The sequence below is a fragment of the Aeromonas sp. TECH754 genome, assembly GCF_056279295.1.
Genome location: NZ_JBWBRA010000001.1, coordinates 2,295,589 through 2,351,714, shown reverse-complemented (window position 1 = coordinate 2,351,714; position 56,126 = coordinate 2,295,589). Strand labels below are relative to the sequence as shown.

General features: G+C 62.4%; 52 protein-coding genes and 1 pseudogene (1 of these 53 running past the window's edge). 19 read left to right on the top strand and 34 right to left on the bottom strand.

The window, feature by feature from the left end:
* Positions 1-2,236: the 5' portion of a DEAD/DEAH box helicase gene (locus ACZ9IL_RS10330; protein ID WP_476005339.1), read on the bottom strand. It extends 908 nt beyond the left edge of the window; only the first 2,236 of its 3,144 coding nucleotides appear in the window; it begins with the start codon at positions 2,234-2,236; the stop codon falls past the left edge of the window.
* A gap of 154 nt (positions 2,237-2,390) precedes the next feature.
* Here ACZ9IL_RS10330 and ACZ9IL_RS10325 point away from each other — a divergent pair, with 154 nt between their 5' ends.
* Together ACZ9IL_RS10325 and ACZ9IL_RS10320 are read left to right on the top strand one after the other, a co-directional pair.
* Complete coding sequence (locus ACZ9IL_RS10325) at positions 2,391-2,858, top strand: hypothetical protein (protein ID WP_476003435.1); 468 nt, start codon at positions 2,391-2,393, stop codon at positions 2,856-2,858.
* A gap of 126 nt (positions 2,859-2,984) precedes the next feature.
* Complete coding sequence (locus tag ACZ9IL_RS10320) at positions 2,985-3,353, top strand: VOC family protein (RefSeq protein ID WP_476003434.1); 369 nt, start codon at positions 2,985-2,987, stop codon at positions 3,351-3,353.
* A gap of 115 nt (positions 3,354-3,468) precedes the next feature.
* Here the strand turns inward: ACZ9IL_RS10320 and ACZ9IL_RS10315 are convergent, their stop codons facing one another.
* Both ACZ9IL_RS10315 and gdhA read right to left on the bottom strand, forming a co-directional pair.
* Positions 3,469-3,678, bottom strand: coding sequence for a DUF3955 domain-containing protein (locus ACZ9IL_RS10315; protein WP_476003433.1), 210 nt, complete (start codon positions 3,676-3,678; stop codon positions 3,469-3,471).
* Between the two features lie 176 nt (positions 3,679-3,854).
* Entirely contained in the window at positions 3,855-5,201 is a 1,347-nt protein-coding gene (gene gdhA / locus ACZ9IL_RS10310) for an NADP-specific glutamate dehydrogenase (RefSeq protein WP_476003432.1), read from the bottom strand.
* Positions 5,202-5,866: 665 nt separating this feature from the next.
* Here gdhA and rluF point away from each other — a divergent pair.
* A complete protein-coding gene (rluF, locus tag ACZ9IL_RS10305) occupies positions 5,867-6,859 on the top strand; it encodes a 23S rRNA pseudouridine(2604) synthase RluF (protein WP_476003431.1) in 993 nt (330 codons plus the stop codon).
* Positions 6,860-7,046: 187 nt separating this feature from the next.
* On the opposite strand, the gene ACZ9IL_RS10300 is transcribed toward rluF, so the two are convergent.
* Both ACZ9IL_RS10300 and ACZ9IL_RS10295 read right to left on the bottom strand, forming a co-directional pair.
* Positions 7,047-8,288: a cyanate transporter gene (locus tag ACZ9IL_RS10300; protein ID WP_476003430.1), complete on the bottom strand. Its 1,242-nt coding sequence runs from the start codon at positions 8,286-8,288 to the stop codon at positions 7,047-7,049.
* Positions 8,281-8,790 (bottom strand): nucleoside deaminase, encoded by a 510-nt coding sequence (locus tag ACZ9IL_RS10295; RefSeq protein WP_476003429.1) that lies wholly within the window; start codon positions 8,788-8,790, stop codon positions 8,281-8,283. The genes ACZ9IL_RS10300 and ACZ9IL_RS10295 overlap by 8 nt, the downstream gene beginning before the upstream one ends.
* Before the next feature lie 125 nt (positions 8,791-8,915).
* On the opposite strand from ACZ9IL_RS10295, the gene ACZ9IL_RS10290 reads away from it, so the two are divergent.
* Positions 8,916-9,758, top strand: coding sequence for a LysR family transcriptional regulator (locus ACZ9IL_RS10290; RefSeq protein ID WP_476005338.1), 843 nt, complete (start codon positions 8,916-8,918; stop codon positions 9,756-9,758).
* 24 nt (positions 9,759-9,782) lie between these two features.
* Here the strand turns inward: ACZ9IL_RS10290 and ACZ9IL_RS10285 are convergent, their stop codons facing one another.
* The 6 genes from ACZ9IL_RS10285 to ACZ9IL_RS10260 form a co-directional block, all read right to left on the bottom strand.
* On the bottom strand, positions 9,783-10,982 hold the full coding sequence (locus ACZ9IL_RS10285) for an MFS transporter (RefSeq protein WP_476003428.1): 1,200 nt from the start codon (positions 10,980-10,982) through the stop codon (positions 9,783-9,785).
* Between the two features lie 121 nt (positions 10,983-11,103).
* Positions 11,104-11,571: a GyrI-like domain-containing protein gene (locus ACZ9IL_RS10280; protein WP_476003427.1), complete on the bottom strand. Its 468-nt coding sequence runs from the start codon at positions 11,569-11,571 to the stop codon at positions 11,104-11,106.
* Positions 11,572-11,608: 37 nt separating this feature from the next.
* Positions 11,609-11,764, bottom strand: a complete 156-nt coding sequence (rsmS, locus tag ACZ9IL_RS10275) for a pleiotropic regulatory protein RsmS (RefSeq protein ID WP_476003426.1) — start codon at positions 11,762-11,764, stop codon at positions 11,609-11,611.
* A 90-nt stretch (positions 11,765-11,854) separates the two neighbouring features.
* Entirely contained in the window at positions 11,855-12,325 is a 471-nt protein-coding gene (locus ACZ9IL_RS10270) for an acyl-CoA thioesterase (protein WP_033131882.1), read from the bottom strand.
* A 19-nt stretch (positions 12,326-12,344) separates the two neighbouring features.
* Positions 12,345-12,644, bottom strand: a complete 300-nt coding sequence (locus ACZ9IL_RS10265; RefSeq protein WP_476003425.1) for a hypothetical protein — start codon at positions 12,642-12,644, stop codon at positions 12,345-12,347.
* Positions 12,641-13,492: a DMT family transporter gene (locus ACZ9IL_RS10260; RefSeq protein WP_476003424.1), complete on the bottom strand. Its 852-nt coding sequence runs from the start codon at positions 13,490-13,492 to the stop codon at positions 12,641-12,643. Before ACZ9IL_RS10260 ends, ACZ9IL_RS10265 begins: the two co-directional genes overlap by 4 nt.
* Positions 13,493-13,552: 60 nt before the next feature.
* Between ACZ9IL_RS10260 and ACZ9IL_RS10255 the strand changes: the two genes are divergently transcribed.
* Together ACZ9IL_RS10255 and ACZ9IL_RS10250 are read left to right on the top strand one after the other, a co-directional pair.
* Positions 13,553-14,203, top strand: coding sequence for a tellurite resistance TerB family protein (locus ACZ9IL_RS10255; protein WP_033131885.1), 651 nt, complete (start codon positions 13,553-13,555; stop codon positions 14,201-14,203).
* A 171-nt stretch (positions 14,204-14,374) separates the two neighbouring features.
* On the top strand, positions 14,375-14,833 hold the full coding sequence (locus tag ACZ9IL_RS10250; RefSeq protein ID WP_476003423.1) for an N-acetyltransferase family protein: 459 nt from the start codon (positions 14,375-14,377) through the stop codon (positions 14,831-14,833).
* Positions 14,834-14,910: 77 nt separating this feature from the next.
* Here the strand turns inward: ACZ9IL_RS10250 and ACZ9IL_RS10245 are convergent, their stop codons facing one another.
* From ACZ9IL_RS10245 to ACZ9IL_RS10225, 5 genes are all read right to left on the bottom strand, one after another.
* Positions 14,911-15,615, bottom strand: a complete 705-nt coding sequence (locus ACZ9IL_RS10245; protein ID WP_476003422.1) for a hypothetical protein — start codon at positions 15,613-15,615, stop codon at positions 14,911-14,913.
* Positions 15,600-16,130: an RNA polymerase sigma factor gene (locus tag ACZ9IL_RS10240; RefSeq protein WP_476003421.1), complete on the bottom strand. Its 531-nt coding sequence runs from the start codon at positions 16,128-16,130 to the stop codon at positions 15,600-15,602. The genes ACZ9IL_RS10245 and ACZ9IL_RS10240 overlap by 16 nt, the downstream gene beginning before the upstream one ends.
* A gap of 7 nt (positions 16,131-16,137) precedes the next feature.
* On the bottom strand, positions 16,138-16,557 hold the full coding sequence (locus tag ACZ9IL_RS10235; RefSeq protein WP_476003420.1) for a COG4315 family predicted lipoprotein: 420 nt from the start codon (positions 16,555-16,557) through the stop codon (positions 16,138-16,140).
* Between the two features lie 37 nt (positions 16,558-16,594).
* A complete protein-coding gene (locus ACZ9IL_RS10230; protein ID WP_476003419.1) occupies positions 16,595-17,413 on the bottom strand; it encodes a substrate-binding domain-containing protein in 819 nt (272 codons plus the stop codon).
* Between the two features lie 143 nt (positions 17,414-17,556).
* Entirely contained in the window at positions 17,557-18,972 is a 1,416-nt protein-coding gene (locus tag ACZ9IL_RS10225) for an aminotransferase-like domain-containing protein (protein ID WP_476003418.1), read from the bottom strand.
* Between the two features lie 120 nt (positions 18,973-19,092).
* On the opposite strand from ACZ9IL_RS10225, the gene ACZ9IL_RS10220 reads away from it, so the two are divergent.
* The 3 genes from ACZ9IL_RS10220 to cydX are packed head-to-tail and all read left to right on the top strand — an operon-like array spanning position 19,093 to position 21,932.
* Entirely contained in the window at positions 19,093-20,664 is a 1,572-nt protein-coding gene (locus tag ACZ9IL_RS10220; protein WP_476003417.1) for a cytochrome ubiquinol oxidase subunit I, read from the top strand.
* Positions 20,664-21,791 carry a cytochrome d ubiquinol oxidase subunit II gene (gene cydB, locus ACZ9IL_RS10215; RefSeq protein WP_476003416.1) on the top strand — a complete coding sequence of 376 codons (1,128 nt, stop codon included), beginning with the start codon at positions 20,664-20,666 and terminating at the stop codon, positions 21,789-21,791. Before ACZ9IL_RS10220 ends, cydB begins: the two co-directional genes overlap by 1 nt.
* A gap of 27 nt (positions 21,792-21,818) precedes the next feature.
* Positions 21,819-21,932, top strand: coding sequence for a cytochrome bd-I oxidase subunit CydX (cydX, locus tag ACZ9IL_RS10210; protein WP_005310033.1), 114 nt, complete (start codon positions 21,819-21,821; stop codon positions 21,930-21,932).
* 77 nt (positions 21,933-22,009) lie between these two features.
* On the opposite strand, the gene ACZ9IL_RS10205 is transcribed toward cydX, so the two are convergent.
* The 6 genes from ACZ9IL_RS10205 to ACZ9IL_RS10180 all read right to left on the bottom strand — a co-directional run bounded on the left by ACZ9IL_RS10205 (position 22,010) and on the right by ACZ9IL_RS10180 (position 26,163).
* Complete coding sequence (locus ACZ9IL_RS10205; RefSeq protein ID WP_476003415.1) at positions 22,010-23,182, bottom strand: MFS transporter; 1,173 nt, start codon at positions 23,180-23,182, stop codon at positions 22,010-22,012.
* Between the two features lie 235 nt (positions 23,183-23,417).
* Positions 23,418-24,221, bottom strand: a complete 804-nt coding sequence (gene dkgB / locus ACZ9IL_RS10200; protein WP_476003414.1) for a 2,5-didehydrogluconate reductase DkgB — start codon at positions 24,219-24,221, stop codon at positions 23,418-23,420.
* A 109-nt stretch (positions 24,222-24,330) separates the two neighbouring features.
* The gene (locus ACZ9IL_RS10195) at positions 24,331-24,621 is read right to left on the bottom strand and encodes a putative quinol monooxygenase (protein ID WP_476003413.1); all 291 of its coding nucleotides are present in this window, start codon (positions 24,619-24,621) and stop codon (positions 24,331-24,333) included.
* A 156-nt stretch (positions 24,622-24,777) separates the two neighbouring features.
* Positions 24,778-25,143: a VOC family protein gene (locus tag ACZ9IL_RS10190; protein ID WP_476003412.1), complete on the bottom strand. Its 366-nt coding sequence runs from the start codon at positions 25,141-25,143 to the stop codon at positions 24,778-24,780.
* A gap of 42 nt (positions 25,144-25,185) precedes the next feature.
* Positions 25,186-25,575 carry a DUF6404 family protein gene (locus tag ACZ9IL_RS10185; protein WP_476003411.1) on the bottom strand — a complete coding sequence of 130 codons (390 nt, stop codon included), beginning with the start codon at positions 25,573-25,575 and terminating at the stop codon, positions 25,186-25,188.
* Between the two features lie 240 nt (positions 25,576-25,815).
* Positions 25,816-26,163 carry a GFA family protein gene (locus ACZ9IL_RS10180; protein ID WP_476003410.1) on the bottom strand — a complete coding sequence of 116 codons (348 nt, stop codon included), beginning with the start codon at positions 26,161-26,163 and terminating at the stop codon, positions 25,816-25,818.
* A gap of 193 nt (positions 26,164-26,356) precedes the next feature.
* On the opposite strand from ACZ9IL_RS10180, the gene ACZ9IL_RS10175 reads away from it, so the two are divergent.
* From ACZ9IL_RS10175 to ACZ9IL_RS10165, 3 genes are all read left to right on the top strand, one after another.
* Positions 26,357-27,838 carry a DUF1254 domain-containing protein gene (locus tag ACZ9IL_RS10175; protein ID WP_476003409.1) on the top strand — a complete coding sequence of 494 codons (1,482 nt, stop codon included), beginning with the start codon at positions 26,357-26,359 and terminating at the stop codon, positions 27,836-27,838.
* A 63-nt stretch (positions 27,839-27,901) separates the two neighbouring features.
* Positions 27,902-29,365 (top strand): DUF1254 domain-containing protein, encoded by a 1,464-nt coding sequence (locus tag ACZ9IL_RS10170; RefSeq protein ID WP_476003408.1) that lies wholly within the window; start codon positions 27,902-27,904, stop codon positions 29,363-29,365.
* A gap of 165 nt (positions 29,366-29,530) precedes the next feature.
* Entirely contained in the window at positions 29,531-30,433 is a 903-nt protein-coding gene (locus tag ACZ9IL_RS10165) for a LysR substrate-binding domain-containing protein (protein ID WP_476003407.1), read from the top strand.
* Between the two features lie 110 nt (positions 30,434-30,543).
* On the opposite strand, the gene glpK is transcribed toward ACZ9IL_RS10165, so the two are convergent.
* Complete coding sequence (gene glpK, locus ACZ9IL_RS10160) at positions 30,544-32,049, bottom strand: glycerol kinase GlpK (protein ID WP_476003406.1); 1,506 nt, start codon at positions 32,047-32,049, stop codon at positions 30,544-30,546.
* Between the two features lie 28 nt (positions 32,050-32,077).
* Positions 32,078-32,926 (bottom strand): MIP/aquaporin family protein, encoded by an 849-nt coding sequence (locus ACZ9IL_RS10155; protein ID WP_476003405.1) that lies wholly within the window; start codon positions 32,924-32,926, stop codon positions 32,078-32,080.
* A gap of 489 nt (positions 32,927-33,415) precedes the next feature.
* Here ACZ9IL_RS10155 and glpT point away from each other — a divergent pair, with 489 nt between their 5' ends.
* The 6 genes from glpT (at position 33,416) to tyrA (ending at position 41,329) form a co-directional block, all read left to right on the top strand.
* Positions 33,416-34,771, top strand: coding sequence for a glycerol-3-phosphate transporter (gene glpT / locus ACZ9IL_RS10150; RefSeq protein WP_476003404.1), 1,356 nt, complete (start codon positions 33,416-33,418; stop codon positions 34,769-34,771).
* Positions 34,772-34,871: 100 nt separating this feature from the next.
* A complete protein-coding gene (locus ACZ9IL_RS10145; protein WP_476003403.1) occupies positions 34,872-35,630 on the top strand; it encodes a DeoR/GlpR family transcriptional regulator in 759 nt (252 codons plus the stop codon).
* 332 nt (positions 35,631-35,962) lie between these two features.
* Positions 35,963-37,447: a glycerol-3-phosphate dehydrogenase gene (gene glpD / locus ACZ9IL_RS10140; protein WP_476003402.1), complete on the top strand. Its 1,485-nt coding sequence runs from the start codon at positions 35,963-35,965 to the stop codon at positions 37,445-37,447.
* Between the two features lie 115 nt (positions 37,448-37,562).
* The gene (glpQ, locus tag ACZ9IL_RS10135) at positions 37,563-38,645 is read left to right on the top strand and encodes a glycerophosphodiester phosphodiesterase (protein ID WP_476003401.1); all 1,083 of its coding nucleotides are present in this window, start codon (positions 37,563-37,565) and stop codon (positions 38,643-38,645) included.
* Between the two features lie 341 nt (positions 38,646-38,986).
* Positions 38,987-40,060, top strand: coding sequence for a 3-deoxy-7-phosphoheptulonate synthase (locus tag ACZ9IL_RS10130; protein ID WP_476003400.1), 1,074 nt, complete (start codon positions 38,987-38,989; stop codon positions 40,058-40,060).
* 129 nt (positions 40,061-40,189) lie between these two features.
* Positions 40,190-41,329 carry a bifunctional chorismate mutase/prephenate dehydrogenase gene (gene tyrA, locus ACZ9IL_RS10125; protein ID WP_476003399.1) on the top strand — a complete coding sequence of 380 codons (1,140 nt, stop codon included), beginning with the start codon at positions 40,190-40,192 and terminating at the stop codon, positions 41,327-41,329.
* 120 nt (positions 41,330-41,449) lie between these two features.
* Here tyrA and hdfR read toward each other — a convergent pair whose 3' ends face one another.
* The 10 genes and pseudogenes from hdfR to ACZ9IL_RS10075 all read right to left on the bottom strand — a co-directional run bounded on the left by hdfR (position 41,450) and on the right by ACZ9IL_RS10075 (position 54,703).
* Positions 41,450-42,325, bottom strand: coding sequence for an HTH-type transcriptional regulator HdfR (gene hdfR, locus ACZ9IL_RS10120; RefSeq protein WP_476003398.1), 876 nt, complete (start codon positions 42,323-42,325; stop codon positions 41,450-41,452).
* Positions 42,325-42,687: a MaoP family protein gene (locus tag ACZ9IL_RS10115; protein WP_476003397.1), complete on the bottom strand. Its 363-nt coding sequence runs from the start codon at positions 42,685-42,687 to the stop codon at positions 42,325-42,327. The genes hdfR and ACZ9IL_RS10115 overlap by 1 nt, the downstream gene beginning before the upstream one ends.
* 293 nt (positions 42,688-42,980) lie before the next feature.
* Complete coding sequence (gene eco / locus ACZ9IL_RS10110; RefSeq protein WP_476003396.1) at positions 42,981-43,463, bottom strand: serine protease inhibitor ecotin; 483 nt, start codon at positions 43,461-43,463, stop codon at positions 42,981-42,983.
* A gap of 190 nt (positions 43,464-43,653) precedes the next feature.
* Positions 43,654-44,211 carry an Lcl C-terminal domain-containing protein gene (locus ACZ9IL_RS10105; RefSeq protein ID WP_476003395.1) on the bottom strand — a complete coding sequence of 186 codons (558 nt, stop codon included), beginning with the start codon at positions 44,209-44,211 and terminating at the stop codon, positions 43,654-43,656.
* Positions 44,208-45,566, bottom strand: a complete 1,359-nt coding sequence (locus tag ACZ9IL_RS10100) for an Lcl C-terminal domain-containing protein (protein WP_476005337.1) — start codon at positions 45,564-45,566, stop codon at positions 44,208-44,210. The genes ACZ9IL_RS10105 and ACZ9IL_RS10100 overlap by 4 nt, the downstream gene beginning before the upstream one ends.
* A 79-nt stretch (positions 45,567-45,645) precedes the next feature.
* Positions 45,646-48,060, bottom strand: a complete 2,415-nt coding sequence (locus ACZ9IL_RS10095; protein ID WP_476003394.1) for a proprotein convertase P-domain-containing protein — start codon at positions 48,058-48,060, stop codon at positions 45,646-45,648.
* 35 nt (positions 48,061-48,095) lie between these two features.
* On the bottom strand, positions 48,096-50,135 hold the full coding sequence (locus tag ACZ9IL_RS10090; protein ID WP_476003393.1) for a prolyl oligopeptidase family serine peptidase: 2,040 nt from the start codon (positions 50,133-50,135) through the stop codon (positions 48,096-48,098).
* Complete coding sequence (locus ACZ9IL_RS10085; protein WP_476003392.1) at positions 50,135-52,300, bottom strand: TonB-dependent hemoglobin/transferrin/lactoferrin family receptor; 2,166 nt, start codon at positions 52,298-52,300, stop codon at positions 50,135-50,137. Before ACZ9IL_RS10085 ends, ACZ9IL_RS10090 begins: the two co-directional genes overlap by 1 nt.
* Positions 52,301-52,583: 283 nt before the next feature.
* A pseudogene (locus ACZ9IL_RS10080) lies at positions 52,584-54,432 on the bottom strand (DUF3413 domain-containing protein).
* Positions 54,433-54,475: 43 nt separating this feature from the next.
* Entirely contained in the window at positions 54,476-54,703 is a 228-nt protein-coding gene (locus ACZ9IL_RS10075) for a YejL family protein (RefSeq protein ID WP_011705556.1), read from the bottom strand.
* 73 nt (positions 54,704-54,776) lie between these two features.
* Between ACZ9IL_RS10075 and yejK the strand changes: the two genes are divergently transcribed.
* Positions 54,777-55,826 carry a nucleoid-associated protein YejK gene (gene yejK / locus ACZ9IL_RS10070; protein WP_476003391.1) on the top strand — a complete coding sequence of 350 codons (1,050 nt, stop codon included), beginning with the start codon at positions 54,777-54,779 and terminating at the stop codon, positions 55,824-55,826.
* Positions 55,827-56,126: the final 300 nt, after the last annotated feature.

Below are 56,126 nucleotides of genomic sequence, written 5' to 3'. Positions count from 1 at the left end.
GCGTCAGCGGTAAATCGCAATCCTGTGAGAAACGGCGGATCAGGCCCATGAGCCTTGAGGTATTGAGGGTCGCCTTCTTGATATTGCTCAGAATTAACTCTTGGGTCTGTTTTGAGAGTTCGATGCGGCAGCCCAGGGGGGCGTGAGGGAAGCCCTGTTTGATTTCGTGGCTGATCGCCTTATTTGTTTTACCCACCAGCGCCCGGAATTTCTGGGCAAAGTCATACTCAGCACGGGCATTGCCAACAAAATCCAACACGGTACAGCACTCTTTATCACTCGCCAGCCGCAGGCCGCGCCCTAATTGCTGCAAGAAGATGGTGAGGCTTTCCGTTGGTCGTAAAAACAGCAAGGTATCGACTTCCGGGATATCGACACCTTCGTTGAAGATATCCACCACGCAGAGAATATTGATAACGCCGGTACGCAAATCTTGTTGTTTGCTATGCCGCTCGTCTCGGTTATCGCTGGTGAGGATGTCAGCCTTAATACCTTTCAGTAAAAATGCCTTGCACATAAAATCGGCATGTTCACGGCTCACACAAAATGCCAGCGCCTTGATCTTGGTAATATCGGTGACGATCTCATCGAGGCTTTGGACTATTTTCTGCACTCGCTGCTGATTGTGGGTGTAGATATTGGTGAGCTCACTAATGTCATAACGGCCATTTTTCCAAGCGACTTGGCGCAAGTCGGTATCATCGTCGATGCCAAAATAGTGGAACGGACAGAGATGGCGGCGATTGATGGCCTCTGGCAAGCGGATTTCAGCTGCGATCACGCCACCAAAGTCCGCGAGAATATCACCACCATCATGGCGCTCCGGCGTCGCAGTCAATCCCAAGAGAATTTCAGGGGAGAAGGCTGAGAGCAAACCCCGGTAACTGGCTGCGGCAATATGGTGAACCTCATCGATGACGATGTAATCGAAATAATCTGAGCTAAGACGCAAACTAGCCAGTTGGTTATTCAAGGATTGCACCGAGGCAAATAGCTGATGGTAGTGAGTTGGCACGGCGCCACCGACCAATAGTTCACCAAAATGGGATTGCTTGAGCACACCGCGGTAAGAGGCCAATGCTTGGCGCAAGATCTCCTCTTTGTGGGCGACAAACAGAAACTTGGCGTCGGGTTTGGTTTTCAGAAAACGAGCAAAATCAAAGGCGGAGACCAAGGTTTTTCCCGTGCCGGTGGCCGCAACCACCAAGTTACGAAAGCGCTGGTGCAAGGAGCGCTCCATTGCCAATTGCTCAAGGATCTCCTGTTGATGGGGGAACGGCGTGATATCAAAGAAATAGGCAGGAGCATTTTTGTCGCAATCACCACGGGCCTCTTGCAGCGCATGCTGTAATTTTGTACGGCTTTCGAGCTTGCCATCAAACAGCTCAAAATCATCGGACTCCCAATAGGTTTCAAAGGTACTCAGGGATTTCTCGATAATATGAGGGATCTCTTGCGAGGTGATTTTTAGGTTCCACTCCAAGCCACTGGTGAGGGCAGAATGAGAGAGGTTGGATGAACCTATATAGCCGGTATGAAATCCTGTATTTCGGCAAAAGAGATAGCTCTTGGCATGCAACCGCTCGCGCTGGGTGTTGTAGCTGAGTTTGACTTCTGTGTTGGGCAGGTTGGCTAAAAATTCGACTGCTTTGGCGTCGGTTGCCCCCATATAAGAAGTGGTAATCACTTTTAATTGGCGGCCGCTGCGGGTGAACTCCTCCAGCTCATGGCGGAAAATACGAATGCCTGCCCATTTGATAAACGAGACAAGCCAGCAGATGCTGTCCGCTGATAAGATTTCCCGTTTAATCTCCGACTCCATCGACAAGCCCGCATTGCTGCCGCAGAACAGCTCACTTTGCGTTAGGCCTGTCAGAGGGAAAATATCTTCGGCATATTGCTTTAAATTGGCGGAGATGGGGTTATCCAACTGGTAGAGTGCTGTCAGGATTTTCCCCTGACTATCGATGAGATTCTCGCCAATAAAGTCTGGGTCTTGCGTGCGATCTTTTAGCCAAAGCAATAACTGATTAGCCAATGCAATCTGCCGTTGCAGCTGATCTTCTCCAGTAACCGAACCCACCGCATATTCCAAAACACGGCTCAGAAATCGTGATAACCAGACAGCCGCTTCGGCTGGTTCAAGCTGGCGTTCCCCTACGTAAAAGTGCTCGCGGTCGAGTCGAGATGTCAGCAGTTGAGTAATGAGTTGTTCATAAATACCGCATTGTTGCATCGCACACTGGCCTTGAACGTTGTACATGAGGGTGGTGAGAAGAGTATCATTTTTTCCAACCAAATCAGTAAGCTATTGTCGCCTGTTACTCGTTTGAAAATCGCTCCGGTTTTTCGTGATACAGCTCGGCAGTGGCAACCACAGGGAGGTGGTGATGGATCCGGTTTCTTGGCTTTTTTCGGCGTATCTCAATTTGGTACAGCAACCGGTGTCGGATCACTATGGGACCGAGCTTAAAACCTTGGCGGTGGAGTATGAAGGGGAGCGAGTTCCCTTCTCTTATCAGCTCTGGCAGATCAAACAGAACAGCGTCTGTCGTCCCTATGAGCAGGATGTGCGGCGTTTTAGCCAGTGTACGGTCAAGGCAAGGGCGCTGTTTGGCAAGCTGTGCGATGAGTTATCGCGCCAGGATGACAGTAGCTGGCAGCTCCCTAAGTACCGCACCATGTACTGCTCGGCCGCCATCGGCTATCGCCCCATGATTGCGGAGATCGCCGATGCCAAGCAGAGTCCGGCGAAGCTCGCGGAGCGGGCCTGTAATCAGGCGATCTTGGCTGCCATGGACAGTGAAGATGAGGCCTTGCTGGCCCAGCGTGACAGGGCTTGTGCTGCGGCGCAGTGATCGGATTTTTTCTGGGGAAGGGTCAATTGGATTTGTATTTGCGTACCCTGGCACACTCGTCCTCGTAAAGGCCGGGCCGGGTATGTTGGGCTGTGTGGCGCGATAGCGTAATGGTGAGGAGGAAGCATGATCAGCCATATCGACCATCTGGTATTGACGGTGAGCGACATCGAGCGTTCGGTCGCGTTTTATAGCTCAGTGCTCAAGATGGAGGCCATCACCTTTGGCAAGGGACGGCGGGCGCTGCGCTTTGGCAATCAGAAGATCAATTTGCAGCTACTGGGGCAGGAGCCGCGCAACCGGGCCCAGGTGGGGGCGGGGGATATCTGCCTCATCACCCACTGGCCGCTGGAGCAGGTGATATTTCAGCTTAGCTACCACGGGGTCGAGATAGTGGAGGGCCCCGTCACCAAGAGCGGCGCCTGCGGACCCATCGAGTCGGTCTATTTTCTGGATCCGGATCGGCATCTTATCGAAATAAGTCGCTACCTCTAAGGCTGCGCATGCGGGTTTAGATGGAAAAAGCAGTGCAGGCAACCGGTGGACAAGAGGGGAGGCGAGTCTTTGGCTGCCATGGCCCCGCATTGGGGAATGCCGATACCCAACTCAGTCAGCCTGAGCGACCCAGCCGGCGTCTCGCCCTGAGCAGTCCCAGGAAGGTCAGTCCAGCCCCCACCAACAGCAACAGATAACCGAGGGGGAGCAAGGCGAAAGGTTCATGCAAGAACCCCTGTTTATCGAGGGAGGAGCCGATAAGGCTGAACGCCATGAAGCTGCCGACCCCCATCACCATCAAGAAAACGCCGAACTTGACCATCATATTGTCCTCGCTGGATGTAAAGAGCGGGCACTCTGTCACGGCCGGGTGAAGGGAGTGTGAAGTGGGATGGGAAAGGCACAGGTGCAGAACCCGCTGACAACACGGATGAAAAGGGCAGCCATGGGCTGCCCTTCGTTATCGGATGTGGCGGGGTGTTCCCTGTCCGTGAACCGGGATCAGCAGACCCCTTGTGCCAGCATGGCGTCGGCCACCTTGACGAAGCCGGCGATGTTGGCGCCTGACTCGTAGTTCACGTGGGCTTGCTCGTCCTGACCGTAACGTACGCAGGTGGCGTGGATGCTGTTCATGATCCCCTTGAGGCGTGCATCCACCTCTTCCCGGCTCCAGCAGAGGCGCTGGGCATTCTGGCTCATCTCGAGGCCGGAGGTGGCGACGCCACCGGCGTTGGCGGCCTTGCCCGGCGCAAACAACACGCGGGCGTCGTGGAACGCCTGGATGGCCGCGGCGCTGCTCGGCATGTTGGCCCCCTCGGCCACCAGCTGAACGCCGTTCGCGATGAGGTTGGCGGCATCATCTTCCTCCAGCTCGTTCTGGGTGGCGCAGGGCAGGGCGACCTGAGCCGGCAGGTGCCAGGGGGTGCGGCCGGTGAAGAACTCGAGGCCGAACTCGTGGGCGTAATCCGCCACCCGCTTGCGCTGCTCGTTCTTGAGCTCCATCAGGCGGGCCAGCTTCTCTGGGGTGAAGCCGTCCGGATCATGGACGGTGCCGCCGGAGTCGGAGGCGCTGATGACCTTGGCGCCGAGCTCCATCGCCTTCTCGATGGCGTATTGCGCCACGTTGCCGGAGCCCGACACCGACACCGTCATGCCCGCCAGGGACTGGCCACGGTGGGCCAGCATGGCCTCGACGAAGTAAAGCAGGCCGTAGCCGGTGGCTTCCGGGCGAATGAGGCTGCCACCGAAGGAGAGTCCCTTGCCGGTAAAGACGCACTCGGCGCTGTTGGTGAGCTTCTTCATCATGCCCGCCATGTAGCTCACCTCGCGCCCGCCGACGCCGATGTCACCGGCCGGCACGTCGGTGTTGGCACCCAGGTGGCGATAGAGCTCCAGCATCAGTGCCTGACAGAAGCGCATTACCTCGCCCTCGCTCTTGCCCTTGGGATCAAAATCGCTGCCGCCCTTGCCGCCGCCCATGGGCAATGTGGTGAGGGCGTTCTTGAAGGTCTGCTCGAAGGCGAGGAATTTCAGCACCGAGAGATCCACCGAGGGGTGGAAGCGCATGCCGCCCTTGAAGGGGCCGATGGCCGAGCTGTGCTGGATGCGATAGCCGCGGTTCACCTGCACCTGACCCTTGTCGTCCACCCAGCTGACCCGAAACTGCACCAAGCGCTCCGGCTCCACCAGTCGCTCCAGCAGGCCGTGCTGCAGATAGCGGGGGTGGCGGGTCAGATAGGGCCAGATGGAGGCGACCACCTCGCTCACCGCCTGGATGAACTCGGGTTGATGGGCGTTGCGCTTGGCGACCTGGGCCAGAAAATCCGCCTGGGATAGGGAATGACTCATCTGTAACTCCTGTAATGAATGATAAAAGTGGCCTCATGCCAGAGAAGGGTTCATGCCCCGTATCCAAATTTATGTTCGATGTTTTAGGTGAATACGGACAACAATTTGGTTTCTTGCAAGGTTTGCCGACAAAGGGCGCAATGACGCCTGCGGGGCTCAACCTCGGCAAGATAATTCGTGCTGACGAAAATCTTTTTATGCATTTTCAGTCAATAAATAGCAAGTATTAGTTCTTCCTTTTTACGTCGAACCGAGCTTGCCAGCTGGCGTTGGCCAGCCAGCCTTCGGCAATAAGCGGGGGAAGCTTATCCGGCGGGTTGGCGCGGCAGAAGGGGGACGCAAGCGGTACACCGAGTTGCGTCCTCGATGATGCGGGTGAAGGCTGAGAGCTGAGAGACGGAGTCGCTGAGGTTTGGGGGGAACGGTGGCCTGGCATCCTTTGGGGCGCATTCTCAGGTTCAGGCCGGGCGGCAGGGGGCGGGATCCGTGGCGTTGCAAGTATCCGGCGAACGAAACGGGGCAATATGCTACTGTAGCGGCGTTTTTTTGAAGAATGCGCAGGCTTTGACCCTTTTAATGATGGAATGCTATGCAGACTAACCCGATGACGATCTGGCTGACCCAGCCGACAACCCCCCTCAACCCCATGATCTGGCAGGTGACCCATGCTGGCCGATGAATCCATGCGCCTGAACAAATACATCAGCGAGAGCGGCATCTGCTCGCGCCGTGAGGCCGACCGCTTCATCGAGCAGGGCCACGTCTTCATCAACGGCAAGCGGGCCGGGATTGGTGATCAGGTGTTTGCCGGGGATCTGGTCAAGGTCAACGGTCAGGTGATCGAGGCGCGCGAGGCGGACAGCCTGGTGTTCATCGTGCTGAACAAGCCGGTGGGCATCGTCTCCACCACCGAGGCGGGGGAGAAGGACAACATCGTCGACTTCGTCAACCACAGCACCCGCATCTTCCCCATAGGCCGGCTCGACAAGGATTCCCAGGGGCTCATCTTCCTCACCAACCACGGGGATCTGGTGAACAAGATCCTGCGGGCGGGCAACGATCACGAGAAAGAGTACCTGGTGACCGTGGACAAGCCGGTGACCGATGAGTTCATCAAGGGGATGGGGGCCGGGGTGCCGATCCTCGGCGCCGTCACCAAGAAGTGCAAGGTGAAGAAAGAGGCGCCCTTCGTGTTTCGCATCACCCTGGTGCAGGGGCTGAATCGCCAGATCCGCCGCATGTGCGAGCACTTCGGCTTCGAGGTCACCAAGCTCGAGCGCATCCGCATCATGAACGTCAGCCTCAAGGGGTTGCCGGTGGGGGAGTGGCGCGATCTCACCGACGACGAGCTGATCGAGCTGTTCAAGCTGATCGAGGACTCCTCCTCCGAGGTGAAACCGGCCAAGGGGGCGCAGCCTGCCAACAAGCCGGTTGCCAAGGCGGCGCAGGGCAAGAAGCCCCGTCGGGACGACGATCACGAGATTGGCGGCCGCCCCAACGTACCGGGTCCGGCTGCATTCGAAAACAAGAGCCCGGCGGGCAAGGGTGCGTCAGGTAAAGCTGGCGCTGGCAAGGGAGCCCAGAACAAGGGCAGTAAACCGGCCGCGGCGGGCAAACCGCGCACCAATCAGGGGGGACGGCAGAAGAAGGGGCGCTAAGAACCTGTTCATGGTCTTACTGCGAGACCGTGATCAAGGCTCATGTGCTGCTCGGAATCCTCATTTATGTCTATAAACTCCGGTTCCTGCGCTGCTCTTCACCTTGCTGACAGTCTCTCGTGACGGCTCGTGAACAGGTTCTAAGACGCTCCCTTGCTCGATTGTTCATGCTTCCAATACACCGGCCCTAGGCCGGTGTATTGCTTTGGGCCGCCCCTGCGGGTGACACCACCGCGCGGGGCAGGGGTTGCCTCATCACGCGGGCGTAGTGCGCGGGGTTGAGGCGCAGCACCAGCAGGCTCATCAGCACCAGTCCGCCGAGCTGCCACTGCCAGGCGCTGGCAAAGTCGCCGCTCACATGATGCAGGCGCGCCGCCACCCAGGGGCCGGTCGCCGCCAGCATGAAGCCGAAACCCTGCATCAGGGCGCTGAGGGTGCCGGCACGGCGGGGATCCGGCAAATGATCGAGCGCGATCACCATGATCAGGGAGAAGCTGCCGCCAAGGCCCGCGCCGCACAGCATGCACCAGAGGATGGGGGCGCTGGTCGGCGCCAGCCAGAGGCCGCCAAAGCCCAGCACCTGCAACAGGATGGCGAGCCCCATCCAGGGGCGTCGGTCCAGCTTGCGCGCCGCCAGCAGCGGCAGGCCGAGGCCGCTCAGGGTCTGGGCCAGGGCCAGCCAGGCCACCAGCTCGCCCCCTTGCTGGGCACTCCAGCCCAGCGCCAGGTAGGCTGGCGCCAGCCAGGCCACGACGATGCCATAGCCGCTGTTGATGATGCCGAAGCACAGGATCAGTAGCCAGCTGCGGGGCAGGGCGATCAGCCGCTGCTCCCCCTCGGGTGCGGGCGGCGCAGGGGGGGCGGGCAGCCGCACCCGCCAGCCGAGCCAGCCGAGCGCCAGCAGCACCGGCAGGCTCCACAGCGCCAGCACCCGCGACCAGTCCAGCTGGCTCGCGAGCTGGGGGCTGAGCACAGCGCCAAGGGCCCCGCCCCCCATCATGCAGGCGGAAAAGATCCCCATCACCAGCGGCACCCGGTTGGCGAAGGCCTGCTTGATGAGGCCGGGCAGTACCCCCTGCACCAAGGCCGAACCCAGGCCGCAGAGGGCGGCGCTGGCGATGAGCAGGGCACCGCTGCTCACGTCGAACCGCAGTGCGCTGCCCAGCGCCAGCAGCAGCAGGGCCGCGGCCAGCAGCGGGCGCGGGCCGGCCAGGGCGCGCAGGGCCGGGGTGAACAGCACCCCCACCCCGATCAGCAGCAACGGCAGCAGGGTCACCCAGGCGAGGGTATCCATGCCCAGCGCCAGCCGTGCGTCTATCTGCCCCGCCAGGGGGCCGATGGCGGTGAGGAAGGGGCGCAGGTTGATGCCAATCAGCATCACCAGCACCAGCAGGGCGCCGGCCCCATGCCGAATAGACGGCTTACTCATGGGGCTCGGCGCCATAGAGGGCGGCGGCCGGGAGCGGGCTCGGCAGCTTGATGAGCGGCAGCGGCGGCGGGCTGAGGGGCAGTCGCAGCTTGTCGTAGCTCGATGTGCTGTCAAAACCGAAGGGGGCCGCGTCCTGATTGTCGAAGGCGTAATAGACGGCGCTGATGCCGTTCATCACCAGCGCGCACAGGCACATGGGGCAGGGGTGGCCGCTGGCATAGACCACGGCGCCCTTGAGCGGGCCGTGCCGACTGGCGTCGCGCAGCGCCTCCAGCTCGGCGTGACGGGTGGGATCCCCCGCCTCCAGCATGCGGTTGACGGCGCTCGCCAGCAGCTTGCCCTCTTTCACCAGCAGGGCGGCGAAGGGACGGCCCCCATGCTGGCGGTGGGTCAGCGCCAGGTGCAGCGTCTGCTCGAGCCACTCCTGATGAGTGGGGTCGGAAAGCGCGGTCAGCGAGTTGACGAGATGGGCGCCGGACGGGGGGAGATGGGCCTGTGGCATGGGAAATCCTGTGAAAGAGGGGGGATGGGAGCAGCCTAGCGGGCCGTCATGTCATTTGGAAATTAAATGATAGAATGACTATCAGTGATTTTATAAATGGGAAAACCCCTTAAATGGACAGCCCCCTGCTGGATCCCCAGCTCTTGCGCAGCTTTGTCGCCATCCTCGAGACCGGCAGTTTCACCCGCGCCGGCGAGCGGGTGCACCTGACCCAATCCACCATCAGCCAGCAGATGCGCCGTCTCGAGCAGCAGCTCGGCTGCCCGCTGCTGGACCGAAGTGGCCGCACCGTGGTGGCCACGGTGGCCGGGGAGAAGCTGCTGGGGCTGGCGCGTCGCATCCTGGCGCTGCTGGCCCAGGCTGGGGAGCGGGTGAGCGAGGCAAGCCAGCCGCTGCGGATCGGGGTGCCGGAGGATTTCGCCGCCGGTGTCATGGCGCCGGTGCTGGCCGCCTTCGCCCGCCAGTTTCCGATGGTGCGGCTGGAGGTGCAGAGCGGCCTCAGCCACGAGTTGTGGCGCAGCTTCGAGGAGGGGGCGCTGGATCTGGCGCTGGTCAAGCAGGCGCGCGGGCAGGGGGATCCCGTCGCCCGCTGGCGCGAGCCGCTCGCCTGGGTCGATAGTCGCGACTGGCCCGCCTGCGGGCGGGATCCGGTGCCGCTGGTGGTGTTCCCGAGCGAGGGCCTCTACCGGCGCCAGTTGACGGAGGCCCTCGACGCCAAGGGGCTGCGCTGGCACATCGCCTATGTCAGCGCTAGCCTCGCCAGCCTGCAGGGGGCGGTCAGTGCGGGGATCGGGGTCAGCCTGCTGCCGGCACGGTTGCGGCTGCCGGATCAGGTCGAGTTGCCGGACTGGCCCCAGGTGCGCTCGGTGGAGCTGGCGCTGCACCTGGGAATGGACCAAGGAGAGCCGCTCGAGCGCCTCAGCCAGGCTCTGATCCAGCTGTGCGACGAGGTCATGGGGCCGCGTTGAGCGCAGGCCGTGGCATCCACCGCGTTAGCGCACCCTGAAGCGGACGATCAGCATCGTCGTCAGGGCCAGGCCGAAGAGTACCGGCGCCCAGGTGCCATGATGGCTCAGCAGGGTGGCACCCGCGGCGGCGATCCCCGCCAGCCCTTGCTGCAAAAAGCCGCACAAGGCCATGGCATAGGCGCCATGCTCCCTGGCATCGCTGACCGCCAACGCCATGCTGTTGGGAAAGAGTACCGCCTGGCCGAAAATGATGAGGCAGTAGAGCCCCATCATGACCACCAGTGCACCGGCACCCTGCAACCCTGACAAGAGAGATAGCAATACCATGCCGGCAGAGGCCAGCAAGATGAGGCCGGCCCCTTGCCTCATCAGCCGCTTGCCACCCACCCTGGCGACCTGCCGATTGACCGCCATGGCCCCCGCGAAGTAGGCAACCCCGATCAACAGCCCCAGCGCACCGAAGGTGGTCACCTCCAGCGCGAATCCTTGCAGCAGGACGAAGGGGCTGATCTCCTGCAGGGTGACCGTGATGGCAAAGCCCAGTCCCCCGGCGCAGGCGGGCCAGAGAAAGCCGGGGCGTCGCAGCAGGCTGGCGTAGCGTTGCCACATGCCGATGGTGGGCGTTGCGGGATGGGGGCCCTGCAGTGGCAGGCGGATCATCAGCACCAGCGCCACCATGCCAACGCCCGCCACCAGCACGAACCCCAGCTGCCAGTGGGCATAGCGACTGATCAGCCCGCCAACCCATTGGCCGCCACCGAGCGCGGTGATGAAGGCGATGGAGAGGACAGAGAGGCGGCGAGCCAGCTCATCCCCCTGCCAGTGATCCCGTATCAGGATGCGGGCAATGATGGTGGCGCCCCCCGCCGCAATGCCCTGCAGGGTACGCAAGATCAACAGCAGCGGCCCCTGGCTGGTGGTGGCAAGCAACAGGCTTACCCCGACGAACAACAGCAGCGACAGGGCAAGAGGGAGTCGGCGGCCATAGCGATCGGCGGCGGCGCCCCAGAACAGCAGTGGCAGGGCGGCGCCAATCACGAACAGGGAGATGGAGAGCTCCGCATCTTGCCTCGTGATGGCGAGATCGCTCATCACGATGGGCAGGGAGGGGAGGTAAACCGTGGTGGCCATCTGGGCCATGAACACGATGAGGCAGGCCAGCGTCATGAGCCGGGCCGACCGGCTCCCGGGTCCTGCTTGTGTGCTGCAATTCTGCTTATCCATCACGAGGCTCATGCAAAGAAAGGGCTCCATCCTTGCATTGCCTTCGCTCGGCGTCATCTCATTTATAAGTTGTTGTTATTATTATTTATCCACACGTGAACCGGCTATGCCCAATGAGGCATCAGGCGATCGCCTGCCTGGGCAGCACGGCGAGCCAGACCTCCACCTCGCCGCTGCCGATGGCGGGGTCAAAGGCGGCGCCGTAGCGCTCGAAATCCGGCTTGTGGGCAGACTCATAATCGGACCGGGCCAGCCAGTCCAGCGCCCCTTGCCAGGTCTGTGGCAGGGTGGAGACGTGGCCTTTATGCAGGAAGACGGCGTAGGTCTGGGGGGCGATGCGCATCCGGCCAAGGGTCTTGGGCAAGACCTCCAGCGCCGCGACTTCCACCGCGCACATGTATTCGCAGCCGGTGGCGTCGGCGCCGCAGATGACGCCGTAGGCGTGCTCCCCGAGCTGGCCGGGCAGCGGCCCCAGGGCGCCAAAGTCGCGCCACTGGCCGCCGAAGTCCCCTTGCTGGAACTCATGGTGGCGGCGCAGGCCCCCCAGCAGCATGGGGCGACCGGTTTCGAAACGGATGGGATCTGCCATAAAACCTCCTTGGTGGTGTGGGGCGGCCGAGCCGGGCTCAGCAATCCTCGCCTTCCTTCAGCTTGCGTTGATAGTCCTGAGTGACGATGGCCAGCGCCGCCAGCGCCAGCGCCGGCGCTATCCGGTTGGTCTCCAGCAGTTCGATGAGATCCACCGCGAGCTTGACCTCGGGCGGGGCGTTTTCCAGTGACATGGGTTGCTCCGGTACTCGTCTGTCGATGGGCCATTATACAGGGCGGCGCCCGGATAGGGAGCTGGCCCTGGTCACATCTGACTGGCGCCCTCACAGATGCTGGCGCATCTCCTTGTCTATCTCCTCGCGCAGGGCCATCAGCTTCCTGGCGTATTGCTGCAACTGCCGATCCTCGTCCGAAACGGGCTGCCACTGGGGCACCTTGTTCGGTTTGCCGCCCTCGTCCATGGCGACGAAGATGATGATGCAGTGGGTGGTCTTGTGGCGCTCCCGCTCGGTGGGGTGGCGGCTGTAGACATCCACCGCCAGGTGCATGCTGGTGGTGCCGGTGTGGATCACCCGGGCGTGCACCTCCACCAGCTGGCCTATCTGGATGGGGCGCAGGAAGCGGATACCCCCCACGTAGACGGTGACGGCGTAGCCGCCGCACCAGCCGGCGGCGCAGGCGTAGCCCGCCTGATCGATCCACTTCATCACCATGCCGCCGTGTACCTTGCCGCCGAAGTTGACGTCGGCGGGCTCGGCCAGAAACTGCAGGGTCAGCTCGCGGGGTGGGGTCATGCATTCTCCTCAGATGGCATCACTGCCGGTTACTCTTGCGGTAGGCGTCGGCCTGCTGGCAGGGCGCCAGGGGCGACACATAGGGGCGTTCATTGCCGGTGCGCTGGCCGACACTGGCGTATTGCTGCTGGCATCGGGTCGCCTTGCCCCCGGCCCTGACGCAGGCATCGATGAGTTGCTGTTTGTCCTGCCCCGTCTGTTGTTGGCGGGCGTTGATGCAGGCTCTGTCCAGCCCGGCCTGATGGGTTGCCTTGTCCGGATTGGCGGCAAGCAGGCCGGTCGAGAGGGTAAGTCCGAGCAGCAGTATGGCGATCTTCATGGTTTGTCTCCCGCCGGGGGGCGTCCCGCGATGACCAGGGCTATGCCCCCCAGAATGCCCAGCGATGACAATAACAACCGCAGCGACCAGGACTCATCCAACCAGATGAGCCCGGCCATGGCCGCGAGCAGGGGCACCAGCAGCTGGACGCTGGCGGCCAGGGTGCGTCCCAGCTGGGGCAGCACGCTATACCAGAGCGCATACCCCAGGCCGGAGGCGAGGGCCCCCGAGGCCAGGGCATAACCGATGGCGGCGGGGCTGGCTTCGAGCCGGCCCAGCAGCAGATAGAGCAGGGCCGCAGGCAGGCTGGCGCGCAGGAAGTGGCCGGCATTGGCGGCGACGGGATCGCCAACGCGCGAGGCCCGCAGGGTATAGCAGGCCCAGGCGATGCCGGCGGTGACCATCAGGACAGCCCCCAGGAGATCCGGCGCCCGGATGCCGGGCAGCAACAGCAGCACCAACCCCGCCATGGCGAGCAGCAAGCCGGCCCATTGGCGAGCAGGCAGACGCTCGCCCCGCAGCAGAGGGGGCGCCAGCATGCTGAGCTGGACGGCCGCAAACAGCAGCAGGGCACCCGTGCCCGTGGTCAGGGTGAGATAGGCAAAGGAGAAGGCGGCGGCGTAGACGAGGAGGGCCAGGGCGCCCCCCCAGTCTCCCTGGCGGGGCGGCGTGGGGCTGCGGGCAGCACAGAGCAGCACCAGCATCAGGGCCCCGCTGGTCAGTCGCAGCAGGGTAAAGAGCGCCGGATCCATCCGCTCTTCGAACAGGGCCAGGCGGCAGAGCAGGGAGTTGGCCGCGAAGGCGAGCAGGGTAAAGAGGGTCAGCAGGGCCAGTCTTGGGAGCGGCATTCATTCACCTCAGATTCAGTCAGGCCAACCTAGCATGAAAACCACCGTGGAGGAGGACCTATGAAACAAATACTCGACCAACTGCTGGGTGCCGGCAAGGGCTGGCTCAACGATGGCGGTGACAGCCGCAAGGCGCAGATGAAGGGCATGGCGCAGGGCGGTCTGGCCGCCGGGGCCATGGCCTTGCTGCTCGGCAACAAGAAGGTGCGCAAGTATGGCGGCAAGGTCGCGGCGGTGGGCGGTGCGGCGGCCCTGGGTGGCCTCGCCTACAAGCTCTATCAGGACTGGCAGTCCCAGCAGGGGGGCGCGAGCCAGCCTGCCCAGCCCCTGGATACCCTGCAAGGGCAGGCGCTGGACGCCCGTTCGACCCTGCTGGTGCGCGCCATGGTGGCGGCGGCCCGGGCCGACGGCCACATCGACGACGCCGAGCGTCAGAAGATCCAGCAATACCTGACCGAGCAGGGACAGAGCGATGCGGCGCGCTGGATCGACGCCGAGCTCGCCCGCCCGCTGGATCCCCAGGCGCTGGCCCGGGAGGTCACCGACATGGAGCAGGCCACCGAGGTCTACCTCGCCTCCCTGCTCGCCATCGACGTGGATCACTTCATGGAGCGCGGTTACCTCGATGAGCTGGCGCGGGCCCTCAAGCTCGACGATAACCTCAGGGGCAGCATAGAGCGCCAGGTCGCCCAGCTGAACGGGCCGGGCTAATCCCCGAACACAGTGTTGATACAAGGCCCCGTGACGGGGCCTTGTTGTTGGTGCCGGCAGAACAAAAAAGCTTCAAATGGGTTTCTTTCTCGCTTTGGCTGCCGTTATGATTGACCCCTCGTCCACCTGTTGAGGGGGACTTCGGAAGTGTGACATTGCAGGGAGCATCCATTGAACATACGCAAGGCCACTGAGCAGGATATCGACGCCATTCTCGAACTGAATCGGCAAATCGGATTGATCCATTTTGAGCAGGCCCCAGAGGTGTTTTGCCCACCCTCATCCCAGGAGCGTGAGTTTTTGCTGGGTGCCATAGGCTGCGAGGAACGGCTGTTCTGCGTGGCGGTGGACAGCGAACGGGTGCTGGGATTTCTGACGGCCAGGATCGAGATCAATGAAGCCGTCCCCTTCCTCACCAAGCTCCCCATCTGCCGTATCGGCTCCGTGGTGGTCGATGAGAGTCATCGCTCCCGCGGCATCGGCAAGGCGTTGATGGCTCACTGCGATGACTGGGCCAAGGCCCATGATGCGAGCCAGATCCGGCTGGAGGTGATGTCATTCAATGAGAGGGCCAAGTCCCTTTACCAATCCCTTGGTTTCACCAGACTGTCTGAAATTTATGCCCGATAAGCGGGCCCTCTCTATGAACGAGGCCCCGTCATGGGGCCTCGTGGTTTATGTCGCGGGTTTGATGGCAACATTTGTGCCTAGCTCTGTGTCGGCCAGGGGCCGAGTTCGATGCAGTGGCCGCGATAGAGTGGACGTTCGTCCCCCTTCGCCATCACCAGCAGCTCGCTGCTCGCCTTGAGCTGCTGCCATTCGGTCGGGCTCATCAGGCGACCCGCCATGACCTCTTTGAGGGGGGCCAGGGGCACCAGCTTGGCGGACGCTTTGTCGCGCATCCAGAGCATGGCGTCGGCGGGCAGGTGCAGCGGGCTCGCCTGATTCTGCTGCAAGCGGATGCTGGACTGACCCGGCTGCTTGCCCTGATAGGCCACCAGCACGAAGGGAGCCTCCTCGCCCGCGGAGGACATCATGGCCAGGTAGCGCACCGGCTGGATGGGGGCTGAGGGCGAGGGGAGCAGCGGCTGCAACCACAGGCCCAGCAGCAGGGAGGCAGCCATGGCGAGCGGCCACCACAGGCGATTGGGCCTGGGCTTGGGGGAGATCCCCTGCTCTATCCTGCGCCAGACGTTGCGGGGCAGGGAGGGGACCGGTCGGGGCTGCTGCAGCAGGGGATCCAGATGTTGTTGCCACTGGGCAATCCACTGCCACCAGCCGGGATCGCGTGCCATCAGGCGGCTCATCCTGGCCTGCACCCGCGGGCTCAGGGTGCCCAGCACGTATTCGCCGGCGAGCCGCTCGCGAAGGCGGGGATCCCGGTAGCGTTTGGGGGTCATTGGGTCAGACATAGCTTGAGCTCCTCCAGTCCGCGCCGGATCCAGGACTTGACGGTGCCAAGCGGTGTCCGGGTGTGGGTGACTATCTCCTGGTGGCTCAGGCCGTGACGATAGGCGAGCACTATGGCGTTGCGCTTGTCGGCGGAGAGTCGCCCGAGGCAGTGCTCGAGGGAAAAAGAGGGGGCAAGCGCCCCCTCGGTCTCCTGGCTGGCTTGCTCCTCCCAGGACTCTTCCTGCGGGGTTTCCCCGTGGCGCTTCTTCGCCCGCAGGGCATCGATGGCCAGATTGCGCATGCACTGGCAGAGCCAGGCCCAGGGGTAGTCGGCGGGATAGGCGCTCTGGCCGTGCCAGATCTTCAAAAAGCCCTCCTGCAGTATGTCCGCGGCCCACTGCTTGTCCTTGAGCAGGGCGTGGAGCATGGCGTACAGGGGCTGACCCGTCAGCTGGTAGAGCGCTTCAAATGCCTGCTTGTCCCTAAGCCGACTGCGGGCGAGCAGGTGGGCGAGCTGCTGGTTGTCGATATTCACTCAGACCTCATCGTTGGACGCGGTGCCAGACATTCTTCATGCCATCTCCGCTGCTCTGACCGGGCTGCTCATCCTTGATCCAGCGATAGAGCGGCTGGCCACGGTAGCTCCACTGATAGCGGCCGTCGTCGCGCAGGACCAGGCCAACCCCGGCGTCGGCGGCCTTGCCTACCCCCGCCTTTGCCTGTTCTGCGCTGGCCAATGCCGGCGGCCATTTCTCGGCACATTCAGCATAACAGTTTGATTTTCCTTGGGCATCCTTGTCGAAGCGATAGAGGCTAAAGCCCTGTGCGTCGACCAGATAGGCCTTGCCGTTCTCGGTCATCTGGGCGATGGGCAACTGCTCGGCGCCGCTCAGGGGCTGGGTTTCCAGGGCCCAGGCCGAGGCGAGGGGCAGGCAGGTGAGGCTGATGAGGAACTTGTTCATGGGTATTCTCCTTGGGTCTGTTGTCTATGGGGTTGGGTTAACGGGTCCAGCCATCCTGGGCGAATAAGGGCTCGCCTTGGGGGCTGTCGATGAAGTTGATGAAGCGCTGGGTGCTGGCGTCAGCCCCCTCTGCCCTGGCGATGACGAGATCGCGATAGATGCGGCGCTCCGGCTCTATCTCGACGAAATCGGCCTGGTCCTGGTGGTTCAGTGGCCAGTGCACCCAGGTGATCCAGGCATCGGCCTGCTGGCCGGTGAAGGCCCGGAAGCTGGCGCCGCTGCCCTGCTCGAAGGCAATGATGTTGCGCCGCAGCTTCTGCACATCGGCCAGGGAGCCCTTGCGCCCGGCGACGTCTTCCCAGAGGCCGGTGCCCGAGGTGTTGTAGCTGCCGAGTCCCTCGGTCACCACCACCTTGAGGGGACGGTTGATCAGATCCTCGATGCCGGTGATCCGTGCCGGGTTGCCCTTTTGCACCGCGATGACACTGCGGCGCAGGTAGTAGGCATGGGCGCTCTGCTTGTCGAGGAAGGGGTAGCGCTCCAGATAGGCGGACATGGATTGCTCGGCGCCGGCGAAGAACAGATCGGCATCCTGCAGCGCCCGATCACGCCAGCTGGACTCGGGGCCGGCGGTGACCTCGACCTTGATCCCGGTCTCCTGCTGGAAGGCTGCGGCCGCCCGTTTCAGCGCGCTATCCGGCCCGCCCGGGCCATAGAGGCGGATCACGCCATCGCCGGCCCGATGGACAACGCTGGTCTCGGAGGCGGCAGCCTGATCAGCACTTGGGGCGGCCTGCAGCGGCAGCTGGATGAGGGCCGCGCAGATCAGGGCTGGCCATAGGGGGTGGGGTTTCATCGTCTCTCCTTGTGTGAGGTTCAAACAAGAGACGAAGGGGAGTGGCGATTGGATGCAGCCGCATGGAAAAAAAGATGCGCAGTGGGGAAGGGTGAGCGGGGTTGAAGGCGAGCCCGCCCCACTGGCGGGCCTGAGGGACGCTTCTAACCGGCGCCCAGTTGCCGGTGGATAAGGTCGGCCAGCTGCCCGAGAGCCGCCTCCAGCGCCGGGCTCCAGGGATGGGAGCTGTTGATGCGCAGGCAGTGATTGTGCTGGCCCTGGCTCGAGAACAGCGCCCCCGGTGCCAGCGAGAAACCGCAGGCCAGCGCCTGGGCGTGCAGGGCCCGGCTGTCGAGGCGGGGATCAAACTCCAGCCAGAGGAAGTAGCCGCCATCCGGGGCGCTGATGCGCACCTCATCCGGGAAGAGGCGCAGCAGGGCCGCCCGCATCTGCTGCTGACGCTGAGCCAGGGTGTGGCGCAGGCGCCGAAAGTGGGCATCGACCCCGCCCTGGCGCAGCATGTCGGCCAGCGCCAGCTGGCTCGGCACATTGGTGGACAGGGTCGACATCAGCTGCAAGCGCTGGATGCGCTCGGCATGGGGCCCGGCCACCACCCAGCCGACCCGAAAGCCCGGCGCCAGGCACTTGGTCCAGGAGCTGCACAGCAGGCTGTCGCCCCGTGCATCCCAGCTCTTGATGGGGCGGGGTCGTTCGCGGCCGAAATAGAGCTCGGCGTAGACGTCGTCCTCCACTAGCGGCACCCGGTGTTCGTTGAGCAGGGCCATCAGCGCCTGCTTGTGGCCATCCGGCATGGTGTGGCCCAGGGGGTGCTGGACGTTGCCCATCAGCCAGCAGGCCTTGATGGGGCGCAGGATCAGCGCCTCCACCAGCAGGGCGAGATCGATGCCGACCCCGGGGATCACCGGGATCTCCACCACGTTGAGTTTCAAGCGCTCTATGGCCTGCAGGGCGCCGTAGAAGGTGGGGGACTCCACCACCACCCAGTCCCCCGGCTCGGTCAGGGCCTGCAGCCCGAGGGAGAGCGCCTCCATGGCGCCGGTGGTGATGATGATCTGCTGGGGGTCGACCGTCAGCCCGTCGCTGGCATAACGCTGGGCGATGGCGCGGCGCAGCGCCTCGTTGCCGGGGGGAAGGTCGGCGACCGTGCTGAAGGGATCGAGCCGGCGCATGCAGCTGGCCAGGGCCCGGCCGAGCTGGGGGTGGGGGAAGAGGGCGGGATCCGCCACCGCCATGCCGAGCGGCACCAGCGCACGGGACTTGCTCGCCTGCAGCACCTCGAACACCAGGTCGTTGATGTCCACCGAGCCGCTGTAGTGCGCCTGCTGGGTTGCGCCGGTGCGCAGGGGGGAGGAGGCGGCCTTGACGTAGTAGCCGGACTGGGGCCGCGCCAGCACGAGGCCACGGCTTTCGAGCAGCTGATAGGCCTGCAGCACCGTCATGGGGCTGAGGTTATGGGTCTTGCAGCTCTGGCGAATGGAGGGAATGCGCTCCCCCGGTTGCCAGAGGCCGCGCTCTATCTGCTGTTGCAGCAGGGCTGCCAGCTGGCCGTAGCGGGACATGGTGGGCCTAAACTGTTATAGGTGTATTTCACTATAACTGCATCTGTTATAGGTGTCATGACTCATGTTGTACTTGGCAGGCGAAAAGCTGACTGTTAAATGCAACATAGAGAGTCCTGCATGATTAACCTGGATGATGTGGTAAGCCTGTCCCGATTGCAGTTCGGGGCCACGGCCATGTTTCACTTCCTGTTTGTGCCCCTCACCCTGGGGCTGTCCTGGATCCTGGTGATCGCCGAATCCGCCTACGTGATGACCGGCAAGGTGATCTACAAGGACATCACCCGCTTCTGGGGCAAGTTGTTTGGTATCAACTTCGTGATGGGGGTGACCACGGGGATCACCCTGGAGTTCCAGTTCGGCACCAACTGGGCCTACTACTCCCACTATGTGGGTGACATCTTCGGCGCCCCCCTGGCGGTGGAAGGGCTGATGGCCTTCTTCCTCGAATCCACCCTGGTGGGGCTGTTCTTCTTCGGCTGGGACAGGCTCTCCCGCGGTCAGCACCTGATGGTGACCGCCTTGGTGGCGCTTGGCTCCAACCTCTCCGCGCTCTGGATCCTGATCGCCAACGGCTGGATGCAGAACCCGGTCGGCGCCGAGTTCAACCCCATGACGATGCGGATGGAGCTGACCGACGTCACCGCCGTGCTGTTCAACCCGGTGGCCCAGGTCAAGTTCGTGCACACGGTGGCGGCGGGTTACGTGGCCGCCTCCCTGTTCGTGATGGGGGTGAGCAGCTGGTATCTGCTGCGCCGCATGGAGGTGCGCTTCGCCCTGCGCTCCTTCGCCATCGCCTCGGGTTTTGGCCTGGCCGCCATCCTCTCGGTCATCGTCCTCGGGGACGAGTCGGGTTATCGCACCGGGGAGGTGCAGAAGGTCAAGCTCGCCGCCATCGAGGCGGAGTGGGAGACAGAGCCCGCCCCGGCGGCCTTCACCCTGTTCGGCTGGCCCGATCAGAGTGCCGAGACCACCCACGCGGCCGTCAAGATCCCCTACCTGATGGGCATCATCGCCACCCGCTCCCTGGATGAGGCGGTGACCGGCATCAAGGATCTCAAGGCGCAGCACGAGGTGCGTATCCGTAGCGGCATGCTGGCCTATGGCGCGCTGGAGGCGCTGCGCCAGGACGGTGGCAACGGCGCCGCCCGCGCCACCTTCGAGCAGCACCGGGCCGATCTCGGCTACGGTCTGCTGCTCACCCCCCACGCCAAGGACATCGCCCAGGCCGACGAGGCGGCCATCGCCAAGGCGGTCGAGGATTCCGTGCCCCAGGTGGCGCCGCTGTTCTGGAGTTTCCGGCTGATGGTGGGCATAGGGGTTGTGTTACTGGTGCTCTTTGCCGCGGCCTTCCTGCAGCTGTGCCGGGGCCGGCTGGTGCAGTCCCCCCGCCTGCTGAGGGTGCTGTTCTGGAGCATTCCGCTGCCCTGGGTAGCCATCGAGGCGGGCTGGTTCGTGGCCGAATTTGGCCGCCAGCCCTGGACCATCAGCGAGGTGCTGCCGGTATCGGCCTCGGTCTCCCTGCTGCAGCCGGGCCAGATCTGGTTCAGCCTCATCTCCATCAGCCTCATCTACACCAGCCTGCTGGTGGTGGAGCTGTTCTTGTTGCGTCATGTGATCCGCAAAGGGCCTGCCAGCCTGCAGACGGGTCGTTATCAAGGTGAAGTCTTGGCAAGCGGGAGTGCGCTCTGATGGATTACGAAACTCTGAAAGTGATCTGGTGGGGTCTGGTGCTGTTCCTGCTCATCGGCTTCGTGGTGATGGATGGCTTCGATCTGGGGGTGGGCATACTGCTGCCGGTGGTGGCCAAGAGTGACGAGGAGCGGCGGGTGCTGCTCAACAGCGTCGGCCCGGTGTGGGAGGGCAACCAGGTGTGGCTCATCGCCGGGGCCGGTACTCTGTTCGCCGCCTGGCCGCTGGTCTATGCCGCCGCCTTCTCGGCGCTCTACGTGCCCTTCATGTTCCTGCTGTTTGGCCTGTTCCTGCGCCCGGTCGGTTTCGACTATCGCAGCAAGCTGCCTGACCCCGTGTGGCGCCGTTGGTGGGACCGCGCTTTGGTGACCGGGGCCCTGCTGCCGACCCTGGTGTTTGGCGCGACGCTGGGCTTCTTGCTGCAAGGCTTGCCGTTTCGCTTCGACTCGCACCTGCGCATCCACTACGGCGCCTTCGAGTTCCACTGGCCGCTGCTGCTGACCTGCATGGGCACGGCGCTGGCCCTGCTGATGCTGCATGGCGCCAGCTTCCTGCAGTGCAAGACCCAAGGGGTGATTGCCGAGCGCTGCGCCCGCCAGAGCCTCTGGCTCGGCCCCCTGGCGAGCGGCCTGTTTGCCCTCGGCGGCGTCTGGCTCAGCCAGATGGCGGGCTACCAGATACAGGAGATAGGCGATCTCAACGGCGCCCTCACCCCGCTGATGAAGCAGGTGGCGCTGGCACCGGACGGTTGGTTTGGCAACTTCGCGGCGCAGCCCTGGCTCTGGGTCGTGCCGGCCCTGGGTCTGCTGCTGCCCATGGTGAGCAGCCTGGCCAGTGCCCGCGGCCTACCGCGCCTGGCCATCCTGGCCAGCGGCGGCGCCTGCGCCAGCATGATGCTGACCATCGCCATCGCCCTGTTCCCCTTCGTGCTGCCCTCGTCGCTGGATCCGTCGAGCAGCCTGACCCTGTGGGACGGCACCTCCAGCGAGGGCACCCTGCTCATCATGCTGGGGATAGTGGGGGTGCTGATGCCCATCAACATCGGCTACACCCTCTGGGTCTACCGGGTGGTGCGCGGCAAGGTCAGCACGGATCAGGTTCGCCAGCACGGCCACAGCCTCTACTAACCGCCTTCACCTCAAGGGAGTTTCGATATGTGGTATTTCACCTGGATTCTGGGATTGGGGTTTGCCCTGCTCTGTGGCCTGGTCAACCTGCTCTGGCTGGAGGCCCGCTGGGCCGCGGACGAGGATCTTAAAGAGTCCTGATCCTCGCTATTCTGATGATGAAAAAGGCCGACACTCAGTGTCGGCCTTTTCGTTTGCTTTTCTACCTGCGGGCCGGGTCAGACCGCCAGCGCCAATTTGGCCTCGCGCTTCTCGCTGAGGTGGGTCAGGCCGTAGGCCAGCAGCACGATCAGCGCACCAATCCAGGGGGTGTGCATCAGCCCCAGGTGCTCCACCACGAAGCCGCCAACGACAGAACCCAAGGCGATGCCGACGTTGAAGGCGGCGATGTTGAGGCCGGAGGCCACGTCCACGGCGTTGGGGGTATGGATCTCGGCCTGTTTCACCACCAGCACCTGCAGGCCCGGCACGTTGCCGAAGGCGAAGGCCCCCCACACCAGCACGGTCAGCACCGCCAGCACCGGATGGGGCGCGGTGAAGGTGAGCAGCAGCAAGATGAGCGCCAGCCCGGCAAACATCAGCTTCAGGGCGGGCAGGGGGCCCATCTTGTCCGCCAGCTTGCCGCCCCAGATGTTGCCGACCGCGACCGATACCCCGTACACCAGCAGGATCAGGCTGACCGCGTTGGCGCCAAAACCGCTCACCTGTTGCAAGATGGGGGCGAGGAAGGTGAAGGCGGTGAAGGCACCGCCGTAACCGAGGGCCGTCTTGGCATAAACCAGCAGCAGCGGCTTCTTGGTCAGCACCGAGAGCTGCTCACGGATACTGGACGCGGCGCCCTTGGGCAGGTTATTGGGGATCAGCAACAGGCTGCCCACCATGGCGACGAGGCCCAGGAGGCTCACCACCAGGAAGGTCTCGCGCCAGCCAAATTGTTGCCCAATCCAGGTGCCGAGCGGCACGCCGGTCACCAGCGCCACGGTGAGGCCGCTGAACATGATGGCGATGGCGCTCGCGGCCTTCTCTTTGGCTACCAGACCCGTGGCGATGGTGCTGCCCACCGAGAAGAAGACCCCGTGGGCCAGCCCGGTCAAGATGCGGGCGACGATCAGGCTCTCATAACCCGGCGCCTGCCAGGCCAGCAGGTTGCCGGCGGTGAACAGCGCCATCAGCCCGACCAGCAGCCACTTGCGCGGCAGCTTGCCGGTCAGCGCGGTCAACAGCGGCGCACCTATGGCGACGCCGAGGGCGTAGAGACTGACCAGCAGGCCCGCCGAGGGCAGCGAGACATTCAGTTGCTCGGCGATGGTAGGGATGAGCCCCACTATCACAAATTCGGTGGTGCCGATCGCAAAGGCACTCAGGGTGAGGGCAAATAACGCCAGTGGCATACAAACTCCTTGGATAGGACTCCCGACGGGAGAATGGCGTCAGTATGCCGACGAGCTTTGTTGTCAAAAATGACGACAACATCAAATGACTTTTGCTTAATCAGCAGCAATCATCGCGATGGTTCGGGTTTTATCGGGTGGGCACTGCGTTGATGGCGTATAAAACCAAAAAAAGCGGGAGGCACAGTGCCTCCCGCTTTTACGTTTTCACTATTCAGACAGATATGCTGATGGGTCAGTCCCAGGCCGGTGAGAAGTCTGGATTGGCGCAGCGCTCGCCCCGCTCCAGGGTGGCAATCTGGGCCATCTCGTCGCTGCTGAGCTGGACCTTGAGGGCGGCCAGGTTGGCGGCCAGGTTGGCGCGTTTGGTGGAGCTCGGGATCACCGTCATCTCCTGGGCCAGCAGCCAGGCGAGCGACACCTGGGCGGCCGAGACGCCATGGCGCGCGGCAATTTGTTGCATCAGGGGCTCGGCGAGCACCTTGCCGTAGGCCAGCGGCATATAGGCGGTGATGGCGATGCCCTGCTCGCGGCAGAACTCCACCACCTTGCGGTTTTGCAGCAGCGGGTGCACTTCCACCTGCTGGTGGGCGATGGCGCCCGGTCCCAGGATGTCGATGGCTTCTTTAAGCTGAGCGACCGTGAAGTTGGAGACCCCGATCTCCCGGGTCAGGCCCTGGGCCTTGGCTTCGGCCAGCTGCTCCAGATAGACCGCCATCGGCACCTCATCCTTGGGGGAGGGCCAGTGAATGAGGGCCAAGTCCAGATAGTCGGTACGCAGCTTCTCGAGGCTTACCTTCAGGCTCGGGATCAGCTTGCCTTGGCCGAACTCGCTGGTCCACACCTTGGTGGTGAGGTAGATATCCTGGCGGGGCACACCGCTCTCACTCATCAGCAGGCCGACTTCGGCCTCGTTGTCATAGATCTGGGCGGTATCGATATGGCGATAACCGAGCTCGAGTCCCATGGTCAGCGAATCGCGCAGGGGTTGGTCTTTCAGGCGGAAGGTCCCCAGACCCATCATTGGCATTTTCATCATCAAACTCCTCATGTTCTTGCTTTTTACGTTCTTGTTTATGGGGTTTGCCCATCAGTCAGTTTGCCGTCGGTGGTCGAACTGCTGGTGGGCAGCAAAATGGTGCAGGCGGTCAGGCCAAGTGATAGCGGCGAACCTGGCTGCTGGCAAACCAGCCCTGGGTGTCGGCCACGAAGGCGATAAAGTGAGGCTCTTGCTGGTGGGCGATAAGGGCATCTTCGCTCACCCACTCCTCGTGCAGCATCCAGCCGTGGGGGTTGTCCAGGCTCTGGTGCAACTGATAGCGCAGGCAACCAGCCTCTTGCTGGCTGGCCACGATAAGCGGTGTCAGGGCGGCCCTGAGTTGGGCGGCAAATTCGGGCTTGGCGTCGAGCTGGGCAATCACTATGACGGGAACGGACATCTGGCTCTCCTCGAGACAACGAGAATCAGTATGCCTGCGGTGGCGCGTGGATAAGAGGGGCGCTGTCGCAAAACACTATTGAGGTGAGCGCAGCAATCAGGGCAGTGATGAAGGGCGCGCCCCCGCGAGGAGTCACCAGGAGCGCGCCACGCCAGATCAGGTGCCGGTCGCCTCCGACCAGACCGCGAATTCATTGCCGCTGGGCTCGACGAAGTGGAAGCGGCGGCCACCGGGGAAGTCAAACAACGGGCGGTTGATGGTACCGCCATGCAGGCTGACCTTGGCGAGGGTTGCCGCAATATCGGCGCTGTAAAACACCAGCAGGGCGCCGCCCTGGGCGCTCTGACCGCAGAGATCCGCCCGGTAGAAGCCACCATCGAGCCCTTCGCCCGCAAAGGCGCAGTAGTCGGGGCCGTAATCCACAAACTGCCAGCCGAAGGCGGCGGTAAAGAAGGTCTTGGTGGCCGCGAGATCCCTTGCGGCAAACTCCACATAGTTCAGTTTTTCATGGGCCTTGGTCATATGGCTTCCTGGCTTGTCGGTTGATGCTCCATTACTGACACCTTACTGCTTGGGTTGCCAGCGCTTCTGGGTCCGTGGTGTGGAGCCAGGTAATTGCTCCCAGGGGGTCAACTTGAGCTGCCGACGGCGCACCTGGAAGACGATGGCCATCAGCAGGCCGACACCGATGGCAAAGAAACTGGTTTGGCGCAAGGCATACCCCAGGCTCACCTCATGCTCCCAGCCGAAGAACCACATCAACAGTCCCCAGATGATACCCACCGGCAGCCCCATGGCGATCAGATTGACCATGAAACGCTCATAGTGGGGCGGTCTCAGTTGCCAGCCGAACTTGCGCAGCAGCTGGCACAGGGGCGGGTTGTAGTTGATCTCCTTCACGCCCTTGCTGGCCAGCTCTCGATGGGCGGCGAACAGGCGGTGTTCAAATGACATTGTGCTTCCTTCGTGTGACTGCAGAGCTGGCGATAAGACGCCTGCGCAGAATATCCCTATGTGGGCGCCGATTGTAGCCTTGTTGCCGACTGGAGTGTTAGCGCCGGATCACATCGTCGGTGCGAGGAGAGGGCAGTGTCTGCGGGAAGGTTGGTGGCGGGAAGAGGAGGCATCCTGACGGCTGATCGCACGCCAGGGCTCCATTGCCCCGGCGTGCGGATGACTTGGCTCAGCGCCCGGTCACAGGGCCCGACCATCGTAGTGTTGCACCGGCAGCGACTCGGGCTCTATCCCCTCCAGGCAGCGGACATTGATGGCGACAATATGGTTGCCCTTGGGATCCACGCCTTCGCCATAGGGGTGCATGCCGCACACCGGGCAGAATCTGTGTTTGACCACGTGCTTGTTGAAGGTGTAAGTGCTGGCCGCCTCGTCCGGGGTCAGCAACTTCATCTTGTCATGGGGCATGATCCACAGCAGGGACCCCTTGCGCTGACAGATGGAGCAGTTGCAGGCCATGGCCTGGGTCAGCTCCCCCTCGACTTCGAACGCCACCCTGCCGCAGTGGCAGCTTCCCTTGTATGTCATGTCATTGCTCCTCGTTGACGGGGGGTGGTCAGGCAATCGACGCCCCCTTGTTACCAATGTCATTTTCTTGTATCGAAAGAAGCATATACGTTGTGCCTATGTTGCGTTGACTGCGCACTCAAGAGAGACCATTCTCGTAGGCGGTAATGGATTACGCCTATTACGCCGACTTCACAGAGAACAGGAAGGTTTTATGACACATCGCTATCTCACCTCGGCCATTTTCCTCGCCCTGCTGGGGGCCAGCCCCATGATGGCGGCGGCAGAGGCTCCCATGTCTCCCCTGATGACCCAACTGAACAAGGGCAACTGGCTGTCTGAGTCCGAGGCGAAGACCCTGAGCGACGAGCTCTACTACCAGGATGCGGTGCAAGCCTATCTGGTCTCCCTGCCGCTGATGAACACCATAGGCCTGCGCGACGGCTCCGAGGCCGCCTTTGGCAGCGGCTACAACGTGCTGCCGGTGTGGAAGGAGCGGATGGACAGCCGCGCCGTGGTGCCGACCCCCAATGGGGATGTCATCTACTCCATGAGCTATCTGGATCTCAAGAAAACCGGCCCCCTGGTGATCAAGGCGCCGGCCAACGTCATCGGCATGTTCACCGACTTCTTCCAGCAGACCATCACGGACGTGGGAGCCATAGGCCCGGATCGCGCCCGTGGCGGTCTCTATCTCTTGCTGCCGCCGGATTACGAAGGGCCTGTGCCGCAAGGCTATTTCGCGTTCAAGTCATCGACCTACAACGTCTTCCTGTTCTTCCGCACCATCATGGGCAAGGGGGAGGGCAAGCCGGATCCGGCCCCGGCGGTGAAGAATGCGGAAACCACCCGGGTCTATCCCCTGTGGGACGTGGAGAAGGAGGTCAAGCCGATGGAGTTCCCGGATGCGAGCGGCAAGCGGGTCACCATGATGTACCCGACGGATGGCGCTTACTGGCAGAAACTCAAGGAATTCGTCGATTACGAGCCGCTCACCGCGATCCCGGACCAGACCCGCAGCGCCCTGCTGAGCATCGGCATCGTCAAAGGCAAGCCGTTCGCACCGAGCAAGGGGCAAGAGGCTCTGTTGAAAAAGGCGGTGGAGATGGCACCCCGCATGATCCTGGCCCGCCGTCAGGTGGGACGCGACGATCAGCGCCAGCTCTACTACCCGAACCGCCAGTGGGAGAACTCCTGGGCGGGGGCTACCGCCGAGTGGATGCAATACGCCACCCTGGACAAGAACCAGCGCGCCGCCTTCTTCCAGATAGCCTATTCGAGTGCGGCGGCCATGGTGATGCACACCACGGGGGCGGGCTCCAAGTATCCCTACGCGACCAAGGATAAGGACGGCAAGCACCTGGACGGCGGCAACACCTACAAGCTGCACCTGCCTGCCAACCCGCCGGCGGCCCTGTTCTGGGCGGTGACCGCCTACAACATCACCGACGGCACCATGCCGGAGACGGATCAGTTGCTGCCCTCCACCAACGGCTATTACGACATTCCGAAGAACCAGGATGGCTCCATCGACCTCTGGTTTGGGCCGAGCAAGCCAAAAGATGTCGCAGACAGCGCCTTTATCAAGACCATAGCGGGACGCAATTTCCTGGTGGCCCTGCGCCTCTATGGCACCGAAGACGGTTTCTATGACCAGACCTGGATCCCGGACGATCTGGTCAAGGTGAACAACTGAATCAGACAGCATCCCGGTGTGGCCAAGGCGCCGCGCCGGGAGCCTTCCTCAGAGGAGACATAGATGAAGCTCAAGAAACTCGTATGGCTGACCACGCTCGCGCTGAGCACGGGCGCCATGGCCCAGTCGGTCCCATTGACCATTCCCCATCCCACGGCGTTTGATACGTTGACCTGGCCCGCCGCCGGGGTCCAGATGCCGGAGGCCTATGTGAAGGCCATCGCCCAGCAGGCCTACATCTGGGGTTATCCCATGGTCAATCAGTTCAACCGCCGGGCCACCATCACCAAGGCGCCCTATCCGGCCCTCAATGGCGGCATGGTGCCGGTTGCCCCCATGGGGCAGCTCAGTATGCTGACGGATTATATCAAACCAGCAGAAACCTTCGTTACCTGCCCGAATCAGGACGTGGTTTACGGGCTCGGCTTCTTCGAGCTGGATAAAGAACCCGTGGTGATCCAGGTGCCGGACTTCGGCGATCGCTTCTGGGTCTACGCCATCTACGATGCCCGCACCGATCAGATAGCGAACCTCGGCAAGCCCTATGGCTCCAAGCCCGGCTTCTACCTGCTGGTGGGGCCAAACTGGCAGGGTGAGACCCCCAAGGGGATCGAGGGGGTGATCCGCTCCTCCACCGAGATGGCCAACGTGATCCCCCGGGTGCAGATGGACGACACCAAGGAAGATCGCGCGGCCATCCAGGCGCCGGTGCGGGAGGTGATGAGCTATCCCCTAAGCCAGTTCGACGGCAAGATGAAGTCCTATGACTACGCCAACATCCCCTCCATCGGCGAGAAGCCCAACCCCAGCGCCGGGGAGACCAAGTGGGTCATCCCGGACAAGTTCTTCGATCAGCTGGACAACGTGCTGACCAAGGTGGCGCCTTTGCCCGGTGAAGAGGCGCTGTATGCCCAGTTCCGCCACCTGGTGAACGCGGGCAAGCAGGATCCCAAAGTGCGCCAGTGGATGAACGAAGCGGCGGAGCAGACCGACAAGACGGTGATCGCCGACTTCTTCAAGTGGGAGAACAACGGGGTACCGGCGGGCAATGGCTGGAACCGCTCGAAGAACAACGCCCAGTTCGGGGTGGACTACTACAACCGCACCGGCACCTCCAAGTCGAACATGTTCGACAACAAGCCCGATGAAACCCAGTACTTCTACACGGATCACGATGCCGGCAAGGTGCAGCTCGACGGTGCCCACAGCTACCAGGTCACCTTCGCCAAGGGGCAGTTGCCCCCGGTGAGAGGTTTCTGGTCCCTGACCCTTTACAACAGCAAGCACTTGTTCAGCCCGAACGAGCTCAACCGCTATTCGCTCGGCACCAAGAACAAGGATCTCAAGCTCAACCCTGACGGCTCCCTGACCATCCATGTCAGCCGCAAGGCGCCGGCCAAGGCTGAGCTCAACAACTGGCTGCCGGCGCCCGAGGGTCACTTCTCCCTCTATATCCGCGCCTACTGGGGTGAGCAACCCATACTGGATGGCAGCTGGATCCCGCCCAAGATTGAGAAGTTGAACTAACCCCCGGCCGAAGGCCGTTGTCGATACAAGCCCCACGCCTCGTCGTGGGGCTTGTTTATGTGGGCCGGGTGCCAGGCGTTGACGTGGTGATGCGGAAGATTTTGGCTTGCCAATTTATCGACATTGCGTCTATAAAACGCCATTGCTCTTGCCTGGATAACAACAATGAAGACCCATTCCGATGAACTGACCCTGTTCGTGGCCGTGGTGGAGGCGGGCAGCTTTCGCCAGGCGGCGGAGAACCTGGGGATGGACAATTCCGTGGTGAGCCGTGGCATCAAACGCCTCGAAGAGAAGCTCGCCACCGTGCTGCTCAATCGCACCACGAGGCGGGTCAGCCTGACCGAGGAGGGGAGCTGGTTCTACCAGCGGGCGGTGAAGGTGCTGACCGAGATGAGTGAGGCGGAGAGCCACCTGCTGATGCGCCGCGAGCAGCCGGAGGGCATATTGCGGGTCGATGCCGCCACCCCCTTCATCCTGCATCGGCTGGTGCCCATCATCGGCGAGTTTCGCCGCCGTTATCCGGCCATCGAGCTGCAGTTGCACAGCTCCGAGGGCTTCATCAACCTGATGGAGCGGCGGGTGGACATGGCCATTCGCATCGGCGAGCTGACCGACTCCTCCCTGCGCGCCCTGCCGCTCGGCCGCTCCAAGCTGCGGCTGCTGGCGTCTCCCGCCTATTTGAGCGAGCGCGGCACCCCGCGCCAACCGGCGGATCTGCTGGAAGGGCATGAGCTGCTCGGCTTTTTGCACCCCGATCACCTCAACCACTGGCCGCTGCTGAGTAGCGAACAGGGAGACAGGTTCGCCATCACCCCGACCCTGCGGGCCAGCAGCGGCGAGACCCTGCGTCAACTGGCGCTGGCGGGGCAGGGGATCGTCTGTCTGTCGGACTTCATGACTGGGGAGGATAGGGCGAGCGGCGCCCTGGTGGAGGTGCTGGCGCGCAGCAACAGCGGCGCCTCGCGTCCCATCAATGCGGTGTTTTACTCCGATGCCCAGCGCGATATCCGGCTGCGGGTCTGGCTCGACTTTATTCGGGAGCAGCTCGGCAGCCATTCCCTGTAGGGACATCGTCAGCATCTGTCTGCCCGCTCCTGACGTATCAGGGCGCAACAAGAAAGAGGCCGACATCGCTGTCGGCCTCTTTGGGTTTTCACCTGGGTGAAAGGGTCTGGTTATTCGTCTTCAAGGGCCCAGCGGCGGGAGCGCTCCACCGCTTTCTGCCAGCCGCGATAGCGCTTGTCCCGATCCGCGTGATCCATCTGGGGGATGAATTCGCGATCGACGCTGAACTTGTCTTGCAGCTCGTCGGAGCTCTTCCAGAAGCCCACGGCCAGGCCGGCCAGGAAGGCGGCGCCCATGGCGGTGGTCTCGATGCGGGTCGGGCGCACCACCGGGGTGTGCATCATGTCGGACTGGAACTGCATCAGGAAGTCGTTGGCCACGGCGCCGCCATCCACTTTCAGGGCCGCCAGCTTGATGCCGGAGTCCTGCTGCATGGCATCCAGCACGTCGCGGCTCTGGTAGGCGATGGATTCCAGCGCAGCGCGGATGATGTGGTTGCGGTTTGCGCCCCGGGTCAGGCCGACCATGGTGCCACGCGCGTAGGGATCCCAGTAGGGGGCGCCCAGACCGACGAAGGCCGGTACCAGGTAGACGCCGTTGGTGTCACCCACCTTGGAGGCGAAGTAGTCGGTGTCGCGAGCATCGTGGATGATCTTGAGCTCATCGCGCAGCCACTGGATGGTGGCGCCGCCCATAAACACGGCCCCTTCCAGCGCGTAGTTTACTTCCCCTTTAGGACCGATGGCGACCGTGGTCAGCAGGCCATTATGGGAGCGAACCGGCTCGGTACCGGTGTTCATCAGCATGAAGCAGCCGGTGCCATAGGTATTCTTGGCCATGCCTTTTTCGAAGCACAGCTGGCCAAACAGGGCGGACTGCTGGTCACCGGCGATGCCGGCGATGGGGATGCGGGTGCCGCCGCCACGGGTGGTGTAGCCATAGACCTCGGAGGAGGGTTTGACTTCCGGCAGCATGGACATGGGGATGCCGAGCTCGTCCAGCATCTTCTCATCCCACTTCAGATCGCGGATGTTGTAGAGCATGGTGCGGGACGCGTTGGTCGGATCGGTGACATGCACCTCGCCATTGGTCATCTTCCACACCAGCCAGGTATCGATGGTGCCGAACAGCAGCTCGCCGTTGATCGCCTTCTCGCGGGCCCCTTCCACGTTGTCGAGGATCCACTTCACCTTGGTGCCGGAGAAGTAGGCATCCAGCACCAGACCGGTGTTCTCGCGCACATACTCTTCCAGGCCACGGGCCTTGAGCTCTTCGCAGATGGCGGCGGTGCGGCGGCACTGCCAGACGATGGCGTTGTAGATGGGTTTGCCGGTGGCTTTTTCCCACACCACTGTGGTTTCACGCTGGTTGGTGATACCGATGGCGGCGATCTGCTCGCTGTGCAGGCCGGTCTTGGCCAGCACCTCGGTGAACACGGAAGACTGGGTGGCCCAGATCTCCATGGGATCGTGCTCGACCCAACCCGCCTTGGGGTAGTGCTGGGTGAACTCGCGCTGGGAGGTCGCGACTATATTGGCGTCCTGATCGAACACGATGGCACGGGATGAGGTGGTGCCTTGATCCAGGGCGACGACATATTTCTTTTCAGCAGACATGATGTTCTCCACGTTTGGGGAACCGCTCTTAGGCGGCGGCCTCTTCTTTATTAGACAGTTTGGCGGCTTCTTCGGTGGCGACACGGTTGCCCGGTACACAGGGAGCCAGCACTTTCACATAGAGGGCGGTACCCAGTTGGGCGCCGACGATGGGGCCGAGGATGGGGACCCAGAAGTAGGGGTTGTCACGACCGCCGGTCAGGGCCACATCACCCCAGCCTGCGACGAAGGCGAACAGTTTGGGACCAAAATCACGGGCCGGGTTCATGGCAAAGCCGGTCAAGGGGCCGAGGGAGGCACCGATCACCGCGATCAGGAGCCCGATCAGCAGGGCGGCGGCGAAGCCTTTGGGGGCGCCGTTGTTGTTGTCACCCAGCGCCATGATGCCCAGCATCAGCACGGCGGTGATCACCATCTCGACCGCGAACGCCTGCATGTTGGAGAGCAGGGCATTGGGGTAGGTGGAGAAGATGCCGGCTGTCCCTAAGCTCTCGACGCTGCCGCGCACCACGTTGTGGGTCAGTTCCCACTGGGTGAACAGGCCACCGTAGAGGAAGTAGACCAGGGCGGCGGAGCAGAAGGCGCCCGCTATCTGGGCGATGATGAAGGGCACGACTTTACGCTTGTCGAAGCCGGCGAAGGTCATCAGCGCCAGGGTCACTGCCGGGTTCAGGTGGGCGCCTGAGATGCCGCCGGTGACATAGATGGCGATGGCAACGCCGAGGCCCCAGGTAATGGAGATTTCCCATTGTCCGAAGTTGGCGCCGGCCAGCACCAGGGCTGCCACACAACCGACGCCGAAGAAGATCAGCAGGCCGGTTCCGATAAATTCGGCGATGCACTCGCCAAGCAGGGTATTGGGTCTTTGTATGCTCATAACTTGTTATTCCTTATATCCACCCAGAGTAGGTTTGATGTTCCATCTCGTTATCGTTCAGATCCATTTGTTGCGTCCGAAAACGTTTCTTCTTGTTATTTGAGCCTGCGCAAACGTTATGTTCGTTTTTGCTCGTTCCTGGACGAGAGAGAAAATAAACCTTCTGTATCAATTCACCATACCTCCGCCACAGGAAATGTGGACAAGATCCCATTCATTGCTAAGAAAATGTGACGTAAAGCAACTATCACAGCACTGGATACCACCAATGGGGTATGTGAAAGCCGCGTCCTATAAGGGTTTGCGGCCGATGTAGCCTCACTCATCCGATGACTTTCTCTGTAATAAAACTGCAATATTTCTGCCTCCATCACAGATTAAATGTTCACATGTGAGCACAATAGGCTCGCTTACGAATCGGGACTCATCTGGTTGGTCTGCACGAACGGGGCATCCTCAACTGCCCATAACAACAATAAGGAAGCGAACATGCTTAGTCTCTTCAGGCCAGCACCCCACATCGATCGGCTATCGGCCGACAAGGTCGATCCCTTCTACAAGCGCATGCGCTGGCAGATGTTTTTCGGGATCTTCTTCGGTTATGCCGGCTACTACCTGGTACGCAAAAACTTCAGCCTGGCCATGCCCTATCTGATAGAGCAGGGCTTCTCCCGCGGCGATCTGGGCCTGGCCCTGTCCGGGGTCTCCATCGCCTATGGTCTGTCCAAGTTCCTGATGGGGAACGTGTCGGACCGCTCGAACGCGCGCTACTTCCTCTCCGCCGGCCTGCTGCTCTCGGCCGGCATCATGTTCATGATGGGCACCATGCACTGGGCCACCTCCAGCATCGCCATCATGTTCGTGCTGTTGTTCCTGAACGGCTGGGTGCAGGGCATGGGCTGGCCGCCCTGCGGTCGTACCATGGTGCACTGGTGGTCGCAGAAGGAGCGGGGCGAGATCGTCTCGGTCTGGAACGTGGCTCACAACGTGGGCGGCGGCATGATAGGCCCGTTGTTCATCCTCGGCATGGGTTGGTTCAACGACTGGCGCAGCGCCTTCTATGTGCCGGCGGCTGCGGCTGCAGCCATCGCGGTGATCACCTTCTTCGTTATGCGCGATACCCCGCAATCGGTCGGCCTGCCTCCCATCGAGGATTACAAGAACGACTACCCGAAGGATTACAACGAGAGTCACGAGCAGGAGTTCTCCGCCAAGGAGATCTTCATGAAGTACGTGTTGCACAACAAGCTGCTGTGGTACATCGCCATCGCCAACGCCTTCGTCTATCTCATCCGTTACGGGGTGCTGGACTGGGCGCCGACCTACCTCAAGGAAGCGAAAGACTTCAGCGTGGATCACTCCTCCTGGGCCTACTTCCTCTATGAGTGGGCGGGGATCCCGGGCACCCTGCTGTGCGGCTGGATCTCGGACAAGATGTTCAAGGGCCGCCGCGCCCCGGCTGGCATCCTGTTCATGGTGCTGGTGACCGTCGCGGTGCTGGTGTACTGGCTCAACCCGGCCGGCAACCCGAGCGTCGACATGATGGCGCTGGTGGCCATCGGCTTCCTCATCTACGGCCCCGTCATGCTGATCGGTCTCTATGCGCTTGAATTGGCGCCGAAGAAGGCCGCCGGTACCGCCGCCGGTTTCACCGGACTGTTCGGTTACCTCGGTGGTGCCGTGGCCGCCAACGCCATGCTGGGCTACACCGTCGACCACTTCGGTTGGGACGGTGGCTTCATGGTGCTGGTCGTTTCTTGCGTGCTGTCCATCATCCTGCTGGCGATGACTCTCAAGCACGAGAACATCGCCGTCGCCGCCAAGGCCGCTGCCAATCAGGCATAAAACGTGATCCTGCCCTTATCGATCCGAAAAGGGATAAGGTAGACTGACCAAGGCCCCGCATTGCCGGGGCCTTTTTTCGTCTCATCAGCGGAGTGCAAGCGTGAAGCAAACCCAACGACATCTGGAGATCCTGGACGTCCTGACGCGGCAGGGCTTCGTCTCGACCGACGATCTGGTGACCCATTTTGACGTCAGCCCCCAGACCATTCGCCGGGATCTGAACGATCTCGCCGAGCAGAACAAGATCCGGCGCCATCACGGCGGAGCCTCCCTGCATTCGAGTACCGTCAACACCGCCTACAGCGCCCGTAAAGTCATGCAGCTCAAGGAGAAGGAGCGCATCGCCCGCGAGGTGGCGGCCAACATTCCCGACGGCTCTTCGCTGTTCATCGACATCGGCACCACCACCGAGGCCATCGCCCGCGCCCTGCTCGATCACCGTGAGCTGCGCATCGTCACCAACAACCTGAACGTCGCCAGCATCCTCACCGCCAAGGATGACTTCACCGTCATCATCGCCGGTGGCGAGATCCGCAACCGGGATGGCGGCATCGTCGGGGAAGCGACCCGTGACTTCATCGGTCAGTTCCGCATGGATTATGGCGTCATCGGCATCTCGGGCATCGACAACGACGGCTCCCTGCTCGATTTCGATTACCACGAGGTGAAGATTGCCCAGGCCATCATGGCCCACTCCCGTCAGATATTCCTGGCCGCCGACCACACCAAGTTCGGCCGCAATGCCATGGTCAACCTCGGCAACATCGGCCAGATCCACGCCCTGTTCACCGACGAGGCGCCGCCGGAGCGGCTGATGCGGCTGATGTCCCAGCATCAGATCGCCTGCCACGTCTGCTGAGCCCCTAAAACTGCGCCAGCACAGGCCGCCCCCGGGCGGCCGCTTCTTTCCTGCCCCTTCAGCCTTCCTCCACTCAGTACATTTCTCCGTCCTCTATAAGCTCTTTGCTGCGGCGCCTTGGCATGCTGGCTGCGTCCGGCAGGTCCGATCTCTTGTCCGCAGCGGCCGCCGTTGACGCCGGGATCACCGACTGGCAGCATTTTTAGCATTGTCGGAACAATCGCGATCACATTCTCATCATAAAATGTTCGTTTATCATTTTTTCATGTTCTAATATGAGCGAAATCAAACATTGCCTCTATTGCAGGCACAAAATAAGAAAGTAGGTGAACATGAGCGAACATTATGATCTGGTCGTCGTCGGCGGCGGCATCAACGGGGTCGGCATTGCGGCGGATGCGGCGGGGCGGGGGCTGAAGGTGGCGTTGTTCGAGGCACAGGATCTCGCCTCGGCCACCTCTTCCAACTCCAGCAAGCTGATCCACGGCGGGCTGCGCTACCTCGAGCATTACGAATTCCGGCTGGTGAAAGAGGCGCTGGCGGAGCGGGAGGTGTTGCTCGGCATGGCCCCGCACATCGCCCGTCCCATGCGCTTTCGCTTGCCCCATCGCCCGCACCTGCGTCCGGCCTGGATGATCCGTGCCGGCCTGTTCCTCTACGACAATCTGGCCAAGCGCGACAAACTCAAAGGCAGCTGCGGCGTACGCTTCCTGCCGCAAGATGGGCTGAAAAGCGGCATCAACAGGGGCTTCGAATACTCGGATGCCTGGGTCGATGACGCCCGTCTGGTGGTGCTCAACGCCATGATGGCCCGTGACAAGGGGGCCGAGGTACAGACCCGCACCCGCTGCATCAAGGCGGTGCGCGGCTCCAAGCACTGGACCCTGACCCTGGAGCGAGCCGGCGGCGAGCAGTTCAGCGTCACCTGCCGTGGCCTGGTCAATGCGGCCGGCCCCTGGGTCAAGACCTTCTACGACGAGAGCCTGCACGAGCAATCTCCCCGCGGGATCCGCCTCATCAAGGGTAGCCACATCATAGTGCCGCGCATTCATGAGCGCGAAGAGGCATATATCCTGCAAAACGAGGACAACCGCATCGTCTTCGTCATCCCCTACCAGCAGGATTACTCCCTGATCGGTACCACGGACGTGGAACACAAGGGCTCCCCGCGCGAGGCCAAGATCAGCGGCGCCGAGATCGAGTACCTGTGCAAGGTGGTCAATGGGCACTTCAACCGCCAGATAGCCCCCTCCGAAGTGATCTGGACCTATGCCGGGGTGCGCCCGCTGTGCGATGACGAGTCAGATTCCCCCCAGGCGGTGACCCGCGACTACACCCTCGAACTCAGTGGCGAATCCGACGGCGCGCCGCTGCTGTCGGTGTTTGGCGGCAAGCTCACCACCTACCGCAAGCTGGCCCAGGCCGCCTGCAACAAGCTCAAACCCTGGTTCAACCAGATGGGAGAAGACTGGACCGCCAGCAGCCGGTTGCCCGGCGGCGAGTTCGACTGCACCACCGCCGAGCTGGCCCGCGCCTATCGGCTCGAGTTCGACTGGCTGGATGAGCGCAGCGCCCGCCGCATCGCCGAGGCGTACGGCAGTCATGCCCGTCTCTGGCTGCACGACGATCGTGGTCAGCACTTTGGTGCCGGTCTGTACGAATCCGAAGTGCGCTATCTGCTGAACCGCGAGTGGGCCCATTCCCTGGAAGACATCTTGTGGCGCCGCAGCAAGCTGGGGCTGCGCCTGTCCCAGATCGAGCAGCAACAGTTGCAAGCCTGGCTGGATCAACATCAGGCCTTGCCCAAGGCAAGCTGATGAAGAAGGCGGGCGGCCCTGGTCGCCCGCCGTAAATCTGCAATAAACCTCTGCTATAACAACAGCCTACATTCAAGCCGAAATAATAAACGGCACAATAACAAGAGCACGAACCATGAACAAACTCCCTCTCTCCCTGGTGGCCCTCGGCCTCGGGGCCGCACTCGCATTGCCCACCCTTGCCGCCGACGAAGGCAAGATAGTGATCGCCCACCGCGGCGCCTCCGGTTATCTGCCCGAACATACCCTGGCGTCCAAGGCGCTGGCCTACGGCATGGGGGCCGATTACCTAGAGCAGGATCTGGTGATGACCAAGGATGACCAGCTGGTGGTGATGCACGATCACTTCCTCGACGGCATCACCGACGTGGCCGAGCGCTTCCCCGGCCGGGCCCGGCCGGATGGCCGCTACTATGTGGTGGATTTCACCCTGGCCGAGGTGCGCTCACTGCGCATGACGGAGCCGTTCCAGCTGGTGGATGGCAAGCAGGTGCCCGTCTACCCGGCGCGCTTCCCGCTGTGGCAATCCCGCTTCGAGATCCACACCTTCCAGGAGGAGATCGAGATGATCCAGGGGCTCAACAAGAGCACCGGCAAGCAGATTGGCATCTACCCGGAGATCAAGGCGCCCTGGCTGTTCCGCCACGAGGGCAAGGACATCTCCAGCGCCGTGCTCAAGGTGCTCAAGCAGTACGGCTACACCAGCAAGGAGAGCAGGATCTACCTGCAGAGCTTCGATGCCGACGAACTCAAACGCATCGATACCGAGTTGATGCCCGCCATGGGGATGGACTTGAAGCTGGTGCAGCTGATGGCCGAGACCGACTGGCACGAGACCATGGTCTACGACGCCAGGGGCAAGGCGACTCCCTATGACTACGACTGGATGTTCAAGCCGGGGGCCATGAAGATCATTGCCAGCTATGCCGACGGCATAGGTCCCTGGAAGCCGATGGTGGTGACCGAGCCGGGCACCCTGGGCAAGCCGGTGATCACCGGCATGGTCAAGGAGGCGCACGCCGCCGGCCTGAAAGTGCATCCCTATACCTTCCGCCAGGATCAGGGGCAGATCCCGGCCTATGCGAAAGACTTCACCGACTTGCTCAACATCTTCCTCTATCAGGCGGAGGTGGACGGGGTGTTCAGCGACTTCCCGGACAAGGCGGTCGAGGCGATCAAGGCGCACGGCAAGGCATAAAACAAGAAAAGAGAGTACGGGAACATAAGCGGGGCCGGGTGCCCCGCTTTTTTATGTCCGGGAAAGGGGAGAGATGTCAGCGACCCATTCAATGCCCTTGTATGTAAGTTTATGTTTACGATATTTTGTTCTTCGGAGGGGGCAGTCGCCCGATTTTATGGCCTTCCAGGTTGATAGGGTGGTCGTTTATTCACCTATTGAGCCGTTTCACCGCTGGTTTCACTTGATTGTTTGTTTTTCCTTGGTAAGGTGAGGGCGGTTGCGTAACAAAGTGCTGACTGGTGTAAACAATAAGATACACTCGGCGCGATTGGCTTAAATACAGTAGAGAGAATGAGAAAATGCACAGAGATCCCCTGAACAACATCCATATCCAGTCCGAACGAGTGATGATCACGCCTGCCCAGCTCAAGGAGAAGTTACCCATCTCCGAGCGTGCGCTGGCTTTCGTGCAAGGGGCTCGCACCACCATCGCCGACATCATCCACCGTCGTGATCACCGCCTGCTGGTGATCTGTGGACCCTGCTCCATCCACGACATGGACGCCGCCAAAGAGTACGCAACCAGACTCAAAGCGCTGCATGATGCCTACCAGGATTCTCTCTACATTGTCATGCGGGTCTACTTTGAGAAGCCACGCACCACGGTCGGCTGGAAGGGCTTTATCAACGATCCCAATCTCGACGGCACCTTCGACGTGGAGCTGGGGCTGCACCGTGCCCGCGAGTTGCTCTGCTGGCTGGCCGAGCTGGAGTTGCCGCTCGCGACCGAGGCCTTGGACCCCATCAGCCCCCAATACCTAGCTGAGCTGTTCTCCTGGTCGGCCATCGGCGCCCGTACCACCGAATCCCAGACCCACAGGGAGATGGCATCCGGCCTCTCCATGCCGGTCGGCTTCAAAAACGGCACCGACGGCAACCTCGGTACCGCCATCAATGCGCTGCAGGCGGCCTCCAGCCCCCATGCTTTCATGGGCATCAACCAGCAGGGTCAGGTTGCCTTGCTGCAGACCCAGGGCAACCCGGATGGCCACGTGATCCTGCGCGGCGGCAAGCACCCGAACTACGACTCGGTCAATGTGTCCCTGGCGGAAGAGGCGCTGGAGAAGGCGGGTCTGCTGCCCGGTCTGGTGGTGGATTGCAGCCACGGCAACTCCAGCAAGGATCACCGCCTGCAACCCAAGGTGGCGGACAACGTCATCCACCAGATCCAGGAGGGCAACCGCTCCATCATAGGGGTGATGCTCGAATCCAACCTGCTGGAGGGCAACCAGTCCAGCGAGCAGCCCAAGGCGCAGATGCGCTACGGGGTTTCCATCACCGATGCCTGCATCGACTGGGACACCACCGCCGACTTGCTGGCCCGCTGCCATCGTCAGCTGGCGACGCCACTTCAGGGCAGAACCGCGTCTTAAGCCGTGGTATCTTGTCATCATCTGGAGCAGGAGGGCGCCACGGCCAATGGCGGTGGCGCCCTCCTGACATCTGTTGCAATCGATTGAATCACGAGGCGTCGCTGCCAGCGGCGCCAGCAAGGATTGGACATGGCTGAAGAATTGAATGCCCTCAGGGACAAGATTGATGCGGTGGACAGGCAGCTGATCGATCTGCTGGCCGAGCGCCTGGCCCTGGTGGGGGAAGTGGGCGAGGTGAAGAGCCGGCACGGCCTGCCCATCTATGCGCCGGATCGGGAGGCGAGCATGCTGGCTCGTCGCCGGGACGAGGCTGAATCCCTCGGGGTGCCCGGGGATCTGATCGAGGATGTGCTGCGCCGGGTGATGCGTGAATCCTATATTCTGGAGTCGACCAGCGACAAGGAGCACCACTTCAAGTGCATGAAACCGACCCTTGGCAAGGTGGTGATCATCGGTGGCCAGGGCCAGCTTGGCCGACTGTTCGGCCAGCTGTTCAGCCTGTCTGGCTATAAGGTCGCGACGCTCGAGCAGGAAGATTGGCCGCGCGCCGACGCGATCCTGGCCGGGGCCGGGCTGGTGATGGTGGCGGTGCCCATTGATGTCACCTGCCAGGTCATCGATCGGCTCGGTGGATTGCCTGCCGATTGCCTGCTGGTGGATGTCACCAGCGTGAAGAACGAGCCGCTGGCCCACATGCTGGCGGTACACAAGGGGCCGGTGCTGGGGCTGCACCCCATGTTCGGGCCGGACGTGGCGAGCCTCGCCAAACAGGTGATCGTCTGCTGCCAGGGCCGGAGCCCGGGCGCCAGCGAGTGGCTGCTGGAGCAGATGACCATCTGGGGGGCGCGTCTGCAACAGGTGGAGGCCAAAGCCCACGACGAGGCCATGACCTTCATCCAGGCGCTGCGCCACTTCGCCACCTTCGCCTACGGCTGGCACCTCTCCCGGGAGCAGGCCAATCTGGACCGGTTGCTGAACTTGAGCTCCCCCATCTACCGGCTGGAGCTCGCCATGGTGGGACGGCTGTTTGCCCAGGATCCGCACCTCTATGCCGACATCATACTGTCGTCGCCCGAGAACCTGGCGATGATCCGCCGCTACTACCAGAACTTCGGCGAGGTGCTGGGGATATTGGAGCAGGGGGACAGGGCGGGCTTCATCGACGCCTTCGAGCAGGTCTCCGGCTTCTTCGGCGAACGGGCGGACGAGTTCCTGCGCGAGAGCCGCATGTTGCTGGCGCAGGCCAACGACCGCCGACAACACGGCTGAGGTTGAATCTCATCCATACAAAAGGGGCCTTTGGGCCCCTTTTTCGTTGTTGTTGCTCTGCTTTGTGCAAATCCAGTAGTGAAAGACGCAGGTAAAATGCCATCTTGGCAGCCGCTTGCTTTACTCGAGCGACGGCAGTCGCAGCTCGGCCTCATCCCAGCCCAGCGGCAGGGTCAGCAGCTGATCGATGAGCTCCCGGCGATCGGATTTCTCCAGATAGGCGAGGTAGAGCGGGCGGCTCAGCGGCTGCCCCCCGTCCACCAGGTGCAGTTTGCCCTGCTCGAGGAAGGGGCTCACCATCCGCCGCGGCAGATAGGCGGCGCCGCCGTTGGACAGCACGAACTGCAGCGCCATGCTGGCGGAGCTCGAATGCAGCACGGGTGTCTTCTGCAGGCTCTGCAAGCGGCTGGATGGGGGCTCGAAACTGGTGCCCCAATCGAGGTGAATGTGCGGCATCTGCATCAGGCTGTCGGCATTGGCGGCACTGTCCCTACTCACCAGCACGAACACCAGCTCACCGATGGGGTGCAGGGCGATCTCGTCGATCTTGGTCGGCTCCGAGAGCAGGGCGAGATCGAGGGAGCGCTCTAGCAACTGGCGGCACAGGTGCTCGCGCGAGGCGGTTTCGAGCCGCACAGCTAGGCCGGGAGCCAGTGCATAGACGTGATTGAGCCAGTCGTTGAAATCGAGCTCCCAGAACACCGCGGGGGCGCCGATGGCGAGCTGCTGGCTGAAACCGGGGGAGAGGGCCACGTCCTGCTTGGCGCGGCCCAGGGTGTGCAAGATAGCGTCTGCGTAGGGCAGCAGGCGCTCACCGGAGGCGGTCAGGCGGATGTTGTTGCGATGGCGGGCAAACAGGCTGACCCCGAGTTGCTGCTCAAGCTGGCGGATCCGAAAGCTCACCGCCGACTGGGTCAGGTAGAGATTCTCGGCAGCCCGGCCAAAGTGCCGGGTCTTGCTGACCTCGATGAAGGTCCGAAGCAGCTCGGTATCCATTAATCGAGAGACTCGTCGCTGCCACCGCCGCCACCGCTGCTTTCAAAGCTGCCGCCCATGTCTTCGTTGGCGCCACCGGCGACGGTGCACAGACGATGCACGCGCTTGGGACCAATCACCTTCAGATACTTGAACCACACCTTGGCATGGGGGTTGCTACCGGCGGCGCCAGACTTGACCTGCTCGATGAAGGCAGTCTCGACCTCATCGCGCGGCGCCTGGATGCCCTGATAGAGCGCCAGCATGACGGTACCATATTTTTCCAGACTGTCCGCTTCGGCTACGGTGAATTCGCCGCTGCGACGCAGGCCACGGGGAAAATGTTTGAAGTCATTGAAACGCTTGTCTGATTCGAAGCTCATAGTGCTCTTGTTCTGGTTAGTTTGACCTTTGCGGGCAAGTATCATCAGGCCGTCGCAGAGTGCAAAATCAATTTTTTTACTATGTTAATAAATATATTTCATCGAACTGGGTTTGGCTTATCCCGAGCCGGAATTTTGCGGTGAGTGCCACAAAAAAGCCTGAAAAATAGTGGAGTTATGTCAGCTTCTGTAAAGGAAATCGCAGCAATTGCACGAGGAAAAGTCAAAAAACAAGGCGCCATGTGGCGCCTTGTTTGAATGTTCATGAACCGCAGTACCGGAGCGTTCGATGCTTATTCGATCATGGCTGGCTGAGCGAGGTTGTCGGCACGCCACAGACGATAGCGCACTTCATACTCTTGCGGCACATAGATGACGAACGGCAGCTTGGAGTTGTAGTTCACGAAGAAGCCCTGACCGTAGATCTGGACGAAGGTGTCTTTCTTCTGGCCATCCGGGCAGGCCATCAGGGTGCTGACGGGACCGGAGACCTGGCCCAGGGTCAGGTAGTTGTAACCCCAGCCCTTGACGCTGTGTTGTTCCAGGTTGCCGGCGAAGCGCGGCAGATTGCAGTCGACCAGCATCTTCTTGCCGACTTGCAGCTCGACCATCATGTCGGCTTCGTTCTCGACTTCCGGCAGACGGATCACGACACGTTCCTGGCTCACTTCGGCGGCGGGGAACATGCTGATATCAAATTTTTTCGGTTCGGCGGCGAAGGCATGGCCACCCAATAACAAGGCGCCCAGCAGGCTAAAACGCAATACGGTTTTCATCTGTACCTCATGGGATTGCTTCAACGCCGCTAGACTAACCGCTCTGCCGTTTTCATGCCAGCGCTGCGGGGCGCAAAACCTGCCGTGACCGGCACACAATGACGTAATTTGATGCTTTTTTGACGAGATGCCTCACAAATCGGCCCCCGCAGGCGACAGGGCAGGGGCCATGAGGCCCCCACCCAGGCCATCAACGCACCAGCAACACCTGCTTGGCCCAGGCGCTGGGGGCCCTGAAGCCGACAGCACCGCTGGTAATGTCCATGTAGGCCACCGTCTTGCCCGCCGGGAAGGGCGTGGAGGACCAGAGATAGACATAGCCGTCGTTCACCTCTTTCCCGTCACCGGCCATGGCGCGGGGGAAGATGGTCTCATTCAGTGCGGGCTTGTAGCAGGCGGACTCCAGCACGCTGGTCAACTCCTTGATGGTGGGCAGGCGCCAGTCGTGGTGGCCACCGAAACCATGGAGGGCGTGGTTGGGCTCGGTGCGGATCCGCTCGGCGGTCAGCAGCGCCTGTTGCCAGTAGAGACGGGTGGGTTCACCGTGGCAGCTGTCATTCTGCCAGGTCTGGCCCAGCTGGCAGCGCATCCAGGTCAGGCCGGAGGCCCGGTCGGTCACGGTGCCGTTGCCGTGATCGAGGAAGCGGGAGCTGGGGCTGGTCCTGGGCAGGCTGTCGTCGCAGATGGCAATGGCCAGTGCCAGCGGGCTGCACAGGCTGAGCAGCAGGGTCAGGAGATACTTGTTCATCGGGCTACCTCGGCCACCAGGCGCAATTGTATGGCATTGATTTCATCTTTGTTTTGGACGGCATAGGGGTAATCGGTACCCGCGTCCTCCCCCAGGAACAGGGGGCCCATGACTGCGATAGGAACACTCTCGAGACGCCGGGACGGGGTCAGGGTCTGGGTCCAGTAGCTGCCATCGTAGTCACCGTTGGAGGGGCCAACGTCGGGGAAGTAGCGCACATCCATGCTGACTATCTGGCCATCCTGCTGATTGAGAGAGCCAAAATGCTGCAGGCTCATCAGCTCCTGGGCGTGGGGCAGGCGCCAGCTCTGGATGCCGCATAACTGCTGGGCGTTGAGCCATTGGCGGTAGTCTTCCGTGGAGCAGATGTCCTCCCCCTCCGGGCAGGCATAATCCCGCTCAGCTTGCCCTGGGTGATAGTTGCCAAATTCCCAGGCGAAGACGCGGTGCAGGTCCCGCGGGCTGTCCGGGTCATCCAGCTTCTTCTCCCATACCAGGCCGGTGTTGAGATCCTCCACGCAGTCCCACTGGCTGGCATCGTCCGGCAGCGGCTGCCCCTTGCCGCCGAGCTTGCGATAGCGCAGGGGCTGCTGCTTGAGGCTCGCCTCCTGGCCAGGGTGATCGGCGGGCTCGCTGGTCAGCAGATAGTCCACCCCGTCGCTGTAGGTGGTGACACCGCTGCTGGTGATCAGCGCTCGTGGCTGCTGTTGCAGCAGCACGGCGCTGAGCCTGGCTTGCAGGCTCAGCAACTCGGGACTGTTGGCAAAGTGCTGGCCGAGCTCGGGCAACAGGGTGACGAGACCCTGCCAGATCTGGCGCTGGCGTTCATCGGCGGAGAGTCCTGGCAGGGTGCCGGCGTCATCGAGGGCGGCCAGCGCCAGCTCGCCGAGGGCCTGGTTGAAGGCTCCCAGCTGATTCAGGGCGTCGAGATCCTGGCCGGGCTGAAGCGGGGCCAGGGCCAGCAGCAGTTCGGCCAGTGCCTGGGCCGGCGGGATCCCGTCGCCGATGCGGGTCTGCAACAGGCTGCTCAAGGGGGTGGGGGCGAGGCTCTGCCCATCGAGGCGCGCCGCCGGATGGGTCAGGGTCAGGGCGGCCGTGTCCCTTGGGATGAACAGCAAGGGGCTGGTCAGCAGGCTGGGAGAGTTGCCGCTCAGCTGACGGGCACCGGCGGCGCCACTGACCTCGGGCTCGCCGGCGTCGCAGCTGTCGTTCTGGTTGAGGTTGACGCACAGGGTGCCCGCCTGGGGCAGGGTGACCGTCAGGCGATAATCCGGCGCCGCCAGTGGCGCCTCATCCGTGCTGCCGCCACCGCAGGCGGTGAGCAGGGGGGCCAGCAAACAGGCCAGCGGGGTCATTCTCATCTTCATTTATTGTCCTTGGAGGGGCCGAGGGCCCCTCGCTGTGTTTAACCATCAATAGTGCTGTGGTGGTGTCTCAGCCACGGCGAACCAGGCGTCGCCAGAGGGCGAACGGCAGCAGCCAGAGCAGGTTGAGGCTGCCGCCACCGCTGCTGTCCGAGGTGTTGAAGTGGATGATGCCGTCATCCGGTTGCGCCACGGGCTCGCCACATTGGGCGCCGGTGCGCTGGCTGATGCTCCAGCCATTGAGGCGACCCTGCTTGCCGGGGGCGTTGTCCACCACTTCCAGGGTCCACTGACCGGCGAGCGGCTCACCGATGAACTGACTCAGTGATTGCAAGGGTTGCAGCTCGGTCGGGAAGACCCCCTTGAGGCGCGGCAGCAGGCTGTAGCCCTTGTCCCAGATCTGGACCCGGGTGCCCGAGGGGGAGTTGAGCCAGATCTCCAGCTCATCCAGCGCCTCGTGTTGCAGATCCAGGTTCAGTTGCAACTGCTCGCTCACCCGGGCCTGGGTCTTCTCCAGCAGCAGGCTGGCCTGGCTCAACCCTTTCTCCTCCGCGCTCTGCGCATCCTTGAGGGTCAGGGCCTGGCCGTTGGCCCGGCTGATGATGGGGGTCCCGATGGGCAGGGTCAGTTGCTGTTGCCATTGACGCTCGCTCGGGCTGGCGCCGGTCAGGGCGAGATTGACGGGGAGGCTCACCACATCGCCGCAGGCAAGCGGACTCTGGGCCAGCAATCGCAGGGTGGTGCTCATGCTGGCGCCGGCCGCCAGGGTGCTGGCCTGCCACTCGTAGGGGTCGGCCTGCAGGCCCGTCGGCAGCGTCAGGCTCAGCTCGTGCAGGGTCACGGGAACCTGGCCCGGGTTGCTCAGGCTGAGCACCACGGACTGGCGCTGACCCAGCTCGATGGCGCTGCCATCGGCCAGTGCCAGGTTGACCGGGGCCTGCAACAGGCCGTGCTGGCGGAATGCCTGCTCCAGGTGGCGGCCATAGTGGCGCGCCGGGTAGAGCCGCTCGGCGGTATCCACCGTCAGGCGGGCGAGCTGCGGCATGCGGATGGCCGGACCCAGGCCAAAGTGGGACTCGATGACGAGGCGATCGAACTCATCCCGCGCCACCTCTCCGTACTCGGCGACCGAGGCCAGCAGGGCCTGGAACAGCGGCGTGCCCCACAGCTGATCCCCGTTGCTGCCGTTGACGGTGCGGTGGGCCGGGTAGTTGTAGTCCGGGTGGTAGCGGGCACGCAGATCGTCCAGCTGGCGCGGAGTGCGGTCGGTGAAGCGGGCATCCCAGTTGAAGACCAGGGCCGGCTCGAAGTTGCGGCCGGCCTCGCTGCGCTGGCGGTGGCTGGCGGCCAGATAGTCGCTGAAGCCCTCGCCGATGGCGCCCCAATCCGCCTCGTCACCGAGATCCGGCACTATGTGGTGCTGCACCGCGTGGCCGAACTCGTGCCAGACCACCATGGGATCCTCGGCATCGGGCACGCCGCTGCGACCCAGCTCCAGCCTGCGCTCGAACGGATCGTAGAGGGAGTTGTCCTGATAGCCCGCATCGGTGTCGATGTCGAGGGCGCCGGGGATGAGGTCGGTGAAGCCCAGCGCCTTGATATGGCGCTGGGCCAAGTCCAGATGGTAGTAGGCATTGATGTCGGCAAAGCCGGAATCGTCCCGGGTCAGGCGAAATGCCTGGGGGTTATCGGCGCGGTAGGGATCCATGGTGGGCGCCATGGCATCCACCACCCGGGCGTTGGGGCCGCTCAGCACATAGTCGCTGCCCTGCAGACTGACCGGCAGGGCCACCCTGTCCTGATAGGCGGTCTCGGCGAGCACCAGGGACTCATGCCAGACCAGGCTGGCGTCTTGCAACTGGGTGCGGGGATCCGGGTCAAATACCCGGGCCAGTACGGAGTGGTCCCCCGCATCGGGGGTGAAGGGCGCCGCCGTGGTGGCCGCGTCCATCCAGCGGCCCAGCTCCTGGCTGCCGTCACAGCTGGCGAACAGCTGGACATAGGATGCCTTGGCGTTGCCATCCTTGTGCTCGCGCACCCGCTGGCGCAGGGCCGGTACCAGGGTCTCGCCATCGCGCCAGTACCAGGCTTCGACTGGTCCCAGCGTACCTATGTCGGCACCGGCATCCCGCAGGCTGGTGAGCAGGGGATCCAGATTGCTGTTGGGATCACAACCGGGCTCAGCGCTCTGCAGGGATCGCAGGTTGTGATAGAGGCGCCAGGGTTTGCCGGTCGGAGCGATGCTGACGGCGGCCTGGGTGGTGGCCACCGGCAGGCCGTTGACCAGCTGATGGAAGCTATAGTGGTGGCCGAGCAGGCTGGCCTTGTCGTAGTCGGGGACCAGGGTCACGCCGAGGCGGCTCTCCAGCCAGGTTTGCGGCGTGGTGGTGAGTGGCGCCGCATCGACGTAGATCAGCTCGGCGGCCTGCAGGGGCTGGGCGAGCAGCGTCGCCGCCAGCCAGAGGGCCAGGGATGAGGGTTTCATGGATGACTCCAAGGCAGAAAGAGTGAGAGGTGGCATCAGTGGTTGACCCCGGCAAGGGTGAGCAGGAAGGCATATTCCTGCGCTGCGCGCAGCTGCGCCGTACGAGGATTGGCGAGGTGGCCGCCGTCGAGCTCGGTCCGAAGCAGATAAGGGCCCTTGCCTGTGCTGTGGGCCCGCAGGCGGGCCATCCATTTGAGCGGCTCCCAGTAGGGGACCTGACTGTCATGGAGTCCTGCCGTCACATAAAGTGGCGGGTAGGGGGCTGCGTGCAGGTTGTCATAGGGGCTGAGTCGGCGCATGGCAGCATAATCGGCGGTGTTGGCCGGGTTGCCCCACTCCGCGTACTCCTGACGGGTGAGCGGCAGCTCGGGATCCATCATGGTGCCGAGCATGTCGACGAAGGGCACCTGCAGCACGGCGCCGGCGAAGCGAGTCGGCGCCTGATTGAGGGCCGCCGCCACCAGCAGCCCGCCGGCGCTGCCGCCCATGGCAAACAGCCGGGCGGGATCGATGGCGGGATCCCGGGCCAGGGTGTCGGCCACCGCCAGGAAGTCATCCACGCTGTGCTGCTTGCGCTGGCCGCGGCCGTCCAGATACCAGGCCTCTCCCAGCATGCCGCCACCGCGCACGTGGGCAATGGCGTAGACGAAGCCGCGATCCAGCAGGCTCAGCACCTGGGACTGGTAGTAGGGGCGCATGGGGGTGCCGTAGGCGCCATAGCCATAGAGCAGCAGCGCCTTGGGTTGGGTGATGTCCTTGCGCCAGACCAGGGAGACCGGCACCCGTACCCCGTCCTTGCTCTGCACCCAGCGCCGCTCGCTCTGGTAGGGAGAGGCCTGGGCCGGCTGGTCGCCGGTGAGCCAGGCGCCCGAGTCCAGATCCAGCCAGCGCTGATGCGGGGCCTCGGCCATGCCCTGACGGCGGATGAGGACGCGCTTGCTCGCGGGATCCTGGGCGCCCTGGATCCAGGCCGTGCCCGCCCCCTCGGTGAGCGGCAGGCTGTGCGCCAGCCTGCCTTCGGCGTCCAGCACATCGAGCCAGTCGTCCCCCTCCTTGCGGTATTGCAGCACGGTGTGATCGGCAAACAGGCGCCACTTCTCGAGGCTGCGATCCTGCCCCGACCAGAGCGGCTGCCAGGGCTGACGGCCCGCTTCGGCCAGGCTGGTCGCCTGGTAGAGGCCGAGCTCTCCATCCTGGTTGCTCTTGATCAGCACCCGATCGCCCAGGGTATCCAGGTAGTACTCGATCCCGGGCTGGCGAGCCTTGACGAGGGCGGCTTGCCCGTCATCCAGCAGATATTGCTCGGCGCTGTCGTGGTTGTTGCTCTGCAGGATCAGATGGCGCTTGTCCGTGGTGCGATAGAGGCCGAGCAGCCAGGCGTCGTCAACCTCCTGATACAGCAGCCTTTCTTTGCCCGCTTGCCAGGCCCACAGCTGCCAGGGACGCAGGGTGCGGCGCTCGTTGGCGAGGGTGTAGAGCGTCTTGCCATCCAGACTCCAGAGCAGATCGCTGGCTCGATGTTGCAGGGTCGCGATGGTGTCGCCGCTCTCCAGATCCAGCAGGCTGATGCGATAGTCCCGATCGCCCCGGCTGTCTTCGGCCAGGGCGAGCAGGCGTCCGTCGGGGTGCAGGGACCAGCCAGCCAGCTCGTAGTAGCCAGATGCCGGTTGGCGGGGAGCCAGCCGCTGGCGGGGCTGGGCCCGCTCATCGCTGCGCTGCCACAGGCTGCCATCTGCCGTCATGCGCCACTGGCTGCCCGCCTGAGTCAGCCACTCCTCTGGCATGGGGTCGCCGCGCTCCCGGCTCTGCCACTCGGCTTGCAGCTTGTCTGCCAGAGGCTGCTGGCCGGCGAGCTGCTGCTCGGTCCAGCGATTCTGCTCGCGCAGCAGGGTCAGCAGCGCGGGGGTGCTGCGGCTGTCGTCGCGCCAGCCGCCATAGGGATCGAAGCGGGCGATGTCCCCCTTGTACACCAGTGGGCGTTCGGGGATGAGGGGCGCCGTCGCTGGTGTCCCCTCAGGCAGAGGGGAGGGCGCCGGGGTGGCCAGCAGACTGGCCAGGATAAGAAGAGCGTGCATCAGATCCCCACGAAGGTGTAGCGCAGGCTGGCACTCAGGGTGCGGCCGCTCTGGGTGAAGAGGGAGGCATCGGTACCGGCTTCCAGCCCGGCCACATCCTGATAGCGGGTGTAGCGGGTGTCGAACAGGTTATCGAGCTTGAGGTTGACCTTGAGGGCATCGGTGACCAGCCAGTCGGCAGTCAGGGCCATGCTGAACCAGCCGGCGCTGGTGAGGCAGTCGTCCTGGCTGCTGGTCAGGCTGTTGCCGCAGGTGGGCACCCGGTTCATGGCGGCGGCGTAATCCGCCTGCACCCCGAAGCTCCAGTCGTTGGCCTGGTAGCTCAGGCGGGTGTTGCCCTCGAGCGGGGTCAGGGTGCGTAGCGCCTCGCCCTGGCTGTCTTCCCCATCGACCCAGCCAAGCTTGGTGGCGACTTCCCATTCCTGGGTCAGCCAGTAGCTGGCGGCGATTTCCGCCCCCCAGGTCTCGGCCTTGGCCACGTTGCGGTATTGGCGCAGGATGACGCCGTCTCGCAGCCGCAGCCCGACTTCGCGCCAGTCGATGAAGTTGTAGTAGCGGTTGTAGAACAGGGCCGGTTTGATGCTCCAGTTCTCCCCCTCGCCGCTGAGCCCCCACTCGAAGCTGTGGCTGGTCTCTTCCTGCAGCTCGGTATTGGCGATGATCTCGAACGGTGGCAGGGCAAAGTAGTGGGGGATGTTGCCGTACACCTTGTCATAGGAGGGGGCACGGAAACCGTTGGCATAGCTGAGCCAGCTGCGCCACTGCTCGTCGAAGCGGTAACTGGCGGATAGGCTCGGGGAGATGTGCCAGCTGTGGTTCTCGCCGTTGCTGCCATCGAGCGGCTGCAGCCACTGGTGATCCATGCGAAGGGTGGGAGTGAATTGCCACTGACCCAGGGTTGCCACATCGCTCAGCCAGACGCCGGCGCGGTCGGTGCGGGCCCGGCTGAAGGGGGCGGACTGCTGGGGCTGGGGCACGGCGGCCTCGAGACTCAGTTTTTCCACCGGCCGCTCGTGGGTGGTGCGCTCCAGCTCGACGCCGTAGCTCAACTTGTGGGCTATGTCGCCGGTGGTCAGATCACGGCGTACATCCAGCTCGGTGCCGGCTCTGTCCTCGGTGAAGGTGGCGAGCTCGCGTTCGCTGCGATAACGGGGATAGCCGCTCAACAGGTCGTTTTGCAGCAGGTTGCGCTTGTTGGCGGTGTTCTTGGCGTGGCTGCCATAGAGGCTCCAGGTAAAGCCGTCCGCCAGCAGGGCGTCGAGGCTGCGCGCCTCCCAGCTCAGCTTGCCGCCCTGGGTCTTTTGCGATGCATCCTCGCGGTACTGGCGCACCTGCCACTTGCCGTCGGGCTGGGGCACTTCGCGCGGCCCCTGATCCCGCTGGGCGTTGTCCTCGAAGTAGTCGAGTTCGAGGCGCAGCAGGTGGTGTTCATTCAAGTCGAAACGGGAGCTGGTGGAGGCGCTGAGACCGTCGAGATCGGCCGGGATGCGGCTCTCGTCGTAGTTGGCGGTCTCGTGCCCCTGCCAGCCGGAGACGCGCAGCAGGTGCTCGGTGTCCCACACCCTGGCGGCGCCGGTCGCGCTCAGCTTCTGCTTGTCGCTGCTGCCATCGTGCAGGATCTTGCTGCTCAGATAGGCATCCTGACCCTGCAGGTAGTCTTCCGGTTGCTTGGTGCTGATGACGATGGTACCGCCGATGGCGTCTGAGCCATGGAGGGAGGAGCCGGCGCCCTTGGCGACCTCGATCTGCTTGACGTCATCGAGGTCGAAGCTGAAGCGGCCCACCTTGTCGTTGAGGTCGTCGGCGCCGAAGCCGTCGCTGACCCTGACCCCGTCCTTGATGATCAACACCCGGTTGCCGCCCATGCCACGAATGATGACGTTCTGCGGCCGGCCTGCGGAGCCGGTCACCGAGACGCCGGGCTCATTCTTGAACACGTCGGTGAGTTCGGTGGCGACCTGACGCTCCAGATCCTCCTCGGTGATGACGGTGATGGAGCCCGACACGTCGGACAACTTCTGCTCTATGCGCTGGCCCTTGACCACTATGGTCTCGCGCGCCTTGAGCTCGGGGTTCATCTCGGTTGAGTCGATCCTGGCCGGATCGCTGGCGGCCAAGGCTGTGCCGGACAGCAGCATGGGCCAGTAGTGCAGTAGTCTTTTCATTGTTGATAATGATTATTATTTAAGCCTGAAGGGCGCGGATTATTGCAGATGAATCCTTTCAGTTCAACGATTGATAATCATTATCATTTTGTTTTTATGATCTTGATCAGACTGACTTTTTTGATTGATGCATCATTAGCGGAAGGGATGTGTTTGCGGATCCTGAGGGCTGCGCAGGAGGAAGGGGAGGCGATGACGAGGGCATTTTCTCGGCGGCAGAGGGAGTCTTGAGACAATAAAAAGCCCGCCTGGGAGGCGGGCTTCAAGGGCTTGAACAAAGCCGTTATGGGGCGCGATAGAAGCGGTTGAGCTCGTTCATCACCTGGATCATGGCCCCCATGTCCGGGGTGCCGTGCTTGATGGGGCGATAGCTCTCGCGATCCAGCAGTTCAAAGTCACCCTGCTTGTTGAAGTGGGTGATGGTGTTGCCCTGATAGATGGCGAAGTCGTTCTGATCCCCCGCCAGCAACCAGCCGCGGGGGCTGTCGTCAAACAGGCTGCGGCCGATGCTGTAATCGCGGGGTGGGTTGCGCACTCCCAGCATGCCCTTCATCAGGGTCGGCACCAGATCCAGGTGGCTGCTCGCCTGCGGCTGCGGCTTGTTCTCGACATCCGGCCAGGCGAGCACCAGCGGCACCTGCACCTGATAGGGGGAGTAGTTGCTGCCATAGCCCCAACTGTTGCTCTGGGTTTCGTTAAACTCCTGGCCGTGATTGGAGGTGATGACGACGATGGTCTGCTCGCTCAGTCCCTGCTGCTGCAGTCGGGTCAGCATCTGTTCCAGCAGCTGATCGGTATAGAACACGGTGTTCTTGTAGCGATTCTCCAGCTTCTGCAGGTTCTCCGGCTGGTAGGCGGTGGCCGGGTTGAAGCGGGTCAGCTCCGGTTGGAAGGGACCCTTCACATTGGCGGGGCACCTGATAATCTCCCGGACTCGACAGGTAGACCAGGGAGAACCAGGGTCTGTCCGCCGAGCGTTTGCCGAGCCAGCCTTGCCAGTCCTCGATCAGCAGGCTGTCGTCGGTCTGCTGGGAGACGAACACCTGCTTGCGCAGGCCGGCGAGCAGACTCTGCTGGTATTGCTGGGCGTCTTCCAGTGCCCCAAACAGGCCGAACTGGTAGTCCTGGCGCAGCATCTCGTCGAACAGCACGGGTGGGCGCTTGTCGGTGCGGATGTCGCCATAATAGTGGCCAGGCAACCCGTAGAACAGGCTGAACATCCCCATCACATCGTCATTGCCGCCACTCATGTGGTTCTGGAAATTGAGATGGCTGTCCGCGTAACGCTGCAGATTGGGCATGTTGATGTTGTTGAGCATGTCGGCGCGCAGGGAGTCGACCACCACCACCAGCAGGTTCTTGTGCTCGGAAGGCGCGCTCACGCTCAGCGGACGCAGCGGATAGAGCAGCCGGTTCTCGGCGCTGCCCTGATCCTCGGCCCGTTTCTCATACTGCTCCAGATCCAGCCAGCCATGCTTGGCTAGGAAGCTTCTGGCGGTCATGGGGTAGGAGAGCGGGAAGTTGGCACGCTGCATGGTGATGGGCTGATACAGGGTTGCATCGGCCCAGCTGTTGACCAGGTGCGTCAGGACGAAGCAGACCAGCAGGGCCAGCCCGACCTGGTTACCGTACTGGCGGCGCTTGCGCTTGTTGATCTTGCGCCACACATAGGCCGACAGCAGCAACTGCAGCAGGAAGATGGTCGGCACCGCCACGAAGATGATGCTCCAGATCGAGCCCTCCTCGGTCTGGGCCTGATCCAGCAGCAACTGCCATACCTGACCGTTCAGGTGGAACTTGAACAGCTGGAATACCTGGGTGTCGATGAGCAGCAGCACCTGGGCCAGGGTGGCGATGAGGGCCGAGATGAAGCGCAGCGACCTCTCCCTGGGCAGCACGAAGCTCAGGGGGAAGATGGTCAGCAGGTAGGTGACGAAGCTCAGGAACGAGAAATGACCTATCCAGCTGATGATGAGATAGGTGATGCCGAGCGTGGTCGATGGCCAGCTGATGGAGCCCAGATATCGGGTCGCGATCAGCATGGCCAGAATGATGTTGAAGAAGGAGAACCAATGCCCCCAGGTGATCAGGCGAGAAACATTATCACGATAGGGGTTGCCGGTTTCGACCATAGTGATCCATCTGCTTGAAAAACATCAAAGAATGCGAAGAAACTCAGTGAGCATCGTGGCGATGATCCACCGAGGCGGTGAGCGCCTGGATGTACTTCTCGGTGATCGCCTGACGCTGGGCCGGGGCCATACCGTTGATGATATTGGTGGTCAGATTGCCAAGCACCATCAGGCTGAGATCCACCGGCGCCTTGTGTTTCTCGAGGGCGGTGATCAGATCGTTCATCAGGGCGTCAAACTGCTCGTTATTGTACTTTGATACGATGGGCATAATCTTGGGTTCATCTCGGTTCAAAGCGCCTTATAATACTTCACCCTTTCGGCTAACACTATGGCTTTGTGACATGAGTCTCGATATCGACAAGATCATTCTTCACTCCCTGCGGCCTGGCCACGATGGTCAACCCCACGCCGACACCCGCAGCCAGATCCTGCCTGCCGACGAGGCGGTACAAGGGCTGATGGCGGAGCTGCATCGCATCTACAACGGCAAGGGTGGCAAGGGGTTTGGTTTCTTTGCCGACCCCGAGGCGGCCGTCGCCGAACTTGCCGACGGCGAGGAGGCCCCGAAACAGCCTTCCCCCGCGTTTCGCATCGCCCTCGAGCAACTGCTTGGCGAGCAGACCGACTTCGTCCCCTTCTCGGTCAACATGACCCAGCTGCTGGTCAAGAACCTGGTGGAACACGCTCTGGATGAGCAGGGAGTGCTGCTGTTTGCCAAATACAACTTTGTCGGCGTCGATTATCTGATGATCGCCCTGCTGGAGGGCAAGGAGAGCGTCACCGTCAGCGAGGCGCTGGAGCTGCGCCATATCCAGTATCTGGATATCGGCAAACTCAATCTGGTGGCGCGCATCGACCTGACCGAGTGGAAAACCCAGCCTGATTCCCGCCGTTATATCACCTTCAGCAAGGGACGGGTCGGTCGCAAGCTGGGGGATTTCTTCATGGATTATCTGGGCGCCCGTGAGGGCATGGATGCCAAGGTGCAGAATAAGGGGCTGTTGCAGGCGGTGGATGATTATTGCGAGAGTCGTCAACTCGAGCCCGCCGAGCGCAATGATTACAAGAAACAGGTCTTCAAATATTGCACCGAGCAGGCCAGTGCCGGCGAGGAAATTGAAATAAAGGAGCTGTCGGCGGAATTGCCGGGGGAGGGCGATCTCGACTTCTACAGTTTCATCGGCCAGGAATATGAGCTCGAGGATCGCTTCCCGGCGGACAGATCCACCCTGCGCGGCCTGACCAAGTTCGTCGGCTCTGGCGGTGGCCTGACTCTGAGCTTCGAGCAGAAGTTGTTGAACAGCCGCGTGTTTTACGATCCGCAGACCGATACCCTGACCATCAGGGGCGTGCCGCCCAATCTCAAGGACCAACTGTTGCGCCAGTCATAATGTGATCCAGCCTTCAGTTTTAGCAAAAAGACACCAGGGTTAGCCCCGGTGTCTTTTTATTTATGGAGATGGAGCGCATCGAAACCTGCTAGGTACTTTGTTAACACATTGAACAGAATAATGGATGTGAAAGGGTTTTCAGTGGAGTGAAAGCCCTTTCATTGGTGTAATTTTATTTCTGTTTGGTAATTATTTTTCCATATTCAGCCAAAAATATGGCAATAATTCCCGATAAGTCGCTGAAATAAGAAAATGTTTTCAGAACTTTCTGGAAGAAAATACGTAATTGCATTTCAAAAA

Bases quoted from the DNA above. Each gene is read 5' to 3' on its own strand.
- ACZ9IL_RS10325 (WP_476003435.1), top strand. From the start codon at position 2,391: ATGGATCCGGTTTCTTGGCTTTTTTCGGCGTATCTCAATTTGGTACAG.
- ACZ9IL_RS10320 (WP_476003434.1), top strand. From the start codon at position 2,985: ATGATCAGCCATATCGACCATCTGGTATTGACGGTGAGCGACATCGAG.
- ACZ9IL_RS10315 (WP_476003433.1), bottom strand. From the start codon at position 3,678: ATGATGGTCAAGTTCGGCGTTTTCTTGATGGTGATGGGGGTCGGCAGC.
- gdhA (WP_476003432.1), bottom strand. From the start codon at position 5,201: ATGAGTCATTCCCTATCCCAGGCGGATTTTCTGGCCCAGGTCGCCAAG.
- rluF (WP_476003431.1), top strand. From the start codon at position 5,867: ATGCTGGCCGATGAATCCATGCGCCTGAACAAATACATCAGCGAGAGC.
- ACZ9IL_RS10300 (WP_476003430.1), bottom strand. From the start codon at position 8,288: ATGAGTAAGCCGTCTATTCGGCATGGGGCCGGCGCCCTGCTGGTGCTG.
- ACZ9IL_RS10295 (WP_476003429.1), bottom strand. From the start codon at position 8,790: ATGCCACAGGCCCATCTCCCCCCGTCCGGCGCCCATCTCGTCAACTCG.
- ACZ9IL_RS10285 (WP_476003428.1), bottom strand. From the start codon at position 10,982: ATGGATAAGCAGAATTGCAGCACACAAGCAGGACCCGGGAGCCGGTCG.
- ACZ9IL_RS10280 (WP_476003427.1), bottom strand. From the start codon at position 11,571: ATGGCAGATCCCATCCGTTTCGAAACCGGTCGCCCCATGCTGCTGGGG.
- rsmS (WP_476003426.1), bottom strand. From the start codon at position 11,764: ATGTCACTGGAAAACGCCCCGCCCGAGGTCAAGCTCGCGGTGGATCTC.
- ACZ9IL_RS10270 (WP_033131882.1), bottom strand. From the start codon at position 12,325: ATGACCCCACCCCGCGAGCTGACCCTGCAGTTTCTGGCCGAGCCCGCC.
- ACZ9IL_RS10265 (WP_476003425.1), bottom strand. From the start codon at position 12,644: ATGAAGATCGCCATACTGCTGCTCGGACTTACCCTCTCGACCGGCCTG.
- ACZ9IL_RS10260 (WP_476003424.1), bottom strand. From the start codon at position 13,492: ATGCCGCTCCCAAGACTGGCCCTGCTGACCCTCTTTACCCTGCTCGCC.
- ACZ9IL_RS10255 (WP_033131885.1), top strand. From the start codon at position 13,553: ATGAAACAAATACTCGACCAACTGCTGGGTGCCGGCAAGGGCTGGCTC.
- ACZ9IL_RS10245 (WP_476003422.1), bottom strand. From the start codon at position 15,615: ATGTCTGACCCAATGACCCCCAAACGCTACCGGGATCCCCGCCTTCGC.
- ACZ9IL_RS10235 (WP_476003420.1), bottom strand. From the start codon at position 16,557: ATGAACAAGTTCCTCATCAGCCTCACCTGCCTGCCCCTCGCCTCGGCC.
- ACZ9IL_RS10230 (WP_476003419.1), bottom strand. From the start codon at position 17,413: ATGAAACCCCACCCCCTATGGCCAGCCCTGATCTGCGCGGCCCTCATC.
- ACZ9IL_RS10225 (WP_476003418.1), bottom strand. From the start codon at position 18,972: ATGTCCCGCTACGGCCAGCTGGCAGCCCTGCTGCAACAGCAGATAGAG.
- ACZ9IL_RS10220 (WP_476003417.1), top strand. From the start codon at position 19,093: ATGATTAACCTGGATGATGTGGTAAGCCTGTCCCGATTGCAGTTCGGG.
- cydB (WP_476003416.1), top strand. From the start codon at position 20,664: ATGGATTACGAAACTCTGAAAGTGATCTGGTGGGGTCTGGTGCTGTTC.
- cydX (WP_005310033.1), top strand. From the start codon at position 21,819: ATGTGGTATTTCACCTGGATTCTGGGATTGGGGTTTGCCCTGCTCTGT.
- ACZ9IL_RS10205 (WP_476003415.1), bottom strand. From the start codon at position 23,182: ATGCCACTGGCGTTATTTGCCCTCACCCTGAGTGCCTTTGCGATCGGC.
- dkgB (WP_476003414.1), bottom strand. From the start codon at position 24,221: ATGATGAAAATGCCAATGATGGGTCTGGGGACCTTCCGCCTGAAAGAC.
- ACZ9IL_RS10195 (WP_476003413.1), bottom strand. From the start codon at position 24,621: ATGTCCGTTCCCGTCATAGTGATTGCCCAGCTCGACGCCAAGCCCGAA.
- ACZ9IL_RS10190 (WP_476003412.1), bottom strand. From the start codon at position 25,143: ATGACCAAGGCCCATGAAAAACTGAACTATGTGGAGTTTGCCGCAAGG.
- ACZ9IL_RS10185 (WP_476003411.1), bottom strand. From the start codon at position 25,575: ATGTCATTTGAACACCGCCTGTTCGCCGCCCATCGAGAGCTGGCCAGC.
- ACZ9IL_RS10180 (WP_476003410.1), bottom strand. From the start codon at position 26,163: ATGACATACAAGGGAAGCTGCCACTGCGGCAGGGTGGCGTTCGAAGTC.
- ACZ9IL_RS10175 (WP_476003409.1), top strand. From the start codon at position 26,357: ATGACACATCGCTATCTCACCTCGGCCATTTTCCTCGCCCTGCTGGGG.
- ACZ9IL_RS10170 (WP_476003408.1), top strand. From the start codon at position 27,902: ATGAAGCTCAAGAAACTCGTATGGCTGACCACGCTCGCGCTGAGCACG.
- ACZ9IL_RS10165 (WP_476003407.1), top strand. From the start codon at position 29,531: ATGAAGACCCATTCCGATGAACTGACCCTGTTCGTGGCCGTGGTGGAG.
- glpK (WP_476003406.1), bottom strand. From the start codon at position 32,049: ATGTCTGCTGAAAAGAAATATGTCGTCGCCCTGGATCAAGGCACCACC.
- ACZ9IL_RS10155 (WP_476003405.1), bottom strand. From the start codon at position 32,926: ATGAGCATACAAAGACCCAATACCCTGCTTGGCGAGTGCATCGCCGAA.
- glpT (WP_476003404.1), top strand. From the start codon at position 33,416: ATGCTTAGTCTCTTCAGGCCAGCACCCCACATCGATCGGCTATCGGCC.
- glpD (WP_476003402.1), top strand. From the start codon at position 35,963: ATGAGCGAACATTATGATCTGGTCGTCGTCGGCGGCGGCATCAACGGG.
- glpQ (WP_476003401.1), top strand. From the start codon at position 37,563: ATGAACAAACTCCCTCTCTCCCTGGTGGCCCTCGGCCTCGGGGCCGCA.
- ACZ9IL_RS10130 (WP_476003400.1), top strand. From the start codon at position 38,987: ATGCACAGAGATCCCCTGAACAACATCCATATCCAGTCCGAACGAGTG.
- tyrA (WP_476003399.1), top strand. From the start codon at position 40,190: ATGGCTGAAGAATTGAATGCCCTCAGGGACAAGATTGATGCGGTGGAC.
- hdfR (WP_476003398.1), bottom strand. From the start codon at position 42,325: ATGGATACCGAGCTGCTTCGGACCTTCATCGAGGTCAGCAAGACCCGG.
- ACZ9IL_RS10115 (WP_476003397.1), bottom strand. From the start codon at position 42,687: ATGAGCTTCGAATCAGACAAGCGTTTCAATGACTTCAAACATTTTCCC.
- eco (WP_476003396.1), bottom strand. From the start codon at position 43,463: ATGAAAACCGTATTGCGTTTTAGCCTGCTGGGCGCCTTGTTATTGGGT.
- ACZ9IL_RS10105 (WP_476003395.1), bottom strand. From the start codon at position 44,211: ATGAACAAGTATCTCCTGACCCTGCTGCTCAGCCTGTGCAGCCCGCTG.
- ACZ9IL_RS10100 (WP_476005337.1), bottom strand. From the start codon at position 45,566: ATGACCCCGCTGGCCTGTTTGCTGGCCCCCCTGCTCACCGCCTGCGGT.
- ACZ9IL_RS10095 (WP_476003394.1), bottom strand. From the start codon at position 48,060: ATGAAACCCTCATCCCTGGCCCTCTGGCTGGCGGCGACGCTGCTCGCC.
- ACZ9IL_RS10090 (WP_476003393.1), bottom strand. From the start codon at position 50,135: ATGCACGCTCTTCTTATCCTGGCCAGTCTGCTGGCCACCCCGGCGCCC.
- ACZ9IL_RS10085 (WP_476003392.1), bottom strand. From the start codon at position 52,300: ATGAAAAGACTACTGCACTACTGGCCCATGCTGCTGTCCGGCACAGCC.
- ACZ9IL_RS10075 (WP_011705556.1), bottom strand. From the start codon at position 54,703: ATGCCCATCGTATCAAAGTACAATAACGAGCAGTTTGACGCCCTGATG.
- yejK (WP_476003391.1), top strand. From the start codon at position 54,777: ATGAGTCTCGATATCGACAAGATCATTCTTCACTCCCTGCGGCCTGGC.